The sequence below is a fragment of the Streptomyces marokkonensis genome, from assembly GCF_008312835.1.
GTDB lineage: Bacteria > Actinomycetota > Actinomycetes > Streptomycetales > Streptomycetaceae > Streptomyces > Streptomyces marokkonensis_A.
The window spans coordinates 1-55469 of the sequence record NZ_VSKS01000022.1 but is presented as its reverse complement, the minus strand read 5'-3'; the positions used below and the strand labels follow the sequence as shown (position 1 = coordinate 55469).

The window sequence follows — 55469 nt, the reverse complement described above, 5'->3', positions numbered from 1 at the left end:
GACATCATTTCACGCGCTCGTCCGAATGTAAGTACAAACTATTGACATCGCCGCCCTCCGAGACCTACACCTGAGAGGCGGCAGGTCCCTGGAAACCACGCCCCCACCGTTGCAGGGCGTCCTGGGACCCGCATCCTCAAGCGTTTCAGGAGCATCGCTTCATGGCCGACTCACCACAGTATTTCGACCTGATCACCATGGGCCGCATCGGGGTCGATCTTTACCCCCTGCAGACCGGTGTGCCGCTGTCACGAGTGGAGACATTCGGGAAGTTCCTGGGCGGTTCGGCCGCCAACGTCGCGGTCGCGGCCGCCCGGCTGGGCCGCTCCACGGCGGTGATCACCCGTACGGGGGCCGACCCGTTCGGCACCTTTCTGCACGAGGCGCTGAGGGACTTCGGCGTCGACGACCGCTGGGTCACCCCCGTGCCCGCGTACCCCACCCCCGTGACCTTCTGCGAGATCTTCCCGCCGGACGACTTCCCGCTGTACTTCTACCGCCGGCCCAAGGCGCCCGACCTGGAGATCCACAGCCGGGAGCTGGACCTGCCCGCCGTCCGCGCGGCCGGCATCTTCTGGATCACCGGCACCGGCCTCAGCGAGGAGCCGAGCCGCTCGGCCACCCTCGGCGCACTGGCGGCGCGCGACAAGGCCGGCACCACCGTGTTCGACCTGGACTGGCGCCCCATGTTCTGGCGGGACCCGGACCAGGCGCGTCCGTACTACCGCGAGGCACTGCGCCACGCCACGGTGGCGGTCGGCAACCTCGACGAGTGCGAGGTCGCCACCGGGGTGCACGACCCCGAGGCCTGCGCCGAGGCGCTGCTGGCGGCCGGTGTGGAGCTGGCCGTGGTCAAGCAGGGTCCCAAGGGCGTGCTCGCCGTGCACCGCGACGGCACCCGGGCCGAGGTGCCCCCGGTGCCGGTCGAGGTGGTCAACGGCCTCGGCGCGGGAGACGCCTTCGGCGGCTCGCTCTGTCACGGCCTGCTGTCCGGCTGGGACCTGGAGCGGACCATGCGCCACGCCAACGCCGCCGGCGCCCTCGTCGCCTCGCGCCTCGCCTGTTCGTCCGCCATGCCGACCCCGTCGGAGGTCGCGGACCTCCTCGCGCGGGACGCGTCGCCGGACGCGGGCCTGCCGAGCCAGTCCTGAACGGAGCCCTTCCTTGAATCTCAGCATCCCCGACCTCACCACGGTCCGTGCCCGCAACCCCGAGGCCGTCGCCGAGGCGGCCGCCCGCCGGGCCCGGCGTCCGCTGATCGGCGACAGCGGCCGGCTGATGATCGTGGCCGCGGACCACCCCGCCCGGGGCGCGCTCGGCATCGGCGACCGGCGCCTGGCCATGGCCGACCGCGCCGACCTGCTGGAACGTCTCTGCGTCGCGCTGTCCCGGCCGGGCGTGGACGGGGTGCTGGCCACCGCCGACATCCTGGAGGACCTGCTGCTGCTCGGGGCGCTGGAGAACAAGGTCGTCATGGGTTCGATGAACCGCGGCGGACTGGCCGGAGCCTCCTTCGAGATGGACGACCGGTTCACCGGCCACCGCGCCGAGGACATCGCCCGGCTGGGCTTCGACGCCGGCAAGCTGCTGGTCCGGGTCGACTACGACGACCCGGGCTCGCTGACCACCCTGGAGTCCGCCGCGCGCGCGGTCGACGCCATGGCCGCGCACCGGCTGCCGGTGTTCGTGGAGCCGTTCATCTCCCGCCGGCTGGACGGCCGGGTCCGCAACGACCTGTCCGCCGAGGCCGTCACCCGTTCCATCGCCATCGCCTCCGGGCTGGGCGGCACCTCCGCGTACACCTGGCTGAAACTGCCGGTCACCGACGACGTCGACGACATGGCCGAGGTGCTGCGGACCTCGACGCTGCCCGTCGTACTGCTCGGCGGCGAGGTGGGCGACCAGCAGGCGGCGTACGAGCGCTGGGGCAAGGCGCTGCGGCTGCCCACCGTGCAGGGGATGGTCGTCGGCCGCTCGCTGCTCTACCCGGCCGGAGGCAGTGTGGAGACGGCGGTGGACACGGCCGTCGGCCTGTTGTGAGGCACCCGTTCGACCACGGAGGCATGGCATGACGCATCACCTTCCCGCGGGCGAGGCCGCCACCGGCCCCTACGCCGTCGACGTGACCCCTTCGACCGCCGGCTGGGGTTACTCCAGCCTGCGCGTCCTGGAGCTGGAGCCGGGCGGCACGCACACCTTCGACGCCGGTGACAGCGAGTGGATCGTGCTTCCGCTGAGCGGCGGCTGCACGGTCGCGGCGGACGACGACTTCGGCCACGACACCTTCGAACTCACGGGCCGCACCGGCGTGTTCGACGGCGTCACCGACTTCGCCTACGTCCCGCGGGACGCCCGCGCGACGGTGTCCTCGGCCGGCGGCGGACGGTTCGCGCTCACCGGCGCCCGCTGCACCCGCCGGCTGCCCGCCCGCTACGGACCGGCCGCCGACGTGTCCGTGGAGCTGCGCGGCACCGGGAACTGCTCCCGGCAGGTCAACAACTTCGCCGCGGCAGCCCCCGCCGGAGCCGGTGAGGGACAGGGCTTCGAGTGCGACAAGCTCATCGCCGTCGAAGTGCTCACCCCGGGCGGCAACTGGTCCTCCTTCCCGCCGCACAAGCACGACGAGCACCGGCCGGGCGAGGAGTCCGTACTCGAGGAGATCTACTACTTCGAGTTCGCCGGCCACGACGGCACCCCCGGCCTCGGCTACCAGCGGGTCTCCCCCTCCGGCCCGGGCCGCGACACGGACGTCCTGGCCGAGGTGCGCGACGGCGACGTCGTCCTCATCCCGGACGGCTGGCACGGGCCCTCCATGGCCGTGCCGGGCCACCACATGTACTACCTCAACGTCATGGCGGGACCCGAGGCCGAACGCGCCTGGCTGATCTGCGACCACCCCGACCACGCCTGGATCCGCGAGACCTGGCAGGGCCGGCCGGTCGACCCCCGACTCCCCCTCTACACCGCACCGGAGAGGTCCGCATGAGTGCCACCACCCGCCGACTGACGACCGCCCAGGCCCTGGTGCGGTTCCTGTCCGCCCAGTACACCGAGCGCGACGGCGTGCGCCACCGGCTGATCGCCGGCACCTGGGGCATCTTCGGCCACGGCAACGTGGCCGGCATCGGGCAGGCCCTCGTCGAGTACCGCGACGTCATGCCCTACCACCAGGGCCGCAACGAGCAGGCGATGGTGCACGCCGCCGTCGGCCACGCCCGCCAGCTGAACCGGCTCTCGGCGCAGGCGGTGACGACCTCCATCGGTCCCGGGGCGACCAACCTGGTCACCGGCGCCGCCCTCGCCACCATCAACCGGCTGCCGGTGCTGCTGCTCCCCGGCGACTACTTCGCCTCCCGCGTCGCCGACCCGCTGCTTCAGCAGCTGGAGCACCCGGTCGAGGCCGACGTGTCGGTCAACGACACGCTCCGCCCGGTGTCGAGGTACTTCGACCGCGTCACCCGCCCCGAGGCGCTGATCCCCTCCGCGCTGAACGCCATGCGGGTGCTCGCCGACCCCGCCGAGACCGGCGCCGTCACCCTCGCGCTGCCGCAGGACGTGCAGGCGGAGGCGTACGACTGGCCGGAGGAGTTCTTCGCCGAGCGGGTCTGGTCCGTGCGCCGTCCCGCCCCGGACCCGGTGGAGCTGACGGCGGCCGCGGAGGCCGTACGGGCGGCGCGGCGGCCGCTGGTCGTCGCGGGCGGCGGGGTCCACCACAGCGAGGCCGAGGAGGCGCTGAGGGCGTTCGTGGACGCGACCGGCGTCCCGGTCGCCTCCACCCAGGCCGGCAAGGGATCCCTGCGCCACGACCACCCCTCCGACCTCGGCGGCATCGGCCACACCGGCACGGCGGTGAGCGACGGACTCGCCCGCACCGCCGACCTGGTGATCGGCGTCGGCACGCGTTACTCCGACTTCACCACCGCCTCCGGCACCCTCTTCCAGAACCCGGACGTGCGCTTCCTCAACCTCAACATCACCGGCTTCGACGCCCACAAGCTGGCGGCCCGCACCCTGGTCTGCGACGCGCGGACGGGCCTGGAGCACCTCACCGAGGCCCTCTCCGGGCACCGGGTGCCGGAGTCGTACGAGGCGGAGTACCGGGCCGGCAAGGAGCGCTGGGAGCAGGTGGTCGAGGCCGCCTACCGGGCCGACGACGACGCGGCCGTGCCGACCCAGACCCAGGTGCTGGGCGCGCTGGACTCGGTCGTCGGCGACGAGGACGTGGTGATCAACGCGGCCGGTTCGCTCCCCGGCGACCTGCACAAGCTGTGGCGCTCGCGCAGCCCCCGCCAGTACCACCTGGAGTACGGCTACTCCTGCATGGGCTACGAGATCCCGGCCTCACTGGGGGTCCAGCAGGCAGCGCCCGGCACCCCGGTCTGGGCGCTGGTCGGCGACGGCACTTATCTGATGATGCCGACGGAGATCGTCACCGCCGTCCAGGAGGGCCTGCCGGTCAACATGGTGCTCGTCCAGAACCACGGCTACGCCTCCATCGGCGGCCTGTCCGAGGAGACCGGCGGCGAACGCTTCGGCACCGCCTACCGCCACCGGGCCGCCGACGGCGGCTTCACCGGCGCCCCGCTGCCCGTCGACCTCGCCGCGAACGCGGCCAGCCTCGGCATGGACGTGCTGCGCGCCAAGACCGTGCGGGAGCTGCGCGACGCGCTGGCCGAGGCCCGCGCGTCCGACCGTCCGACGTGCGTGTACGTCGAGACGGACCCGACGCCCAGCGCTCCCCCGGCCGAGGCATGGTGGGACGTCCCGGTGGCCGAGGTGGCGTCCCGCGAGGCGGCGCTCCGGGCCCGCGAACGGTACGACTCCCAGGTCGCCCGCCGTCGCCGCCACCTCTGAACCCGCCCGCACCGACCGCGTCCCTACAGGAAGGCACGTTCCATGGCGAAGACCGGTGACCCCGCACGCGCCACGACCGGACCCGCGCTGAGCACCCTGGACTTCGCCCTGGACCGCGGAAGTCCGGTGCCGCTGTACTACCAGCTCGCCCAGCAGCTCGAGGCGGCGATCGAGCACGGCGTCCTCGCCCCCGGCAACCTCCTCGGCAACGAGGTCGACCTCTCCGTGCGACTCGGCCTGTCCCGCCCCACCGTCCGCCAGGCCATCCAGTCCCTCGTCGACAAGGGACTCCTGGTCCGGCGGCGCGGGGTGGGCACCCAGGTGGTGCACAGCCAGGTCAGACGCCCCCTGGAGCTGAGCAGCCTGTACGACGACCTGGAGGCGGCCGGCCAGGGCCCGACCACGCAGGTGGTCCGCAACGAGACGGTCCCGGCCCCCGGCGACGTGGCCGCCGCGCTCGGTCTGGCGGAGGGTGCCGAGGTCGTCCTCCTGGAACGCCTGCGCCGCACCCACGGCCAGCCGGTCGCCCTGCTGTGCAACTACCTCCCGGCGGACCTGCTGGTCCTGGACACCGCCCGTCTGGAGTCGACCGGCCTCTACCGGATGCTGCGCTCGGCCGGCGTCACCCTGCACAGCGCCCGCCAGACCGTCGGCGCCCGCTCGGCCACGGCGCAGGAGGCCGCCCGCCTCGACGAGAGGGAGGGCGCCGCCCTGCTCACCATGCAGCGCACGGCCTACGACGACACGGGCCGGCCGGTGGAGTACGGCACCCACATCTACCGCGCGTCCCGGTACTCGTTCGACTTCCAGCTGCTGGTCAGGTCCTGAGGTCCGCGCTGAACGGGGTGACCGGGCGCGGCAGCCGCTCGCCGTCCACCGCGAGGTCGACCACCTCGTTGAAGAAGGCCAGGCGACCCTTGATCGCGGCCACCGCGGGCAGCGGATCGGGATAGCTCCACACGATGTCCGGCGGCACGGCGCCCGCACCGCGCCAGGACCAGTACTCGCGCGCCGTGCCCTTGTACGGGCACCGGGTGCTGTGCTCCGTCGGGTCGAAGAGGTCCAGGCGCACGTCCTCGCGCGGGAGGTAGTAGCGGATCGGCAGGGACGTCTCGAAGAGCAGGACCGGTGCGCGGGTCTCGGCGACGACCGTGCCGCCGATCTCCACCCGGACGTGGCGGCTGCTCGGCATGGCGTCCACCCGCTTGTACGGGTCGCGGGGGTGGACGAAGATCTCCTCGTCCTCCTCGTACCAGTGGTCGAGTCCGGTGCCGGTGCGCCCGAACCACGCGAAGGCGATGTGCCCGGACAGGTCCTCGCCGGGGAAGGTCCAGGCGGCGCTCGGGCGCGGGTCGCCGCCGGCGACGAGGTCGTAGAAGACCGCCAGGCCGGTGTGCCCGTCCGCGGGCGGGTGCCGGGCGGGACGGAGGAGGTCCGTGCGCACCTCCTCGCGGGGGAAGGCGTACTGCGGGACGGGCAGCCCGGGCTCCCAGACGAGCACCGGGTGGCGGCTGTCGACGACGGTGACGTCGCCCCGGACACCGCGCACCCAGCGCTCGCTGGGCTCCCACAGCAGGCCTTCGGGGGTCGCCCGCAGGGCACGGGCGGCGGGGTGGGTGGTCATGGCGGGGGCTCCCTCGGTGCGTCCGGGTACCCTTCCCACGGTCCCACCGGCCGGCGCGGATGTCCCAGTGCGCCGCGTCCAGCCGGGCCCGCTGCTCCGGGGAGAGTTCGAGGTCCACCACCGCCAGGTTCTCCGGGGGCGCGGATGGCTGTGCTGGTCTTGAAGGGCGCCGAAGGCCTCGGCCGTCTCCCGCCGGGGGACGGTGTGGTCGTCGATGTGCGCGTCCCGCAGGTCCAGCCGCTCCAGGTCGGGCGAGCGGGACCGTGTCCTGGCAGACGAGCCCAGTGGAGGGGGAACCAGGTGGAGCGGGAAGGCGGCGGTGCGGGGCGGACGGCGGTGCCGTGGGGCCGGCGGGCGTGGGCGCGGGGGCGGGTGCTCGCCGGGTGCGCGGTGCTGACGGCGGGGCTGCTGGCGTTCCCCGGGGCGGTGCCCGGCTCGCCGGGCCGGCTGGGCAGCCTGCTGGACACGTTCCTGCCGTGGCTCGGCCTGGTGATCGTCCTGCTGACCGGCCTGGCCCTGCTGCGCCGTTCGGCCGTCGCCCTGCTGGCCCTGCTCCTGCCCACGGCCGTCTGGACACATCTCTTCGCCGGACTGCTGCTGCCCGGCACGGCTTCCGGCCCGCACGGCCTGGTGGTGGTGCAGCACAACGTCAGCGACGAGAACACCGACCCGGCGGGCACGGCCGGGTCCCTGGCCGCCGCAGGGCCCGACCTCATCGCGCTGCAGGAGCTGGTGCCTCCCGCGCTGCCGGTCTACGTCAGGACGCTCGCCGAGGACTACCCGTACCACGCCGTGAGGGGCACCGTCGGCCTGTGGTCGAAGCATCCGCTCACCGGCGCCCGTCCGCTGGACATCAGACCCCGCGACGTCACGGAGCCGTGGAGCCGCGGGCTGCGGGCCGTGGTGCACACCCCGTACGGCGAGGTCTCGGCGTACGTCGCGCACCTGCCCTCGATCCGTTTCGGGGCGAGCGGCCTGGCCTCCTCCCGGCGCGACGAGAGCGCCGGCCTGCTGGGCAGTGCCCTGGCCGCCGAGCGGCTGGACCGGGTGATCCTGCTGGGCGACCTCAACGGCACGGTCGACGACCGCGGGCTGGCCCCGCTGACCTCACGGACGGACGGGGCGCGGCGGGGCTTCGCCTTCAGCTACCCGGCGGGCCTGCCGCTGGTGCGGATCGACCAGGTCATGGCGCGCTCGGCGCGCGTCGACCACATCCGCGCCCTGCCCGCCACCGGCAGCGACCACCTGCCGGTGGCGGCCCGGGTCACCCTGCTCTGACGCCGGCGAAGGGGCCCTCCATGGCGGCCCACTGGAGCAGCATGATGGTCCTGGCGTGCGAGGTGCCGTCGGCGTGCTGGAGGTCGAAAGGTCGTGATGCGCTCCACTTACCAGTGGCTGGACAGCAGTTCACGTCCCGGACCTTGACGCGCGGGTTGCCGGTGAGGTCACGGCCGGTCCGGTCGAGTCCCGTGCGGCCCCGGCGGTCCGGGGTGTCGACGCCGGCGGTCATCGCCGAACTCAGGCGCATGTTGACGCAGATCCGGCGAGGGAAGTTGTGAGCGACGGAGCGTCACGAAGGGGACATCTCGTGGGGTGCACACCTCGGTGGCTGAAGGCATCCTCAGGGGAGGAGGACGGCATCCTGGAACTGGACGCCGACGCGCTCTCCGACTCGGGCAGTTGGCCGCAGGCCGTGCGCGAGGCTCTCGGGACGGCCCAGCCAGTACGGGCTGCCGCGGGAGGCCGCCATGTTCCACCCGAGTGCGCACGGCGCTCCCTTCACGGTCGTCTCCGACCAATCGGGGAACCGGTACTGGAGGCTGGGCCGGCACGATGCCCAGTTGAAGTGAACTCGTCGCTGATCGCGTTCCTCGACGCCCTCGCCGCGTGGGACCACCGGTGCGAGCACGTCGACGACTTCGACGACCTCGAGCCGGAGGACGACGAGGACGACGAGGACCCGTCGGAGGCAGCCCGGATCGCCTTCGGGCTGGAGATCAGGGACCGCCTGCGGGAGCTCGACCCGCCGGCGTTCGAGATGGACACCGGGTGGGACCACGTCCAGGGGACTCCGGAAACGATCAAGGGCCCCGTCCACGTGAGGTGAACAAGGCCCTGACCCGGGCTCTGAGCCCTTACCGCACCGTCGGGACGACAGGATTTGAACCTGCGACCCCTTGACCCCCAGTCAAGTGCGCTACCAAGCTGCGCCACGTCCCGGTGTGCTTACGCGCGGTGAACCGCGTGATCACGCGACCCTTACTTTACCCCACACCCGCGCCCGCGCCGAAGCGGACCCGGACTTGGGACAATCGGCGTATGGGCAGCATGGACAGCACTTCCCCGGACCGGACGGCCGCCGCGCGAGACCGGGACACCGAGGGGCGGGCGCGCAACGCGCGGCCCCGGGACGGGCTCGGGCGGCCCCTGCCGTACGGCGCGGAGGGGGTGCCGCGGCAGCCCGAGGGGGTCGTGCGGCAGCCGGAGGAGAGCGTCGCGGAGGCGCAGCGGCTGCTGGACGAGGGGAAACCGTTCCACGCGCACGAGGTCTTCGAGGACGCCTGGAAGTCGGGGCCGGAGGAGGAGCGGGAGCTGTGGCGGGGGCTGGCCCAGCTCGCCGTGGGCCTCACGCACGCCGCGCGGGGGAACGTCACCGGCGGGGCGCGGCTGCTGCGGCGCGGGTCCGGCGCCGTGGAGGAGTGGGCCGCGGGGGCGGCCCCCCGGCCGCACGGAATCGATCTTCCCGGTGTGGTCGCCTGGGCCCGGGGGCTGGCGGCGGAGGTGGAGCGGGGCGGCGGCGTACCGGTGGACGCGGGGGCGCGGGCGCCCCGGCTGCGGGGGGTCCGCTGACGGGGAGACCGGACGCGGTGCACGGGCCGCCGGCGGTGTGCGGCAGACTCGGGGCGTGCGAAAGATTCATGTCATCGGTATCGGCGCGGGCGACCCCGACCAGCTGACCCTGCAGGCGGTCAAGGCGCTGCGGAGCACGGACGCGTTCTTCATTCTGGACAAGGGGGAGGCGAAGGCGGACCTGACCCGGCTGCGCCGGGACATGCTGGACGCGCACGTGCCGGGGGGTGCCTACCGCGTCGTGGAGGCGCGTGACCCGGAGCGGGACCGCACGGCCGGCGGCTCGGCCTACTCCCCCGCCGTCGGGGACTGGCGCAGCGCCCGTGCGGACATCTACGAACGGCTGATCGCGCGGGAGCTGCGGGAGGACGAGACGGGCGCCTTCCTGGTGTGGGGCGACCCGTCGCTGTACGACAGCACGCTGGGGATCCTCGAAGAGGTCCTGGAGCGGGGAGCCGTCTCCTTCACGTACGACGTCGTGCCGGGCATCAGCAGTGTGTCGGCGCTCGTGGCCCGGCACCGGACGGGGCTCAACCGTGTCGCCCGTCCGGTCCAGATCACCACGGGCCGACGGCTCGCCGAGGGCTTCCCGGAGGGCGTGGACGACGTGGTGGTGATGCTGGACGCCCACCAGACCTTCCGTGCGTACGCCGACCAGGACGTCGACATCTACTGGGGCGCCTACATCGGCACCCCGGACGAGATCCTCGTCTCCGGTCCCCTCGCGGAGGCCGCTCCCCGTATCGAGCGGCTGCGCGCGGAGGCCCGGGAGCGCAAGGGCTGGATCATGGACACGTACCTGCTGCGCCGCGGAACGGGCGAGGGCTGAGCCCGGCGGTCAGTGCGGGCGGAGGGCGTCGAGGCGGCGCAGGGCCGCCGGTACGTCGTCGACGGCGGCGACTCCGTCCGGCGGGGGCGGGCGTCGCACGACGACGACCGGGAGGCCGAGGTCGCGGGCCGCGGTGAGTTTGGCGGAGGTCGCCGCTCCCCCGCTGTCCTTCGTCACCAGCACGTCGATGCGGTGTTCGCGCAGGAGGGCCGTCTCGCCGGCCACGGTGAAGGGGCCGCGGGCCAGCAGGACGTGGGTGTGCGCCGGCAGGGGCGGCCCGGGGGGCTCGACCGACCGCACGACGAAGCGCGTTTCCGTCAGGTGGGCGAAGGCCGCGAGACCCAGGCGGCCCGTCGTGAGGAACACCCGGTGTCCGAGGCGGGGCAGCAGGCCGGCCGCCGCCTCCAGTGACGGGGCCGGGTGCCAGCGGTCCCCGGGGCCCGGCCGCCAGCCGGGACGGCGCAGGACCACCAGGGGTACTCCGGCGGCCGTCGCCGCCCGTGCCGCGTTCGCCGTGATCGTCCCGGCGAACGGGTGCGTCGCGTCCACCATGGCGTCCACGCGCCGCTCGCGCAGCCAGGCGGCGAGTCCCTCCGCCCCGCCGAAGCCGCCGACGCGCAGGTCACCGGCGACGGCGCCCGGGCGGCTCACCCGTCCGGCGAGCGAGGTGGTCACCCGCGTTCCGGGGCATGCGGTCAGTGCGGCGGCCAGTTCGCGTGCCTCGGTGGTGCCGCCGAGGATCAGGACGTGCGGGGACATGCGGCGAGGGTACGGGGCCCGGGCGCCGCGTCCGGCGCCGGTCCGTGCGTCCGTGATCACCATCCGGCCGCACGCACGTGCGCACACGCCCTACGATGACGCCGGGCGACTGAAGGAGTCATGGCCGTGGACTGGAGCGAGCGGGGCTATCACGCCCAGCGCTGGGCGGCGCGGGGGGCGCTGGCCGCCGCCGCGCTCGCGGTGGCGACCCCCTTGGTCTACGGCGGGCTGCGCGGTCTGCTGCTGCTGGTGTGCGGGGTCGCGGGACTGGCGCTCAGCGCCGCCGCCGTGTGGTGGACGCTGACCCTGCGGGGTCCGTTGCGGTGGGTGTCCGCGCTGATCGCCGTGTGCGTGCCGGCCGGTCTGCTCGCCCTGTTCGCGGTGACCCTGTTCTGGGGCCTGCTGATGTCGCTGGTCTTCTGGGGGCTCGCCGTGTGGAGCGGCCGGTTCGCGCTGCGCGGAACGGGCGGCGGGCACGCCCACGCACGGGAGCGGCGGCTGCCGCCGCCCGGGAAGCCGGTGCTGATCATGAATCCCCGCTCGGGCGGCGGCAAGGTCGGCCGGTTCCGGCTGCGGGAGAAGGCCGAGCGGATGGGCGCCCGGGTGGTGGTGCTGGAGCCCGGCAAGCAGCACGACGTGACCGCGCTGGCCCGGGCGGCCGTCGCGGACGGGGCCGATCTGCTGGGCGCCGCCGGTGGCGACGGCACACAGGCGCTGGTCGCGGCCGTGGCCGCCGAGCACGACATCCCGTTCCTGGTCATCAGCGCCGGGACCCGCAACCACTTCGCCCTGGACCTGGGCCTCGACCGGGGGGACCCGGCCGCCTGTCTCGACGCGCTCACGGACGGCGTGGAACTCCGCGTCGACCTGGGGTTCGCGGGTGAGCAGCCGTTCGTGAACAACGCCTCCTTCGGCGCGTACGCGGCGATCGTGCAGAGCCCCGCCTACCGGGACGACAAGATCGGCACCAGCCTGGAGATGCTGCCGGACCTGCTCACGGGTCAGCAGGGGCCCCGGCTGGTCGCCCGTGCGGGGCACACGGTGCTCGTCGCGCCGCAGGCCGTGCTGGTCAGCAACAATCCGTACCGCACCGGTGACCCGTTCGGGCTCGGCCGGCGTGAACGGCTCGACTCCGCCGTGCTCGGGGTCCTCGGGGTCAAGCTGGAGGGCGCCATCAGCGCCGCCGGGCTGCTGCTCAACCCGGATCCGAGCGCGCTCACGGTCCTGACCGCCCCCGAGGTCGTCATCGAGGCGGACCGCGAGGAGATCGAGGCCGGCGTCGACGGGGAGGCCATGGTGCTCCCGGCGCCCGTGCACTGCCGCATCGCGCCGGGCGCGCTCCGTGTCCGTGTCCCGCGCAAGCGGCCCGGCGTCACGCCGTCCCCGCCCCGTCTCGACTGGCGGCGGCTTCGGAAGCTGGCGGCGACGGTCGGCCGTACCGCGGCGCCGAGCCGGCTGCACCGTCCGTCCGCCGCACCCCACGAGCCCCGGCGGCCGGACCGGCCGTCCTCCTCAGCGCACCAGTAGCTGCACGCCTCCCACCACGGTCGCCGCGATCACCAGCTGCTCGAAGAGCCGCTGGTCGATCCTGTTCACGGCCCAGGTGCCGAGCAACGCGCCGGGCACCACGAACAGCACCAGGGCGGCGTCGAGCAGCAGCGAGTCGGCGTCGATGAGACCGAGACCGGCGCTGAAGGGCAGCTTGGAGGTGTTGACGATCAGGAAGAAGAACGCCGAGGTGCCCAGGAAGCCCAGCTTCCGGAAGCCCGCGGAGAGCAGGTACAGCGACATCACCGGGCCGCCCGCGTTGGCGACCATGGTGGTGAAGCCGCCGAGGACGCCGTAGGAGCGGGCCTTGGCGCGGCCCGCCCGGGTGGCGACCCCGTCGGGCTCCTCCCCGGCCCCGGCCGTGCGCCGCCGCCAGACCGTCACCCCGGCCATCAGCAGCAGGATCGCCCCGATCGAGGTCCGTACCACACCGTCGTCGGCCCACATCAGGAACACGGTGCCGACGACGACGCCCGCGGCGACCGCCGGGAACAGCCGCCACAGCGTCGGCCAGTGGGCGTGCCGCCGGTAGACGAGGACGGCGAGCACGTCACCGGCGATCAGGATGGGCAGCAGGACGCCGGTGGAGGCGCGGGCGGGCAGGACGGCGGCGAAGATCGCGAGACTGACCGTGTTGGCCCCGCTGACGGCGGTCTTGGAGAAGCCGACGAGCAGGGCGGCGAAGGCGAGCGCGGCGAATTCCCAGCCGTTGAGGTGCCAGAGCGTCATGGTGTTCATTGCGGAGACCGATGCTATGTGCAAGCAAAGGGCGCCCGTAAGGACCGTCTCGGCTGGTGGCTCCCGACGGCGGTGGTCAGTGCCGCTCGACCAGCAGCGCGCTCCCCTGCCCCACGCCCACGCACATCGTCGCCAGTCCGCGTGCGGCGCCGGTGCGGCGCATGCGGTGGAGCAGGGTGGTGAGGATGCGGGCCCCGGAGCAGCCCAGCGGGTGACCGAGGGCGATCGCGCCGCCGCTCGGGTTGACCAGGCCGGGGTCGATGCCGAGCTGGTCCACGCAGGCGAGCGCCTGGGCCGCGAACGCCTCGTTGAACTCGGCCTCCTGGAGGTCGTCGACGGTCCAGCCGACGCGGGAGAGCACCTTGCGTGTGGCGGGGACCGGGCCGATGCCCATGACGTCCGGGTGGACGCCCGCGGAGGCACCGGCGGCATAGCGGCCGAGCGACTCCAGTCCCAGGTCGTTCAGGGCCTCCTCGCTGACCAGGAGCAGGCCGGCCGCGCCGTCGTTCATCGGGGACGCGTTGCCCGCGGTCACCGATCCGCCCGCGCGGAAGACGGGCTTCAGCCGGGCCAGCTTCCCGACCGAGGTGTCCTCGCGGATGCACTCGTCGGCGTCGACGACCACCCCGTCCGGGCGGGTCACGGGCAGGAGCTCGTCGTCGAAGTGGCCGTGTCTGCGGGCGTCGGCGGCGCGTTGGTGGCTGCGCAGGGCGAACTCGTCCTGCCGTTCGCGCGGGATGCCGTACCGGGTGGCGACCTCCTCGGCCGTCTCCCCCATGGCGAGCAGACCGTGCAGGTCCTTCATCGCGGGGTTGACCAGCCGCCAGCCCAGGCGGGTGTCGGCGGTCTCCATGCGGTGCGGGAGGGCCTCGTCGGGGCGGGGCAGCACGAAGGGGGCGCGGCTCATCGACTCGGAGCCGCCCGCGATCACGATGTCGGCCTCGCCGGCCGCGATGGTGCGGGCGGCGGTGGTGACGGCCTCAAGTCCGGAGGCGCACAGCCGGTTGACGGTGGCGCCCGGCACGGACTCGGGGAGCCCGGCGAGCAGGGCGGCCATGCGGGCCACGTTGCGGTTGTCCTCGCCGGCCTGGTTGGCCGCGCCCCAGTAGACGTCGTCGACGCGGGCCGGGTCCAGCGCGGGCACGTCGGTCACCAGGCCGCGGATCACGGTGGCGGCGAGGTCGTCGGGCCGCACGCCGGAGAGGGCTCCGCGCAGCTTGCCGATGGGGGTGCGGCGGGCGGCCGCGAAATGGACGGGACGCACGACTGGACTCCTGACCCGGTGCCGGTCGTGAGGCCGTGACCGGCGAGACTGCTCGTAATTAGCACTGCTAGTTTTCGACTATAGACCGGCGGACGGCGTCCTGGGAAGATCCCGGCCGCGCCCGCCCCCGCGTGTTTGCCCCGGAGGGCCACGGGCACCCGCGCGTCCATGAAGTGTTCGCGGGGCGCGGCCTGCGCCGGTGAACTCGACAGCTGTCCCACCTCGGGTGTCCGGGGCGGCAGCGGCGAGGACGGGCGCGGGGCCCCGCTCCGCGGAACCACGCACGAAGCGAGAAGGAGGAGCGGCACTTCATGACCGTCGTGAGGAGCACCCTGCCCGACGAGGCCCGCCGGGTTTCCTGCGATGCCCTGCAGGACACCCTGGTGGACCTGCTCGGGCTGTCACTGATCGGGAAGCAGGCGCACTGGAACGTCGTGGGACCGCGGTTCCGTTCCGTGCACCTCCAGCTGGACGAGGTCGTCTCGGTCACGCGCACCCAGGCCGACACGGTGGCGGAACGGGCGGCGGCGCTCGGCGTGCCGCCGGACGGCCGTCCGGAGACCATCGCCAAGGTCTTCGCGCTGCCGGCTCCCAAGGAGGGCTGGCTGCGCGACTCGCAGGCCGTGCAGGTGATGACGGAGGCGCTCGGCGCGGCGGTCACACGGCTGCGCGAGCGCATCGACGCCACCGAGAAGGCCGATCCGGTCACCCAGGACCTGCTGATCTCGATCACCGCGGAACTGGAGAAGCAGCGCTGGATGTTCGAGGCGGAGAACTACCCCGGCGACTCCTGACGGCCGCGGCACCCGGAAGCACACGCACGTAAGGGGCACATCATGAGCGACGCCCTCGAGATGGACGCGCTGTGGAACGACTTCCACCGTGTGGTGAACATGACCTCGGCGGAGCTGGCGGCCTGGCTGCGGGTGAGCGACGCCGGCGAGACGACGGAGCCGCTGCCCGACCGGGCGGGCCCGGAGACCGGGCAGCACGTCCTCGCCATCCTGCAGAAGCGCCGCACCGACCTCACCGAGGACGACCTGCGCGTGATGGAGGAGGTCGTGGACACCGTCACCGCCCAGACCGACCTGGAGAACGAGCCCGTGGCGGAGGACACGCCCCGTCGGCACCGCCTGATGACGCTCGGCCACGATCCCCTCAGGGCCTGACCGTGTCCGGCCGGGACGAGGAGCGGTCGGTGGTGCGCGCCCTCCTCGACACGCACGGCGAGACGTACGCGGCGGAGGCCGGCATCAGGCTCCGGGACACGCCGCAACCGCTGTACCGGCTGCTGGTGCTGGCCCATCTCCTGAGCGCCCGGATCAAGGGGTCGATCGCCGTGGCCTCCGCCCGTGCCCTGCACGAGGCGGGGCTGCGCGATCCCCGCCGCATGGCCGGGGCCGGCCGGCAGGAACGGGTGGACGCGCTCGGCCGGGGCGGCTACCGGCGCTACGACGAGCGCACCGCGACCCAACTGGGCGACGCCGCCCGGCTCCTGAACGAACGCTGGGGTGGCGATCTGCGCCGGCTGCGCGCGGAGGCGGACGGTGATGTCGGTGAACTGCGGCGCCTGCTCCAGGAGTTCCCTGGCATCGGTCCCGCCGGCGCCGACATCTTCCTGCGCGAGGTCCAGCACGTCTGGCCGGAGGCCGCCCCGTACCTGGACGGCAAGGCCCTGCAGGGAGCGCGGCGGCTGGAGCTGCCGCAGGACCCGGAACGTCTCCTCGGCCTCGCGGGACGCGCCCGACCGGCCGTGCTCGCGGCCGCGTTGGTGCGTGCCGCGATCGACAGGGACGTCGCCGCGGATGCCCTGAACCGGGCCGCCTCCGAGTGAGATCCGGACCGACGGCACTCCCCTCCCCGTTCACGGGACACCGTGAACAGCGCGGTGCACAATGGCCGAGGCGGTCCGAACGGGCCGCATGAGCAAGGGAAGAGGGAGAAGACGTGGGGGAGAGCCACACCCCGCCGAGCGGCTCGGCGAGGCTGGACACCGGTGTGGCGCACAACGCGCGCGTGTGGAACCACTGGATCGGCGGCAAGGACAACTACGAGGTCGACCAGCGGGTCGGCGACCACGTCGCCTCGATCATCCCCGTCATCCGGGACATCGCCCGCGCCGACCGGGACTTCCTGGGCCGGGCGGTGACGTATCTGACCCGTGAGCGCGGAGTGCGGCAGTTCCTCGACATAGGCACCGGGCTGCCGACCGCGGACAACACCCACGAGATCGCCCAGCGCATCGCGCCGGACGCACGGATCGTGTACGTCGACAACGACCCGATCGTGCTGGCGCACGCCCGCACCCTGCTCACCGGCAGCAGGGAGGGGGCCACCGACTACATCGACGCCGACGTGCACGATCCGGACGCGATCGTGGCACGCGCCGCCGAGACGCTCGACACGACCAGGCCCGTCGCGGTGATGATGCTCGGCATCCTGAACTTCGTGCTCGACACCGGCCAGGCCCGTGACATCGTGCGCCGGATCATGACGGCGGTGCCCTCGGGGAGCTTCCTGGTCCTCACGCACCCCACCTCCGACCCCGAGGTCGGCGGCGAGATGCAGGTCCCCGCCATGGAGTTCTGGAACGAGAACGCCACTCCCCCGATCACCGCACGCGGCGCCGCGGACATCACCGCGTTCTTCGAGGGCCTCGAACTGGTCGAGCCCGGCCTGGTGTCCTGCACGCGGTGGCGCGCCCCGTCCGACTCCGACGTCCTGGTGCCGCAGTACGGCGCGGTGGCCGTGAAGCCTTGACCGCTGAAAGTATGATCAAGCAATGTCTGACATGACCGAAACCACGCCGGGCTGGCTGTCCTCCGACGACCTGGAGATGGCGCGCGCCCAGATGCCGATCCTGTACGTCGAGGCCGTCCCCGTGCGGGTCGACGACAGCGGCGAAGTCACCAGTGTCGGTCTGCTGCTGCGCATCGGGCCCGACGGAACGGTCAGCCGGACTCTGGTCTCAGGACGGGTGCTGCACCACGAACGCGTCCGTGACGCCCTGCTGCGCCACCTGGAGAAGGACCTCGGCCCGGTGGCACTCCCCCGCGTCCCCGCGTCGCTCCAGCCGTTCACCGTCGCGGAGTACTTCCCCACCCAGGGCGTCACCGCCTTCCACGACCCTCGTCAGCACGCGGTGTCCCTGGCGTACATCGTGCCCGTGACGGGCGACTGCCGGCCCCGCCAGGACGCGCTCGACCTGGTGTGGTTCAGCCCGCAGGAAGCCGTGTCGCCGGCGGTGCAGAGCGAGATGCCGGGCGGGCACGGGGTGTTGCTGAAGCAGGCGCTGGCGCACGCGGGCTGTGTGATCTGACGGAGAGCCTCAGCTCTCCGGGTGGGTGAGGTTGCTGCCCGTCGACGGGTCGAAGACATGGGCCTTGCCCATGTCGACCCGGAGCTCGACGGGTGCGCCCTCGCGGGCGCGGGTGGCGGCGTCGAGCCGGGCCACGATCTGCTGGTCCGTCCCGGCTCCGGTGTCGCGCAGCCCCGAGTCCATGGCCAGTTCCTCCAGTTCGGCAGAGGTCACCGGCCCGCCCTCGGCGCTGAAGTAGACGTACGCGTCCGAGCCCAGGGACTCCAGTACGTCCACGGTGGCGGTGATGACGGGCCCGCCCGTGTCGCGTGCCAGGCTCGCGTCCTCGAAGGCTTCGGGACGCAGGCCCAGGATGACCTCCCGGGGCGCCTTCCGCTGCTCCAGTGCCCGGCGCGCGCCGTCGTCGAGCGGCAGGTCGCCCAGCGGGGTACGCAGGTTGCCCGCGGACAGGGAGGCGTTGAGGAAGTTCATCGCCGGGGAGCCGATGAAGCCGGCGACGAACAGGTTGCGCGGCATGCCGTAGAGCTCGGCCGGGGTGCCGACCTGCTGGACCAGGCCCTGACGCATCACGACGACCCGGTCGCCGAGGGTCATCGCCTCGGTCTGGTCGTGGGTGACGTACACCGTGGTGGTGCCCAGGCGGCGCTGCAGACGGGAGATCTGGGTGCGCATCTGCACGCGCAGCTTGGCGTCCAGGTTGGACAGCGGTTCGTCCATCAGGAACGCCTTGGGGTCGCGGACGATCGCCCGGCCCATCGCCACCCGCTGGCGCTGTCCGCCGGAGAGGTTGGCGGGTTTGCGGTCCAGGAACTCGCTCAGGTCGAGCACCCGGGCGGCCTCCTCGACCTTGCTGTCGACGGTGGCCTTGTCCACCTTCGCCAGCCGCAGCGGGAAGCCCATGTTCTCCCGCACGCTCATGTGCGGGTACAGGGCGTAGCTCTGGAACACCATGGCGACGTCCCGCTCCTTGGGGGCGAGGTCGTTGACGACCCGGCCGCCGATGCGCAGGGTGCCCTCGGTGATGTCCTCCAGGCCGGCGATCATGTTCAGGGTGGTGGACTTGCCGCAGCCCGACGGGCCGACCAGGATCACGAACTCGCCGTCGGCGATGTCGAGGTCCACGTCCCGCACGGCGAGGGATCCGTCGGGATAGCGCTTGGTGACTTTCTCGAGGACGATCTCGGCCATGGCTGGTGCCTCCTTGCCTTCACGCTCATCCCTTGACCGCGCCGGAGGTGAGTCCGGCGACGATCCGCCGCTGGAAGAGCAGGACGAAGATGATGATCGGGACTGTGATCACCACGGCTGCGGCGGCGATCGACCCGGTGGGCTGCTGGAACTGCGAGCTGCCGGTGAAGAACGCGATCGCGGCGGGCACCGTGCGCGCGGACTCGGTGGAGGTCAGCGAGATCGCGAACAGGAAGTCGTTCCAGCAGAAGATGAACACGAGGATGGCCGTGGTGAACACGCCGGGCGCGGCCAGCGGCACGATGACCAGACGGAAGGCCTGGGCGGGACTGGCCCCGTCCACCTTGGCGGCCTTCTCCAGGTCCCAGGGGATCTCCCGGAAGAACGCCGACAGGGTGTAGATCGCCAGCGGCAGCGAGAACGTCATGTACGGGATGATCAGCCCGGGCCAGGTGTCGAAGATCCCGATGATCCGCTCGATGTTGAACAGCGGGGACACCAGCGAGATCGGCGGGAACATCGCGATGAGCAGCGACATGCCGATGAGGACCTGTTTGCCGGGGAACCGCAGCCGGGCCACCGCGTAGGCGGCCATGGTGCCGAGGATCACCGCGATCACGGTGGCGATGAGGGCGATGCCGATCGAGTTGATCAGCGCCCGGGTGAACTCGGAGGTCTGGAAGATGCCCCGGTAGTTCTCGAGGGTCCAGTCCCGGGGGATGTAGTTGCCGTCGGTGAGGGTGCCCGGGTCCTTGAACGACAGTGCGGCGATCCACCACACCGGGAACAGGGCGTACAGCACCACCACGACGTTGACGACGCCCCATCGGGTGGCGTGGGTCTTGCCCGCGGCGGCCATCAGCGCTTCACCTCCGCGCCGGGTGCGGCGGCGCCGAACAACTTGACGAAGGTGAAGGCGATGATCCCGACGCAGATGAAGATCAGGACCGAGATCGCCGACCCGATGCCCAGGTTCAGCGCGGTGAACAGGTTGTCGTAGCCGAGGATGGACAGGGATCCGGTGCCGTGGGCGCCCGCGGTCAGGACGTAGATGTTGTCGAAGATCCTGAAGGCGTCCAGGGTGCGGAAGAGCAGGGCGACCAGGATGGCCGGTTTCATCAGCGGCACCATGACCTTGGTGAACCGCTGCCAGGGGGTGGCGCCGTCGACCATGGCCGCCTTCAGGGTCTCCTCGGGGACGAGGGCGAGGCCGGCGAGCAGCAGCAGCGCCATGAACGGGGTGGTCTTCCACACCTCGGCGAGGATGATCAGCCACAGCGCGGGCCACTGTTCGGTGAGCGGGGCCTCCCCGCTGGGCAACAGCTCGGCCAGGTAGCCGAGTTCGGGGGTCCAGGCGTACTGCCAGGAGAAGGCGGCGACGACGGTGACGATGCCGTACGGGATGAGGACCGCGGTGCGCACCGTGCCGCGCAGGAAGAGCGTACGGTGCATCACCATGGCGAGGCCCATGCCGAGGACGAGTTCGACGGCCACGGACACGGCGGTGACGAACAGCGTGACCCAGAAGGCGTCCCACCAGAACGGCGAGGTGAGCACGGCCCCGTAGTTGTTCAGGCCCACGAACTCGGCCCGGGCCGGGAAGCGCAGGTCGTAGCGCTGGAGGGACAGGTAGACCGCGTAGCCGATGGGATAGGCGGTCACGGCGACCATGACGAGGACGGCCGGTGCGCACAGCAGCCAGCCCAGCCGGCGTTCCTGTCTGGCCCCGGCGGAGAGCGCCTTCCCGGCCCGCGCCTTGTCCTTCGTCGGCTCTGCCATGGTGCTCACGGGATCACGCCCTCGGATCGCAGGGCCTGGTCGATCTGTTCCCCGATGGTGCCGACCGCGCTCTCGGGCTCGATGGCCGACGGCGGGGACAGGGTGTGGGATACGGCGATCGACACGTTCTGGTAGGCGGGGGTGAGCGGCCGTACGCTCGCCGACTCCAGGGAGGACAGGACCTCCTTGGAGAAGGGGTACTCCTTCATGAAAGACGGCTCGTCGTACAGGGCGCGCAGGGTGGGCGGCAGTCCGCCCTCGAGCGCGGCGGTGAGCTGGTTCTCCCGGTTGCGCAGGCACAGGGCCGCCTCGAAGGCCAGGTCGGGGTGGCGGGAGTAGGCGCTGACGGCGAGGTCGATGCCGCCGATGGTGGGCCGGGCCGGACGGTCGGCGTCGACCCGGGGGTAGGGCGCCCAGCGGAAGTCCTTGAACAGCTGCGGGTTGTTCGACCTCATCGACGGATAGACGAAGGGGTAGTTGACCTCGAAGGCCGCCACGCCCGACTCCATGGCCAGGCGGTTCTGGTCCTCCATCTGGTTGGGCAGGGAGGGGTCGGCCGCCGGGGAGTTCGCGAGGTCGCGCATGATCGAGGCGGCCCGTACGGCGGGCGGGCCGAGCGAGGGCTCGGTGACGTCCGGGTTGAGGATGGAGCCGCCCGCGCTGTTGATCAGGGAGTTGAACCAGACGGTCAGGCCCTCGTACTGGGCGCCCTGGATCTCCACGTAGTGCGGTTTGCCCTGCCGGGCGAGGTCGCGGGACATGCCCAGCATCTCGGACCAGGTCCTGGGCGGGGTGGGCACCAGGTCCTTGCGGTACCACAGGAGCTGGATGTTGGTGTTGTACGGGACGGCGTACAGCTTGCCCTTCCAGGTGGCCGTCTGCAGGGGGACGCGCAGCGTGCCCTCGGTGGCCCGGCGCTTCGTCTCGCCGGTCCACTCCCGGATCCAGCGCGCCTCGGCGAATTCGGCGGCCCAGGTGACGTCGAGACCCAGGATGTCGAGGGAGTCGTCCTCGGCGGCGAGCCTGCGCACCAGCTGCTGGCGCTGGCCGTCCGCGGCCCGGGGCAGCTTGTTGTAGCTGATCCGGTAGCGGCCGCCGGACGCCCGGCTGCACCGGTCGGCGGCCTGCTGCAGGGCACCGGAGTCGTCCGGGAAGTTGTACCAGTTGAGGGTGGGGCGGGAGGTGTCCTCGTCGCCGCAGGCGGCGAGCGTCGATGCCAGCAGGGTCAGCGCGGCCAGCGCCCGCGTCCTTCGCGGTCCTCCGGTACGTCCGCGCCTCGCGTGCACGCGCTCCACACCTCGCTCCCGGGATCGCGGCGCGGGTGTCGGAGCCCGCGGCGGTGCCTACCCGGGGAACGTTAAACAGTACATAGGGTGACATCAAGGACATATGCGGACGATTCGTCCACATATCCGCAGAAACGACGAAGAGGCCGTCTCGGGTGTCCCCGATACGGCCTCCGACCTGCTCCTCGGCAAGTCGGGACGACAGGATTTGAACCTGCGACCCCTTGACCCCCAGTCAAGTGCGCTACCAAGCTGCGCCACGTCCCGTTGCCCGTCTGACCTGGGGATTCCCCCGGCCGAACGCGCACGGAAACCATACCGCACTCGGGGCGGTGATCGCGCACTCGTTTACCGGCGGGGACGGCTTGACCTCAAGTCAGGTCGAGGTTGCACGATCGGCGTATGACGATCATCGAGGAGCGCACGCGTACCTACGGATACACGGATCTGCCGGCCCTGATGGGGCTGATGACCGGCGACGAGAAGCACGGTCCGGCCGCGACCTCCACGCTGGACGTGCTGTGGGTGCTGTACGACCGGGTGCTGCGGGTCGGGCCGGAGCGGGCGGACGACCCCGGACGGGACCGGTTCCTGCTGTCGAAGGGGCACGGGCCCATGGCGTACTACGCCGTGCTGGCCGCCAGGGGATTCGTGCCGGTGGACTGGCTGCCGGGGTTCGGCTCGTACGACTCTCCGCTCGGCCACCACCCCGACCGCGTGCTCGTGCCGGGGGCGGAGATCGGCAGCGGGTCGCTGGGGCACGGCCTGCCGATCGCGGTCGGCACGGCGCTGGGGCTGCGCGCCCAGGGGCTCGACGAGCCGCGGGTGTGGACGCTGATCGGGGACGCCGAGCTGGACGAGGGCAGCAACCACGAGGCGATCGCCTTCGCCGGTCCCGCCGGCCTGGAACGGCTGCACACCGTCGTCGTCGACAACTCCTCCGCCTCCTGGGCCCGGCCGGGCGGGATCGCGGCGCGCTTCGAGGCGGCCGGCTGGTCCGCGCTCACGGTCGACGGCCGCGACCACGAGGCGCTGTACGCCGCGTTCACCGCACCGCATCCGGGCAGGCCGCACGCGGTCGTGGCCCGGGTCGAGCCGAAGAACGCGTGAACCTCCCCCCCTGTCGTTCTCCTCAAGGAAGGGACCGATCCCCGTGGACACCATGCGTGATCGTTTCGCCCCCGTCGTCACCCGGCTGCTGGACGAGGATCCGCGGGTCGCTGTGGTCCTCGCCGAGATCGGCGTGGACGGTTTCGCCGAGGCACGGCACAGGCATCCGGACCGGGTCGTCAACGTCGGCATCCGGGAACAGCTGCTGGTCGGTGCGGCGGCCGGAATGGCGCTGACCGGGCTGCGGCCCGTCGTGCACACCTTCGCGAGCTTCCTGGTCGAGCGGCCGTTCGAGCAGGTGAAGCTGGATCTCGGGCACCAGGGTGTCGGGGCGGTGCTCGTGAGTGCCGCCGCGTCCTTCGACTGGCCGGCGGGCGGGTACACCCACATGGCCCCGGGTGACGTGGCGCTGCTGGACACCCTGGACGGCTGGACCGTGCATGTGCCGGGGCATCCGGACGAGGCTGAGACGCTGCTGCGGCACGCGGTGGCCGCCGGTGACGACAAGGTGTACGTGCGGCTGTCGCTCCAGTCCAACACGCGGGCCCGGCCCGTGGACGGCGAGCGCCTGCGCACCGTCCGGGAGGGCCGCTCCGGCGTCGTGGTCGCCGTCGGGCCGGTGCTGGACGCCGTGCTCGACGCGACGGAGGGCCTGGACGTCACCGTGCTGTACGCCACCACCGTCCGCCCCTTCGACGCGGCCGGCCTGCGCCGTGCCACGGCGGCGGCCGGGACGGACGTCGTGCTCGTGGAGCCGTACCTGGCGGGTACGTCGACGGCCGCGGCGAACGACGCGCTGGCCGATGTGCCGCACCGGGTGCTGGGGCTGGGCGTGGGGCGGGCCGAGCTGCGCCGGTACGGGCGGATCGACGAGCATGTCGCCGCGCACGGTCTGGACGCCCGGTCGCTGCGGGCGCGCATCGGCGGGTTCGTCGGTGCGGGCGGGGTGGTGCCCGCGGGCGGGTGACCGCCGGGGCCGGGCCCGGGGCGCGCGTGCGTTCTCAGTCCGCGGGCGGCAGCCCCAGCCGGGGGTGTGCCTCCAGGAGCCGCGACGGGGCCGCCTGGCGCCAGGAGTCGGCGAGGATGTCGTGCAGTTCGCCCTCGTCCTCCAGGGCGGACAGGCGGACCCTGACCCAGGCGAACTGTGCCTCGTGGCCGGCGATCCAGAACTTCTCCGGTTCGGCGAGGGCCAGTTCGTCGCGCTCCTCCTTGGGGCAGCGCACGGCGACGGAGGTCTCGTCCTCGGGCAACGTGGCGAACATCTTCCCCGCGACCCGGAACGTGGGCATGCTCCAGGCGGTCTTCTCCGTCGTGTCCGGCAGGGACAGGGCGATCCGTCGTACGTCTTCGGCATCCGGCATGGCAGGCACCGTAGCGGCCGCCACTGACATCGATGCCGATAGTCAGGTTCCGCCGGTGGCGGGCGGCACGGCAGCCGTGCCCAGGCGCTTGTAGTAGATCGTCGTCGGCCGCAGCATCCCCGCCGGATCCGCCGCGTAGTCGGGGATCGCGCCCACGGGGGTCCAGCCGGACGAACGGTAGAGGTGCTCGGCGGGGCTGCCGGTCTCGGTGTCCAGGTGCAGCAGGGTGATGCCCCGGGCGGCGGCCGCCTCCTCCGCGACGGTCAGCAGCCGACGGCCGAGGCCCCGGCCGCGGGCCCGGCGACGCACCATCAGCTTGACCAGTTCCGCACGGTGGGTGCTGTTGGGCTTGTCGGGCAGGGCGAGGCTCACGGTGCCGAGCACCCGGCCGGGCTCCTCGCACGCCACCCACACGGCGAGCCGGCCCGCGGCAACGGCCGCGGACCGCTGCGCCCACCAGGCGCCGGCCTCCGCGCGGTCGAGCGGGCCGAGGAAGCCGACGGAGGCGCCGCCGTTCACGGTGTCGGTCAGCAGCTCGGCCAACTCATCGGTCAGGCGCAGGATGTGAGCGGCGTCCGGGCGGATGACGTTCACGGCCGTACCACCGCCAGTACGTAGCGCACGTCCCCGGGTCCGGGGCAGTGGAACCGGGTCGGCCCCCAGACGCGCAGTCTGAGGCAGTCGCCGTCGCCGAGGTGATGCACGGTGTTCCCGTCCGTCACGCGGAGCGTCCCTTCCAGGACCCAGATGTGCTGTTCCAGGCCGGGCACGGGCGGCCGGTCGTAGGCGATGTCCGCACCGGCGGCGAGCCGCCCCTCGACGAGTTCGCCGCGCAGTCCGCCGTGCGGCGGGGACACGGACCGGCGGACGAAGCCGGAGGCCCGGTCCTGCCACACCGCCTGGTCGGCGGCGCGCACCACCGGCGCGGGCTCCGTCTCGATCTCGCTGAGCAGCTGGGACATCGTCCGGCCGTAGACGGCGCAGAGGCGGTTGAGCAGGGAGGCGGTGGGGCTGGTCTCCGCCCGCTCGGCCCGGGACAGGGTGGACCGGCTCACCCCGCTGCGCTCCGCCAGCTCCCCGAGGGACCAGCCGTGTCCGGCCCGCAGCTCGGCCAGTCGCGCGCCGAGCCGGACGTCGACGGGATCCGCCGTCCCGGGATCTTCCTGTTTCATATCAGGGATGCTATCCCACATCCGGGATGACGGGAAGGCCTACGCCTGCGCGGCCGCCGCGCTGAGCGCCTCCAGCACCGGCCGGATCAGCGGGTGCTCCTCGGCTCCGCGGCGCACGGCCGCGAAGACCCGGCGGGTCGGCGCCACACCGTCCACCGGGCGGACGACCACGCCCGCGAGGTCCATGCCGCGCAGCGCCGAGCGGGGCACGAGAGCGACACCCACGTCCGCCGACGCCAGGGCGACCACCGCGCGGAAGTCGTCCGAGGAGTGCTCCAGACGAGGCTGGAACCCGGCGCTCTCGCAGGCCAGCACGACCACGTCGTGGCAGGGGTTGCCGGGGTAGGGGCCGATCCAGGGGTCCTTGGCCAGCTCGGCGAGCGGCACCTCGGCGGTGCCGGCCAGCCGGTGGGTGACGGGGACCACCGCGTCGAAGGGCTCCGCGTACAGCGGCAGGTGCGCCAGTCGCGGGTCGCCGGCGGGCGGCGCCCCGCGGTACTCGACCGCCACGGCGACGTCGACCTGACGGTCGAGGACCATCGGCAGGCTGGCGTCGCCCTCGGCGTCCTGCACCCGGATGCGGATGCCGGGCGCCGATTCGGCGAGGCGGGCCACCGCGGGCGCGACGACCTGGGCGATGCCGGTGGCGAAGGCGGCGACCGTGACGGTGCCGGCCTGGCCGGATCCGTAGGCGGCCAGCTCGGCCTCGGCCCGCTCCAGCTGGGCGAGGACGGCGTTGGTGTGGCTGAGCAGGATCTCGCCCGCCGGGGTGAGCCGTACGCCCTTGGCACCGCGCTCCACGAGGCGGTGGCCGGTCTCCTGTTCGAGGGCGGCGAGCTGCTGGGAGACGGCCGAGGGGGTCAGGTAGAGCGCGGCGGCTGCCGCCGTCACCGTGCGGTGGTCGGCCACCGCACGGAGGATGTGGAGCCGCCGCGCCTCGATCATGTATGCGATTGTCTCAAATCGCTCGGTGCGTTCCGCTCAGGCGTCGAGCTCCGCCCGTGCCGCCACGAAGGCGTCCACCACGCGGTTCACGTCGTCCGTGGAGTGCGCCGCGGACAACTGGACGCGGATCCGGGCCTGGCCCTGCGGGACGACCGGGTAGGAGAAGCCGATCACGTACACCCCGCGCTCCAGCAGCAGCTCCGCCATGCGTCCCGCGCGGGCGGCGTCGCCGATCATCACCGGGGCGATGGCGTGGTCGCCGGGGAGGATGTCGAAGCCCTCCTCGGTCATCCGGCGGCGGAACAGGGCGGTGTTCCCGGCCAGCCGGACGCGCAGGTCGTCGGCCGACTCCAGCAGGTCGAGGACCTTCAGCGAGGCGGCGGCGATCACCGGGGCGAGCGTGTTGGAGAACAGGTACGGACGGGAGCGCTGGCGCAGCAGGGCGACGATCTCGGCGCGGGCGGCGACATAGCCGCCGGAGGCGCCGCCGAGCGCCTTGCCGAGGGTACCGGTGATGATGTCGACGCGGTCCATGACGCCGTGCAGCTCGGGGGTGCCGCGCCCGCCGGGGCCGACGAAGCCGACGGCGTGCGAGTCGTCGACCATGACCATGGCGCCGTGCCGGTCGGCGAGGTCGCAGATCTCGTCCAGCGGGGCCACGTAGCCGTCCATGGAGAAGACGCCGTCGGTGACGATCAGCTTGCGGCGTGCGCCGCCCTCGGCCGCCTCCTTGAGCTGGCGCTCCAGGTCGGCCATGTCGCGGTTGGCGTAGCGGAAGCGGCGGGCCTTGGACAGCCGGATGCCGTCGATGATCGACGCGTGGTTCAGGGCGTCGGAGATCACCGCGTCCTCGGGGCCGAGCAGCGTCTCGAAGACACCGCCGTTGGCGTCGAAGCAGGAGGAGTAGAGGATCGTGTCCTCCTGGCCGAGGAAGGCGGACAGCCGCGCCTCCAGCTCCTTGTGCACCTCCTGGGTGCCGCAGATGAAGCGCACGGACGCCATGCCGTAGCCCCAGCGGTCGAGGGCCTCGTGGGCGGCGGCGATCACCTCGGGGTGGTCGGCGAGGCCGAGGTAGTTGTTGGCGCAGAAGTTGAGGACCTCGCCGGGGCGGCCGCCGGCGGTGACGTTCACGGTCGCGGACTGCGGGGTGCCGATGACGCGCTCGGGCTTGTGCAGGCCGGCCGCGCGGATCTCGTCGAGGGTGGCGCGCAGGTCGTCACGGACGGACTCGAACATCGAGGCTCCTAGGAGGTTGAGGGCGAGTGAGCCAAAGGGGCGCGTCCGTGTCGAGGGAGGTGGGGTACCTCCCGCTCGAGCGGAGTCGGGAGTGGGGGAGCGCGGAGGCCCGAAGGGTCGAGCACGGTCGCTTCCCCGACACGGACTTCTGTGCCCCGGCGGCGGACCGGGCCATGATCAATCAGTCCAGTCGAGGATGACCTTGCCGCCCTTGCCGCCGGCCGCGTCCTCGAAGGCGGCCTCGAAGTCGCGGTGGGAGTAGCGGCCGGTGATCACGGGGGCGAGGTCGAGACCGCCCTCCAGCAGGACCGACATGGCGTACCAGGTCTCGAACATCTCGCGGCCGTAGATGCCCTTGATGGTGATCATCGAGGTGACGACGCGGGCCCAGTCGACCGGGAACTCCTCGGCCGGCAGGCCGAGCATCGCGATCCGGCCGCCGTGCGTCATGTTGTCGATCATGTCCCGCATGGCCTCGGGGCGGCCGGACATCTCCAGACCGATGTCGAAGCCCTCGCGCAGGCCGAGGGTGTGCTGCCCGTCGGCGATGGTGGTCCCGGCGACGTTCAGCGCCAGGGTCGCCCCGATCTTGCGGGCGAGTTCCAGGCGCTCCTCGCTGACGTCGGTGATCACGACGTTGCGCGCTCCCGCGTGCCGGGCCACGGCGGCGGCCATCAGACCGATCGGGCCGGCGCCGGTGATCAGGACGTCCTCGCCGACGAGCGGGAAGGACAGGGCGGTGTGCACGGCGTTGCCGAAGGGGTCGAAGATCGCGGCGACGTCGAGGTCGACGGGGACCCGGTGCACCCAGACGTTGGTGGCGGGGAGCACGACGTACTCGGCGAAGGCACCGTCGCGTCCGACGCCGAGGCCGACCGTGGCCCGGCACAGGTGGCGGCGTCCGGCCAGGCAGTTGCGGCACTTGCCGCAGACCAGGTGGCCCTCGCCGCTGACCCGGTCACCGGCCTTGATGTCGGTGACGTCCCCGGCGGTCTCCACGACCTCGCCGACGAACTCGTGCCCGAGGACGAGCGGGGTGCTGATCGTCTGCCGTGCCCAGCCGTCCCAGGACCGGATGTGCAGGTCGGTGCCGCAGATGCCGGTGCGCAGCACCTTGATCAGCACGTCGCCGGGTCCGACGGCGGGCTCCGGGACGTCCACGAGCCACAGCCCGGGCTCCGCCTTCTCCTTGACCAGCGCCTTCAACGGTACGGCTCCTGAGGGTGAGTCCCGGTCCCCGGGCACGCCGGAGTGGCCCCGGTCCGGGAGGAGGAGTGGAATCGCACTGCAATCTGCCGTACGACACCCTCACCGGTCCATCGAGGATTTCTTAAGCGCAGCCACAGCTTTGCTTCACACCGTCACTCCATCGGCGGCGTCGGAGGCCCTCACAGCGGCAGCCCGCCGGTCTCCAGGTACTCCAGCCGTACGGTGAGATCCGCCGCCTGCGCCTTGATGGCGGCGAGCCCCGGCTGCCCCCAGGCCCGTGGCCGGACGTCGGTGACCGAGACGGTGCCCAGCACCGTGCCGGTCCTGTCGATCAGGGGCGCGCCCATGTAGGAGCGGATGCCGAACCCGTCCACCACCGGATTGCCCGCGAACCTCGGGTAGTCGCTCACGTCCTCCAGGACCAGCGCCTTGCGCCGGGCCACCACATGGGGGCAGAAGCCGTGGTCGCGGGGCAGCACCCGGCCGAGCAGGGCGCCGGTGCCGTCGCCGCGCACGACCGGTGCGACGGCCGGCGTGCGCAGACCCGCGAAGAACTGCCCGTCCTCGCCGAGGAAGTTGACCATGGCGTACGGCGCGCCCGTGAGCTCCGCGAGGCCGTGGGCGAAGGCGTCGAGCGCGGGCTCCGGGTGGTCCCCCAGTCCCAGCCCGCGCAGCCTGCGGACGCGGGCCGGGGCCTCCTTGTCCTCGGGGGTGAGCAGCAGACGACCGGCCGGGCGGGGCGGGTCGTAGCTCATGGGCGGGCTCCCGGGTGGTGGGCGAAGGTCATGGAGTGGCTCCGGGGGTGTGCGGGGATCACCTGTGGGCGCCGTACCCCGTCGCGGCGACCGGGGCGTGGACGATGAGGTGGCGGACGAGGGTGAGCAGGGTCTGGACGCCGGAGCTGGAGATCCGGGCGTCGCAGCGGACGACGGGGACCTCCGCGGGGAGGTCGAGGGCGGCACGCACTTCCCCGGGGTCGTAGCGGAACGCGCCGTCGAACTCGTTGACGGCGACGATGAATCCGAGGCCGCGCTGCTCGAAGAAGTCGACCGCCGCGAAGCACTCCTCCAGGCGCCGGGTGTCGGCGAGGACGACCGCGCCGAGCGCGCCTTCGCAGAGCTCGTCCCACATGAACCAGAAGCGTTCCTGGCCGGGCGTGCCGAACAGGTACAGCACGTGCTGCGCGTCGAGGGTGATACGGCCGAAGTCCATGGCCACGGTCGTCTCGACCTTGTTCTCGATGCCGTCGAGGCTGTCGGTGGCGGCGCCGACCGTCGTGAGGAGTTCCTCCGTGCTGAGCGGCGCGATCTCGCTGACCGCGCCGACGAGGGTCGTCTTGCCCACGCCGAACCCGCCCGCCACCAGGATCTTGAGTGCGGTCGGGAACGGGTCGTCACCGTGGTCCGTGCCGGCGACCCGGTCAGAGCTGTCGTCGTAGTCCATCGAGCACTGCCTCCAGAAGGGCCCGGTCCGTCGGGTTGTGGTGGAAGGCGGGGGGCTTGTCGGTCAGCGCCCCGCATTCGACGAGGTCCGCCAGCAGCACCTTGGTGACGGCCACCGGCAGCCTGAGGTGTGCGGCGACCTCGGCGACCGGGACCGGGGCGCGGCACAGGTCGAGGGCCTGCGTGTGCTCGGGGCCGAGGTAGCCGAGGGGGGTGGCGCCGGTGGCTCTCACCTGCGACAGCAGGTCGAGGGCGACGGTGGGGCGGGTACGGCCGTTGCTGACCGTGAAGGGGCGCACCAGCCGGCCGGCCGCGTCGTCGAGCCACGGCCCGTCACCGGCCGCCTTCACGCTCAAGGCCTCATCGCCGGCGGTTCGACGCCCTGCTGCCGGGGAGCGGTCATCAGGTACGGGCGGACGGACTTGACCAGCATGGCCATCTCGTAGCCGAGCACCGCGGCGTCGGCCTCGCGGCCGGCCATCACGGCCAGGCAGGTCCCGGACCCGGCGGTGGTGACGAAGAGGAGCGTCGAGTCGAGCTCGACGACGACCTGGCGGACGTCACCGCCGTCGCCGAAGCGGATGCCGGCGCTGCGGCCGAGGGAGTACAGGCCGGAGGCCAGGGCCGCCATGTGGTCGGCGCTGTCCGGGTCGAGGCCGTGCACGGACTTCACCAGCCCGTCGCAGGACAGCAGTACGGCGCTGTTCGTGTGCGGTACGCGCTGCACGAGGCCGCTCATCAGCCAGTCGAGGTCGGATACCTGGGCGGTCGGCGCATCGCTCGCCATGGTGGATCGACTCCTTGGGGTACGAAGGTCTGCGGGAGCGCTGGGGGTGGGGGTGGGGAGGCGGGTGGTCATCCGGCGGGCGCGCTCCCGTCGTGCCGGGCGGTGTGGTCGGTGCGGGGTGCGGCCGCGGACGGCCGCGGGGTGGCGGACAGCTCCTGCCGGGACTCCGCAAGGCTGACGCCCCGTTGGAACGCCGCCATCAGATGGGGGTCGTGGCCGGCGGTGTACTCGGTGTCCTGACGCGGTGCCGGTCCGTCGCGCAGCTGCGGCGCGATGTGCTCCTGGGCGCGCCGGCGGGGCAGCTGGGGTCTGCCCATGACGCCGCGCACCGTGGTGCCGGGCGGGGTGAGGGGCGCGGTCCCGGCGTCGTCGAGGGCGTCGCGGTCGCCGTGGCGGGGGCCGGGTACGGCCTCGGCGGGGTGGGGGCGCGCCTCGCGGGCGCCGCGCACGGGCAGCGGCGGGGCGACCGCGCGGTGGCCGGGAGACGGGGCCGGGGTGCGGGGAGGGTGCTGCCGGGCGACCGGGGTGAGGGACACCGAGGGTGGGTGCGCGGCCGCGGCGCCGTGCGTGGTGCCCGGCCCGTCCACGGGGGCCGGGACCGCCGGCACGTGACGGGCCGCCGGGAACGCGCCGCTGCCGTCGTGCTGCGGTTGCCGGCCCGCTCCCGCGTCCGCTTCCTGTCCGGTGCCCGGGGCGCCCGGCTCGGTGCCGAGCAGCGTCTGCGGCACCACGAGCACGGCCTGGACCCCGCCGTAGATGTTGGTCTGGAGCCGGACGTGGATGCCGTGCCGCCTGGCGAGCTGGGAGACCACGAACAGGCCGATGCGGCCGTCGGCCAGCAGGCTGGCGACGTGCACCTGGTCGGGGTCGGTGAGCAGCGCGTTCATCCGGTCCTGCTCGCCGACGGGCATCCCGAGCCCGCGGTCCTCGACCTCGACGGCGAGCCCGGACGTGACGAGGTCGGCCCGCAGCAGCACCTGGGTGTGGGGGGCGGAGAACACCGTGGCGTTCTCGACGAGTTCGGCGAGCAGGTGGATGACGTCGGCGACGGCGTGCCCGCGCAGCGTGCCGTCGATCGGGGGCACGAGCTTGACCCGCGAGTACTGCTCGACCTCGGCGATCGCGGAGCGCAGCACCTCCGTCACGGGGACCGGGTTGCTCCACTGCCGCCGGGAGACGGCCCCGCCGAGCACGGCGAGGTTCTCGGCGTGGCGGCGGATGCGGGTGGCGAGGTGGTCGACGTGGAAGAGCCCCTTGAGCAGATCGGGGTCCTCCATCTCGTTCTCCAGCTCGTCGAGAATGGAGATCTCACGGTGCACCAGGGACTGCAGGCGTCGCGCGAGGTTGACGAACACCTCGAGCTTCTGTTCGCTGCCCGTCCGGCTGGAGAGCCGCGACGCCTGGACGACGGCGGTGACGGCGCCGTCGTGCGCACGGGCGAGGTCGGCGGAGAGGAGGTCGAACTCGTCGGCGTGCGCGTCCGGTTCGCCGCGCCGTCCGCGTGGGGGCGGGTTCTCGCCGTGGCGCAGCGCCTCGACGAGGGCGTGCAGATCGGCCTCGCGCCGGGCGGTGCTCCGGCGCAGGGCGCCGACACGGTCGTACACGAACCGGGCGGCGCGGTCGGCGGCCACCGCGGCGATGACGATGCCGGCGCAGGTCACCGACAGGGCGCCGCCGAGCACGGCCCACAGGGTGGGGCCCGGCCGCACTCCGGTGGAGCGCACGGTGAAGAGCACGGCCGCGCAGGCGCTGAGCGCCACGGCGACGGGAGGCAGCACGGCGAGGCGCAGGAGCTGCGGCCGTAGTTGCGTCTCGGGCAGTGCGGGAGCGGTCCGCGCGGGCGGCCGTCCGTGCCGTCCGCCCTCGCGCCTGTCCGGCCGGCCCGGCGGACCGGTCCGCCGGGTCCCGGGACCCCTCTCGTCGCGGTCCGGCACACGGGCCACGATCGCGGTGCCGACGGGCGCCGGCGTGTGGACCGTGCCCTGCGCTCCGGCCGGGCCCGGGGTGCCGGCCGGGCCCGGGGTGCCGGCCGGGCCCGGGTGCCGGGGCCTCTCGCCCCGTCGACTCCCTCGTCCGCCTTGTGGCTGCACGTACCGGTCCCCGCTCCCTGATCCCGATCTCATCGACGCGGCCCCTCGGCGCGACACGCCCTGCGGCGAGAGCCGTCTCTCCTGCCGACCGACACTCACCGTAGTCGTCACCGCATCATGTGCGGGGGGCAGTTGACAAACTCCTGCGGACAGCATCGCGCTCTGGTATGAGGCGTCGTACGACAGACCGATAACCGTTCAGCACAAGGGATCGCGAGTGGACACTGGGTGATCGATGCTGGTCGCAAGTGGTCACCACGGGTCCGCGACGATTGAAGGGCCCAGGCTCCGCGCCCCACGCCGACGCGCCCCTCGGCCATCGGGGGCCACCCGGTCAGAGCCTCGAGGCCACTGGCGACGCGACCCTACCCTTCGGCCAGGACATCACCCTCCGTAGCAGAAGAGGGGCGAAGACCACGTCGCCGTCCGGCGCGGGGACGCCCGCGGCGTTCGGTGCGGACGCGCCGGCACCGGCGTGCGCCGGCTACGGGGGCCGCCCGGTCGACCTCGTCGGTCGCCCGCGAGGCCGAGCACGTCTTCCCGGCCGGCACTCGACTCATCCTGGGCTGAAGCCGACCGTCAGCCCGATCCGAAGGGCTCAGTAGGGTGGCGTGATGAGCGATCACCGGAGTGTGGGGACGGCCTGGCGCCGCCTCACGGACTGGCTGAAGGCACATGCCCCGGTCTCATACGCCTCCCTGCTGCCGGCCGCCCCGGAGCGGGCAATCGAGGCTGCCGACGCCCAGTTGAGGCATCACCTCGGCTTCGGTCTTCCCGCCGGGCTGAGCGATCTCTGGCGGCTGTGCGGCGGTGTGGAACACCAGTACATCGAGGCCGATGAGGAAGAGGGCGAGGTCGGTTCGGGGGCGTTCCTCCCTGGCGGGATCCTGCTCGGCCCGGCGGATGCGCTCAGGCCGCGGCTGCCCGAGACCGGCCGCGGCGACGGGTGGGGCGCCGCGGTGGTTCCGTGGCTGACCGGCGATGAAGCAGGTTTTGAATGCGGTCAGTACGTGGGCGCGGACGGCGTCGGCTCCTGGTCGCAGCCGGACAACCTGGCCTGCGACAAGCCGAGTCATCCGTCGATCGCCGCATATCTCGGGGCTGTGCACCGCACGCTCACCGAAGGGCCGCCCGATGCCATGGGCCCGGATGTGCCCGGCCTGGTGTGGGGCTGCCTGATCTGGGATGACCCCGAGGCGCCTCTGCTGGACGACGCCCTGGAGCACTGGCACCCCATCCACTGACCTGTGCCCCCGCACGGGGCGCCTCGCTCAAGTCCGGCGGCAACCGATCCGGCTCCTCAGCCCGAGGGCGCTCCAGCCTCCGGACCATCTCCCCCGGCTCGTCCCCGACCGACGTCAGCGCTCACCGGCGAGATCGAGATCACCCCTACTCGTCTCAGCCACGGCCCCGCCACTCCGCGGACGCCGCCACGGGTGCGCGATCGGGCCCGAGATCGCCCGCCACCACGCCTCCACCGGCAGCTTCCCGGCGGGCTCGAACGGCTCACCCGGCCGCGGGAACGCCACCGCCTGGCCGGCCTCCCGGGCGGCGTCCTTCATCCACTCCCCCGGCTCCGCCCAGGCGTGCGGCGCCAGGTTGAAGGTCGCCCAGTGGAGGGGCAGCAGCACCCCGGCCGCCGCGCCGCCCTGGAGGTCGAGATGCGACCGCACGCCCTCCTCGGGCGTCATGTGGATGTCCGGCCAGAAGTCGGAGTACGCCCCGACCTGGATCATCGTCGCGTCGAACGGGCCGTGGTCGGCGCCGATGTCCTGGAAGCCGTCGAAGTAGCCGGTGTCACCGCTGTGGTAGATCCGGTGTTCCTCGCCGGCGACCACCCAGGAGGCCCAGAGGGTGTGCTGGGTGTTGCGCAGGCCCCGGCCGCAGAAGTGGCGGGCCGGGGTGGCGGTCAGGGTGAGACCGCCGGCCCTCGTCGTCTCGTGCCAGTCCAGTTCGCGCAGCCGGCCCTCCGACACGCCCCAGCGCTCCAGGTGCGCACCGACGCCGAGGGGCACGGCGAACAGGGTGTCCGTGCCCGCCAGCGCCTTGATCGTCGGCAGGTCGAGGTGGTCGTAGTGGTCGTGGGAGATCACGACGACGTCGACCGGGCCGAGCGCGGCCAGCGGCAGGGGCGCGGGGTGCAGCCGTTTGGGTCCTGCGAAGGGGAAGGGCGAGCAGCGCTCACCCCACACGGGGTCGAACAGGACCCGGTGTCCGTCGATCTCCGCGAGGACGCCGGAGTGGCCCATCCAGGTCAGGCGCAGCCCCGTGGCGGGCGGGCGGGAGATGTCGGCGAGGGTGGTGGGGTGCACCGGTATGGCACCCGCCGGGGCACGGCGGGACCGGCTGTCCTTGTCGAAGTAGACCTTCGCCAGGTCCCGTGTCGAGCCCGAGGGACGGATCCGGGCGGTGCCGCCCGGATTCTGGAACACGCCGTCCCTGAAGTGCGGGGATCTGCGGATGCGGGCCATGCGTTCACCACTCGGGTCCGCGCCGAAGGCCACGGGCCGCAGGGCGCGGAGCCCGGAGCTCTGGAGACGGTAACCGGCCACGGTACCTCCAAGTGGAGTCGGTCAGGCATTCCATTATGTGCGGCCCGTACGGCACCGGGGTGCGGGTCGCGGCTGGGACAGCCGTGGCGGCTCACGCACCATGAACACGTCCACCGGGTCCTCGGTCTCCGGGGTGAAGCCGTACCGCTCGTACAGCCGCCGGGCCGGGCCGCCCCGCAGCACGTTCGGCCGGACGGCTCCGCCGTCGCGGTCGCACCGCGCCGGCAGGTGCCGCAGTACGTCGGAACCGATGCCGCCACCCTGATGTTCCGGGGCCAGGTAGAAGTGCTCCAGCCAGTGGCGGTCCGCGGCGGGACGCGGGGCCACGCAGCCGCCGAACGCACCGCCCGCCTCGGTCACCCAGGTGTGGGCGGGGCCGAATCCGTCCCGCAGCCGCTGGCGCACCCGCCGCGCGTCGTACCGGCCGAGCCGTTCCAGGTCCGCGCGCAGCACCACCGCACGCGGCTCGGCCACCGCCTCGACGCCCGAAGCGGTGGCCGGCCTCAGCTCCCGGTCCCCCATGATCGGCACGCTACCGCGCGGGGTCTCACGCCACCGAGGCGATCCGCACCTTGATGTCGTCCGGCGACAGGGTGCCCTTCGCGATCACGTGGTCGCCCGAGGACTCGCCGCGCAGCCGGCGGCCGATCCACGGCACCAGGTACTCACGGGCCCACTGGACGTCGTCCCGGCGGACCTCGAAGGTGCCGCGGGGCGGCAGGGGCGGCCAGGGCTGCTCCGGGTCGGCGGGGACCTCGAGACCGAGTGCCAGCCCGGCGCGGAGCGCCACGCGGGTGTGCCCCTCGGGCGACAGGTGCAGCCGGTCGGCGTCCCAGGCCCTGCGGTCCTGGACGCTCCTGAGGGACCACAGGTCGAGCACCGGGCAGCCGTAGCGGTCGGCGATGGCCCGTACGTGCCCGTTGTACGTGGCGATCTTGCCGCGCAGATGCTTGAGCAGGGGGACGCCGCGGGTGTCGAACCCGGTCGTCACCATCACGGTGCCCGACACGGCCGTGAGCGCGGCGATCGCCCGCTCGAAGCGCTCGGCCACCTCGTCCGGGTCGGAGCCGGGACGGATGATGTCGTTGCCGCCCGCGCAGAACGAGACCAGGTCGGGGGCGAGGTCGACCGCCCTGGGCAGTTGGTCCGCCACGATCTGGTCCAACAGCTTCCCGCGCACGGCGAGGTTGGTGTACTCGAAGTCCCCTTCGGGCCGGCGGTCGGCGAGAAGCACGGCGAACCGGTCGGCCCAGCCGACGAACGCCCCGTCGGGGCCGGGGTCGCCGACGCCCTCGGTGAAGCTGTCCCCCACCGCCACGTACGACCCGATCACTCTTCTGCTGTCACTCTTCGAATCGTCTGCCACAGCAGCTCATGATTCACCGTTCAATGTGACCTACGCGACCGTAGGAAAGGGTTGACGTGCGGTGAGATAAGACACCTTCAAAATGTTGGCCAATTGCGGAATACGCCGAAGGCCGGACCCGGGGATCGGGGTCCGGCCTTCGGCGCGTGTCAGGAAGGCTGCCGCCAGGGGTCAGATGGAGACGCCCTTGGAGCGGAGGTAGGAGACCGGGTCCACGTCCGAGCCGTAGTTCGGGGTGGTGCGGATCTCGAAGTGCAGGTGCGGGCCGGTCGAGTTGCCGGTCGAGCCGGAGAGGCCGACCTGCTGGCCGCCGCTCACGGTCTGGCCGGCCGAGACGGACAGCGAGGACAGGTGGGCGTACTGGGCGTAGTAGCCGTCGTCGAGCTTGATGACGACCTGGTTGCCGTACGCGCCGGCCCAGCCCGCGGAGACGACCGTGCCGGAGCCGACGGCCTTCAGGGAGGTGCCGGTCGGGACGCTGAAGTCGACGCCGGTGTGGTAGCCGCTGGACCACATGCTGCCGGCCACCTTGTAGGCGGTGCCGACGCCGCCGCCCGGCACGGGGGAGCTGTAGCCGGAGGTGGCCTGGTTCGCGGTGGCCGTCTGGGTGGAGGCCTTCGAGGAGGACTGGTCCGCGGTCTGCTCGGACGACTGCTGCGCCGGCTTCTCGGCGGGCTTCTCGGCCTTCGGCGCGGAGGGCTTGGGCGACTGCGGCGCGGCGGACTTCTTCGGCGCGGCCTTCGCGGCCTTGCCGTCGACGGAGAGCTTCAGGCCCGGGTGGATGAGCGACGGGTCGTCACCCACGGCCTCGCGGTTGTCCGCGTAGAGCTGCTTCCAGCCGCCGTCGACGTCCTGCGTCTCGGCGATCTTCGCGAGGTAGTCGCCGGCCTTCACGGTGTACGTACGGGCCTCGCCGCTCTTCTCGGCGGTGGCCTTCTGGCCGGCGACGGAAAGGGACTGGACGGCCTTTTCGGGGGCCGCCTGCGGCGTGGCGGCGTTCGCGCCGGTGGCGCCGAGAAGCGGCAGGGCGAGTGCGGCGCCACCGGTTCCGGCGACGGCGATGGAACGGGTGAAACGCTGAGCCTTGGTACGGCGGTGCTTACCCTTCGCGGGCATGACGAATTCCTCTCCGGCGCCTACGAGGTGAGCTGTCGGGTTCGGACTGGAGATGCCCGGCCGCGATTCAACGCGACTTAACCCCAAGCCGTTCCGGAGACCGGAACAGGCAGTCTTACCTGTGGGTCCCCCGCTCCTGCCGTACACGGGTCAGTGTGTGCGGGCTCCGGGCGGCGGCAGGATTAGGCGTCCGTCCGGATCGGTGGTGAACGTAAGCGAACTGGACGCGAAGGGACAAGCGGAGGTTCGCCGCGAACCCGTTTCTTCCGTGATCCACTGGGGGAAATGACGTCACCGAGCGTCATCCGTGAGGCGATTGCGCTCCGAATTCCCTTGAATTTCCCGTGAATTACGTGGGCATGACGACAACGCATCGTCACGGATATGACGATGCTCACGCGCCCCACCGTCATCTCACGTTCTATCGGGGCACGTTATACCGAATCCACCTAAACGGACAGAACGCCCTAATCATCCGATCGCAGGCGCCACAGCCGGAGCGCGGACACGGGTTCCCCGATGTGCTGCGCCTGGAGGCAGGCGAGGACGACGGCCCCGTCCCCGAGGACGTACTGCACCGCGCTCGGCCCGCGCGTCCGTCCAGCCGGGACTCGAGGGGCCAGTCGTCCGGCAGCGGGCTCCGGGCGAGGGCGTCGGCGTCGGCGTCGGCGAGGGGTGATCCTCGCCCCAGCGCAGACGCGCCACCGGACACCGACATCATCGGAAGCGCGTGGCGCGGCCGGGCAATGCCTGTGGACAACTCATTGCCCCAGGCAGGCATGTCGTATCGTCGAGTGGTGCCCGTCGACGAGCCGCGGCGACGGCGCCGAGTGGGAGGAGTCCTCAGTGACGCAGCAGATCCCGTCGACCGAACCCGAACTGGCCGGAGTGCGCAACTTCCGCGACGTGGGCGGACTGCCGACCGTGGACGGTCGGCGGGTGCGGCACGGGGTGCTGTACCGCAGCGGTCATCTCGCCCACGCGACCGCTCAGGACGCCGTCTTCCTCTCCTCGCTCGGACTGCACACCATCTTCGACTTCCGCAACGCGGCCGATCAGAAGCTGGAGGGGCCGGACGTCGAACTGCCCGGCGTGCGCAATGTGAACCTGCCGCTCAGCGACCCGGCCGAAGGCGCCGAGTTCTGGAAGATGGTCCGCGACGGCGACCTGGACCAGCTGCGCTCGATCCTCGCCGACGGCAAGGGCGCGGACCGGATGATCACGTCCTACCGGCTGATCATCAAGGAGCGCACGGCCGAACACGCCCGGGTGCTGAGCGCGCTCGCCGAGGACAGCGTCCCCGCGCTGATGCACTGCGCGGCGGGCAAGGACCGCGCGGGACTCTCGGTGGCCGTGACGCTGCTCGCCCTGGGTGTCGAACGGGACGCGATCGTCGACGACTACCTGAAGTCCAGCGCCAAGCACCGCCGTTACAGGGTGCACCGCAGCAGCAGCTCCGCCTCGGCCTACTCCCCCGAGGTGATGGAGCTGCTCGACCCGCTGTTCGACGCGCGGGCGGAGTACCTGTCGGCGGCCTTCGAGACCGTCGAGGAGACGTGGGGCGGCGTGGACACCTATCTGGAGCAGGGGCTCGGGCTCACCCCCGAGGCCCGGGAGCGGCTGCGCGAGCGCATGCTCGACTGAGGCGGGCGCAGCGCCGCCCTACTTCTTGGGAGCCATCTCGAACAGGAAGTAGATGAAGCCGGCGAAGAGGTGCCCCACCACCACGTAGATGAACAGCCGCACCCACAGGGCCCGGGGGAGCTTCTCCTCCATGTCTTTACCGCTCATGTCGCGTCTCCGTGGATCGGGCCCAGGCACAGCGCGGCCGTGGGACTCTGCAGCAGGGTGTGGACGAACAGCAGCTCGACCCCGTCGGGGTCGGAAGCGTCGATACGGTGCGGGGTCAGCGAGTCGAAGTGCGCGCTGTCGCCCTGGGAGAGCCGGTGCAGGGTGTCCCCGAGGCGCAGCCGCAGCCGGCCCCTGAGGACGTACAGCCACTCCTCGCCGGGATGGACGCGCACGATGTCGCCCTGGGAGCCGTGCGGCACGTGGACCCGCAGGGCCTGCATGCCGCGCCCGGGCGCACCGGCAGGCCAGTACGTCCAGCCACCCGCCGCCGTGGGTTCCATGTCGGCGGCGCGGACCACGGCGTCCCGGTCGGTGACCGCCTCACCGAGCAGCTCGGATACCGTCGTACCGTAGATCCGGGCGAGGGAGAGCAGCATCGGCAGCGAGGGCTGGCGCTGCCCGGTCTCCAGGCGGGAGAGATGGGCGGGCGACAGACCGGCGTCGCGGGCGGCGGCCTCGAGCGTCAGGGAGGCCCGTCGTCGCAGCGCGCGCAGCTGCGGCGCGACCGCGGGCAGCGTGCTGGCCGGCTCGGTCTCGGAGGAGCTCATGCCTCCATTGAGCCGGAAATTTGCCCCTGCGGCAATTTTCTTGCCTCAGAGGCAAATGTTCCGGAACTGCCCGATCAGCGGCCGGCGACCGCCTGCTTCACCAGGGTCCTGCCGAACTCCCACACCAGGCCGCCGTCGTGCGCGTCGTCCATCACCGCGCTGAAGGCGCTCACGAACCGGTCCACGTCCCGTTCGCCGATGACGAGCGGCGGGATCAGTTTGATCACCTCCATGTGGTCGCCCGAGACCTGGGTGAGGATCCGGTGCCGTTGCAGCAGCGGCACGACCACCATCTGCGCGAAGAGTCCCTTGCGGGCGGCCTGGAGCATGGTCCAGCGCGAGCGAAGCTTCAGCGACCGGGGGCGGCCGAACTCGATGCCGATCATCAGGCCCCGGCCGCGGACGTCGGACAGCAGCTCGTAGCGGTCGGTCAGGGCGGCCAGCCGGGTGCGCAGCAGCTCGCCGGTGGTCCGGACGTTCGCGACGATCTGCTCGTCCTCCATGACCGACAGCACCGCGAGTCCCGCCGCCATGGCCTGGGCGTTGGCCCCGAAGCTGGCCGAGTGGACCAGCACCCGGTCCATCGACGAGTAGACCTTCTTGAAGATCCAGTCCCGGCCTATGGTCGCGCCCACCGGCACATACCCGCCGGAGAGCGCCTTGGCCACGCACACCAGGTCCGGCTCCACGCCCTCCTCGTGCTGGAAGGCGTAGAAGTCACCGGTCCGGCCCAGCCCGGTCTGCACCTCGTCGGCGATCAGCAGGGCCTTGTGCCGGTGCAGCAGCTCCTGCGCGGCCCGCAGATAGCCGGGCGGGGCCTCGTGCACGCCCTTGCCCTGGACCGGCTCCACGATCAGAGCGGCGACGTCCCCCTTGCGCAGTTCCCGCTCCAGGGCGTCCAGGTCTCCCAGCGGCACGGCCGTGTCGGGCAGCAGCGGGGCGAACCCGTCCCGGAATCCGGACTCGCCGTTGACGGAGAGGGAACCGGTGGTGAGGCCGTGGAAGGCGTGCTCGCAGTGCAGGACCCGCGGCCTGCCGGTCGCACAGCGCGCGAACTTCAGGGCCCCCTCGACCGCCTCCGTGCCGCTGTTGCCGAAGAACACCCGGTCCAGGTGGGGGCTGTGCGCGAGCAGCTTCTCGGCGAGCAGTCCGGGGAGCGGCTGGCAGTCGAAACGCGTGAGGTCGGCGAGGGAGGCGTCCAGGACGTCGTGCAGCGCCTTGCGGACCACGGGGTGGTGGCGGCCCAGGCCCATCACCCCGAAACCGGCCAGCATGTCCAGGTAGTCGTTGCCGTCGGCGTCCCAGAAGTGGGCGCCCTCGGCGCGTACGTAGACCTTGTCGAAGCCGATGGTGCGCAGCATGCGCGGGAGCTGGTGGTTGAGGTACCGGGTGTGCAGCTCGTACCGCTCGGCCCCGCGCTCGGCCAGCAGCGCGCCGAGGTCGAACCCCTTGGTCCCCGGCGACTCCGGCGCGGACTCCGCGGTGGTCATGCCTGGTGCTCCTGTGCGTCCTGTGGCTGTTTCGCGAGTACGTCCCCGACGGCGAGGCTCGCGCTGATCCGCCCGGCGACCTCGACGGGCGTGAGGCCGATGTCGGCGAGCACCTCACCGCGTCCGGCGTGCGCGAGGAACTGCTCCGGGATGCCGAACCGGCGTACGGGCACGTCGACTTCGGCGTCGCCCAGCGCCAGCGCCACCGCCGAACCAACCCCGCCCGCGCGGCTGTTGTCCTCGACGACGGCCACCAGGCGGTGACCGGCGGCCAGTCGCGGGAGGACCGGGTCGACGGGCTTGACCCAGCGGGGGTCGACCACCGTGCACCCGATGCCGCGGGCCTCGAGCAGTCCGGCGGCGCGGAGACAGACGGGCGCCGTCACGCCGACGGCCACCAGCAGCACCTCGGGCGCGTCCGCCCGGTGCAGCACGTCCGTCCCGCCGATCCGGTCCAGGGCCGGGATCGCCGGGCCCACGGACTCCTTCGGGAACCGCAGCAGGGTGGGCGCGTCGTCGACGGCGACCGCCTCGCGCAACTGGGCGCGCAGCTGGTCGGCGTCGCGGGGCGCGGCGATGCGCAGGCCGGGAACGACCTGGAGGACGGACATGTCCCACATGCCGTTGTGCGAGGGCCCGTCGACGCCGGTGACACCGGCCCGGTCCAGGACGAAGGTCACCCCGCAGCGGTGCAGCGCCACGTCCATCAGCAGCTGGTCGAAGGCGCGGTTGAGGAAGGTGGCGTAGACGGCGACGACCGGGTGCAGGCCGCCGGTCGCCAGACCCGCCGCGGACACGACGGCATGCTGTTCGGCGATACCGACGTCCCACACCCGGTCCGGGAACCGGTCGGCGAAGGCCCCGAGACCCACCGGACGCAGCATGGCGGCGGTTATCGCCACCACGTCCTCGCGCTCCTCCCCGATCCGGACGATCTCCTCACCGAAGACCGAGGTCCAGGACGGTCCGCCGGACGGTGCCAGGGGCGCGCAGGTGAACGGGTCCATCACGCCGACGGTGTGGAAGTGGTCCTCCTCGTGGGCGAGAGCGGGTTCGTAGCCGCGGCCCTTCTCGGTGAGGCAGTGGACCAGGACGGGTCCGTGGAAGCGTTTGGCGCGGCGCAGCGCGGACTCCACGGCCTTGATGTCGTGGCCGTCGATCGGGCCGACGTACTTCAGCCCCAGGTCCTCGAAGAGGCCCTGCGGGGCGAAGGCGTCCTTGAAGCCCTTCTTGACGCCGTGCAGCGCCTCGTAGAGCGGGCTTCCGACCACGGGGGTGCGCTGGAGCACGTCCTTGCCCCAGGCCAGCACGCGTTCGTAGCCGTCGGTGGTGCGCAGGGCCGCGAGGTGGTTGGCGAGCCCGCCGATGGTCGGGGCGTAGGAGCGTTCGTTGTCGTTGACGACGACGATCAGCGGCCGGTCCTTGGCCGCGGCGATGTTGTTCAGCGCCTCCCAGGCCATCCCGCCGGTGAGCGCGCCGTCGCCGATCACCGCGACGACGTGCCCCTTCTCCCCCCGCACCTGGCGGGCCTTGGCCAGCCCGTCGGCCCAGCCGAGCGCCGTGGAGGCGTGACTGTTCTCGATGACGTCGTGCTCGGACTCCTCGCGCGAGGGATAGCCGGACAGGCCGCCCTTGCCGCGCAGCTTGGAGAAGTCCTGACGCCCGGTCAGAAGCTTGTGGACGTAGCTCTGGTGGCCTGTGTCCCACAGGATGCGGTCCACGGGCGACTCGAAGACCCGGTGCAGGGCGACGGTGAGTTCCACCACCCCCAGATTGGGTCCGAGGTGACCGCCGGTCCTGGCGACCGCCTGCACCAGGAACTCACGGATCTCGTGGGACAGTTCACCGAGTTCCGCCTCGGACAGCGCCTTCAGGTCGCGCGGTTGCCGGATGCTCTGAAGAATCGTCACGCTCGGGCCCCCTTCTAATGCCGTGCTGCTCAGTTCACGGTGACGGCCGGCTCCCCCGACGCGATGCCGTCCTTCTCCATCTGCTCGGCGATCCTCATCGCCTCTTCGATCAGCGTCTCGACAATCTTCGACTCGGGGACGGTCTTGATGACCTCGCCCTTCACGAAGATCTGGCCCTTGCCGTTGCCGGAGGCGACGCCGAGGTCGGCCTCGCGGGCCTCGCCCGGGCCGTTCACCACGCAGCCCATGACGGCCACCCGCAGCGGCACCTCCATGCCGTCCAGCCCCGCGGTGACCTCGTCGGCCAGCTTGTACACGTCGACCTGGGCGCGCCCGCAGGACGGGCAGGACACGATCTCCAGACGCCGTTCCCTGAGCCCCAGCGACTGGAGGATCTGGATGCCGACCTTGACCTCCTCGGCCGGCGGCGCCGACAGCGACACCCGGATGGTGTCGCCGATGCCCTCGCCGAGCAGCGCTCCGAAGGCGACCGCCGACTTGATCGTGCCCTGGAACGCCGGGCCGGCCTCGGTCACGCCGAGGTGCAGCGGGTAGTCGCAGCGCTCGGCGAGCATCCGGTAGGCGTTGATCATCACCACCGGGTCGTTGTGCTTCACCGAGATCTTGATGTCCCGGAAGCCGTGCTCCTCGAAGAGGGACGCCTCCCACAGGGCGGACTCGACGAGCGCCTCGGGGGTCGCCCTGCCGTACTTCCGCAGCAGCCGCCGGTCCAGCGAGCCGGCGTTGACCCCGATCCGGATCGGTGTGCCGTGGTCCTGGGCGGCCCGGGCGATCTCCTTGACCCGGTCGTCGAACTGCTTGATGTTGCCGGGGTTCACGCGGACGGCGGCACACCCGGCCTCGATGGCCGCGAACACGTACTTGGGCTGGAAGTGGATGTCCGCGATCACCGGGATCTGCGACTTGCGGGCGATGGTCGCGAGCGCGTCCGCGTCGTCCTGCGTGGGGCAGGCGACGCGGACGATCTGGCAGCCGGACGCGGTGAGTTCGGCGATCTGCTGGAGGGTCGCTCCGACGTCGGAGGTGCGGGTCGTCGTCATCGACTGCACGGACACCGGCGCGCCGCCGCCGACCGCCACCGGACCGACCTGGATCCGCCGCGACGCGCGCCGCTCGGCGAGCGGCGGCGCGGGTGCCTCGGGCATCCCCAGTGGGACAGCGGTCATGGCCTCACTCCCGGTTTCCGGAGACGGTCTCGCGCAGGGCACGCAGCGACTCCTTCAGGGAGCCCATGGTGGCGAGGACGGCGGTGGGCTCGTAACCGCAGTGCGCCATGCAGTTGGCGCAGCGCGGGTCCTTGCCGCGGCCGTACCTGTCCCAGTCGGTCTCCTCGATCAGCTCCCGGTACGTCGGCACGTACCCGTCGCTCATCAGGTAGCAGGGGCGCTGCCAGCCGAAGAGCGAGTAGTTCGGGATCGCCCAGGCGGTGCACGGGAAGTCGACCTTGCCCTCGAGGAAGTCGAGGAACAGCGGGGAGTGGTTCAGCCGCCAGCGGCGCCGGTTGCCGCCCGCGAAGGCCTTCCTGAACAGCTCCCGGGTCTGCTCCACGCCGAGGAAGTGCTCCTGGTCGGGGGCTTTCTCGTAGGCGTAGGCGGGCGAGATCATCATCTCGTCGACCTTGAGGTCGTCGTTGAGGTAGTTGAGCACCTCGACGATGGTCTGCGGGGTGTCGGTGTTGAAGAAGGTCGAGTTGGTGGTGACCCGGAAGCCGCGCCGCTTGGCCTCCTTGATGGCCTCCACGGCCTCGTCGAACACGCCCTCCTTCGCCACGGACTCGTCGTGCCGCTCCCGCAGGCCGTCGATGTGCACCGCGAACGCGAAGTAGGGGGAGGGCGAGAATTTGTCCATCTTCTTGCGCATCAGCAGGGCGTTGGTGCACAGGAAGACGTACTTGCGCCTGGCGACCAACTGGCGCACGATCTCGTCGATCTGCGGGTGCATCAGGGGCTCGCCGCCGGCGATCGACACCATGGGTGCCCCGGACTCCAGCACCGCGCCCACGGCCTGGGCGACGGGCATCCGCTGCTTGAGCACGCCGGCCGGGTGCTGGATCTTGCCGCACCCCTCACACTTCAGATTGCAGGCGAAGAGCGGTTCCAGTTCGACGATGAGCGGGAACTTGTCCCGTCTGCGGAGCTTCTGTTCGGCCAAGTATGTAGCGACCTTGACGGACTGACGCAGCGGCATGGCCATCTGGCTCACCTCCTGGGGAGCAGCAAGGAACGGTGCCATTCATAGAAAGCCGGGAGTACGGAACGAAGGACACGGAAAGCCGATATTCCACCGCGGACCGTGCCGACGCGGACGAGTTCGTGTTCTGGAGCGTCCACGACCACCCGGACGGCCGCAACCGGGCGCTCGCCCGCGCGGACGGCGCTCAGGAGCGTGGCCGCCGATTCCATGTCGACCGCGATCGCGCCGGTCGCGAGCAGATCGGACCGTTCGTGGCCGCGGACGACGTGGCCGGAGCCGGTGAGGGGCCCGGTGTGGACGGTGCGCCCGGGGACCGCGCGCACCAGCTCCTTCACCAGCAGTTCGGTCCCGGCGCAGGGGACGCTGCCGCGCGGGTCCCGGGTCTCCTCGGCGACGACCAGGTCACCGGGGTGCATCCCGGGGGCGAGGCCCGCGCAGAAGCCCGTGGCCAGGACGGCCGCGTCACGCAGGGCGGGGCCGGCGAGCACCCGGGTGACGGAGCGCTCGGCCGCCGCCGGGCCCATGCCCGTGCGCAGGACGGTGACCGGCCCGCCCGCGCCCCGGTCGCCCCGCCCGGCGCGCTCGGGCCTGCGCAGGGCGAACTGCTCGATGCCGAGCGCGCAGGCGATCAGCAGCGGAGCCGGGGCGGGCTCGGGGCTCATCAGCTTCCCTTCGCCTCGGCGAGGGGCTGCCCGGCAGCGGCCTGCGCCGTCACCGGCTTCTTGGTGAAGGGCTCCCCGTGCACGTACCGGCCGAGCGCGGTGAGCGGGAAGACCTGCCGGTAGAGGTGGTAGTTGATGGAGAAGTCCCAGGGGAAACCGGTGCCGGTGAAGTACGGTTCGTCCCAGGAGCCGTCCTCGCGCTGGGTGGCCGCCAGCCACTGGACACCGCGCTCGACGGCCCGGGAGCCCCGCTCCCCCGCCGCCAGCAGCGCCATCAGCGCCCACGCCGTCTGGGAGGCGGTCGAGGCGCCCCGGCCGCTCCACTGAGCGGCGCGCTCGTAGGAGCGCAGGTCCTCGCCCCAGCCGCCGTCGTCGTTCTGCACCTTCTCCAGCCAGGCCACGGCCCGCCGGACCGCCGGGTGCGAGCCGGGGATCCCGGCGGCGGTCAGGGCGGGTACGACGGAGCCGGTGCCGTAGAGGTAGTTGACACCCCAGCGCCCGAACCAGGAGCCGTCGGGCTCCTGTTCGGCGAGCAGCCACTGGATGCCACGCCGGGTGCGCGGGTCGTGGGCGAGGCCCTCCACGGCGAGCATCTCCACGACGTGCGCGGTGACGTCGGCCGACGGCGGGTCGATGACCTCGCCGAAGTCGCAGAACGGCAGCCGGTTGGGGAACGGGCTGGTGTTGTCGACGTCGAAGGCGCCCCAGGCGCCGTTCTTCGACTGCATGCCGAGGTTCCAGCGCACCCCGCGCCCGATGGCGTTGTCCAGCCGCTCGGGGTCGTGGTGCTTGACGCGGCGCAGCGCGAGAACCACCTCGGCGGTGTCGTCGATGTCGGGGTAGTTGTCGTTGTGGAACTCGAACGCCCAGCCGCCGGGCGGGAGATGGGGCCGGCGCACGGACCAGTCGCCGGGCCGCACGATCTGCTCGCCGAGCATCCAGTCGGCGGCCTTGACCAGTTGGGGGTGGTCGGCGGGCAGTCCCGCGTCGGCCAGGGCGATGACGGCGAGGCAGGTGTCCCACACCGGGGACTGGCAGGCCTCGATCATGCGGGCCCCGTCCTCCCGCCACACGGCGAACCGGTCCAGCGACTCCAGGCCCGCGCGCATCACCGGATGGTTCAGGTCGTAGCCCATGAGGTGCAGCGCGATGACCGAGTACACGGCCGGGGGCTGGATGCCGCCCCAGCAGCCGTCGTTCTCCTGGCGTTCGATGATCCAGCGGGCGGCGGTGTTCATGGCCGCTCTGCGCAGCCGGCGCGGCACCGCCCCGCGCAGGGCGTGCAGGCCCCTGTCCAGCCGCTGGAAGGCACCGTCCCAGGTGTTCGCCGGAGCGAGCGGCCGGGGAGGGCTCGGGTGGTGCGGGTCGGTGTGCAGCTCGTCCAGCGGGAACGGGGCGGGACGCACCGGCCGTTCGGCGGACACGATCGTCAGCGGCACGATGGTCTGCCGGGCCCAGCAGCCGAAGTCGTAGATGTTGAGCGGCAGCCAGGACGGGAACCAGATGAGTTCGGGCGGGAGTTCGGGCAGGTCCTCCCATCTCCACCAGCCGAACAGGGCCAGCCAGATGCGGGTGAAGACCCTGGAGGCGGCGATGCCGCCCCGCTCGCGGACCCAGGCGGAGGCCTTCGCCATGTGCGGGGCGTCGGGCGGGTCCCCGGCCAGCCGCAGGGCGACGTACGCCTCGATGGTGGTGGAGAGTTCGCCGGGTCCGCCGTAGAAGGTGGCCCAGGTGCCGTCCTCGCGCTGCTCCCCGCGGATGAACAGGGCCGCGGCGCGGGCTGTGTCCTCGTCGAGGATGCCCAGGAACTGGCGCAGCAGCAGGTCCTCGGCGTCCATCGTGACGTTGGTCTCGAGGTCGCCCTTCCACCAGCCCTGGTCATCCTGCCGGGACAGCAGGAAGTCGGTGGCGCGCCGCATGGCGCGGGCGGCGATGTCGGGAACCCCGGCCGCCTCGGGGATGTCGGTGTCGTTTTCGCTGGCCGCGGTCACGCGGGGCGGCAGGGCCGCCCCGGTGCTTCCGTCGGTCGTCGCTGTCATGGCTTCCCCTTCGTGCAGTCCTGCGAGTGCGTCTGCTGTGGGTCCGCCGTCGGCCGGTGCCGTTCTCCCCGCAACACCGGCCGGCGACTACGCGAGGGCTATTCGACCGATAGTGATCATCTCTTTCGTACGACGACGAAGTCCGCGAGCGCCGTGAACTGCTCCCGCACCCGGTCGGGCATGTCCACTGCGTCGAGGGCCTCGATGGCGATGGTGTGCTGACGGCGTGCCTCTTCGGCGGTCCACTCGCGGCCGCCCGCCTCCTCGATGAGGGCGGCCCGGGCGGCGAACTCCTCCTCGGAGAAGGTCGCGAAGTCGCTGCTCTTGGCGTCGGCCGCGAGGATCTCGCCGAGCCGCCGGGAGGCGGGGCCGTCCGCCGCGAGCGCGGCCACGACCGGGAGGGACTTCTTGCGCTGGCGCAGGTCGCTCCAGGTCTGCTTGCCGGTGGCCTCCGGGTCGCCCCAGATGCCGAGGAGGTCGTCGACGGCCTGGAAGGCCAGGCCGAGGTGGTAGCCGTACCTCTCCAGCGCGTCGGCGGTGCGGTCGTCCGCACCGCCGAGCACCGCGCCGATGGAGCTGGCGCAGGCGAGCAGGGCGCCCGTCTTGTTGCCCTCCATCTCCAGGCACTCCTCGACGCTGACGCGGTCGCGGTGCTCGTAGGAGATGTCCTGGGCCTGGCCGTCGATGAGCGCGCGGCTCGCCGTGGTCAGCCGGCGGGTGGCGCGGCCGGCCTCGACGGTGCCGAGTTCCAGCAGCACCTCGTTGGCCAGGGCGAACAGGGCGTCGCCGACCAGGATGGCCTGGGCGGGGCCGTGCACCTTCCAGACGGTGTCGCGGTGCCGGCGCTGTTCGTCGCCGTCCATCAGGTCGTCGTGCAGCAGCGAGAAGTTGTGGACCAGTTCGACGGCGACCGCCCCGGGGACGCCCGTCTGCGGGGCGGCGCCGGTGACCTCCGCGGACAGCACGGCGAGGGCGGGGCGCACGGCCTTGCCGCCGTCGCCGTCCGCGGGCCGGCCGTGGGCGTCGATCCAGCCGAAGTGGTAGGCGGCGACCGTGTCCATGGGAGGTGCCAGGCGGTCGACGGCCGCCCGCAGTACCGGCGTGGCCAGGGTCCGGCCGCGCTCCAGGAGCGCGGACACGTCCACCGCGGTCCTTCGAGCGGCCTGCGAGGCCGGGGGCACAGTGGGCACAGTCTCTCCTCTTGTTGCGGTACGGGGGGTGCGGGGACCTGCCGCGCCGCTCTCCTGCAGCATCAGGCCGCCTCCTCGACAGCGAAGAGGTGGCGGGGGCGGGGCCGGCCGAGGGCGCCCAGCGCGGCGTCCGCCGCGCCGACGCCGCTGCGGACCGCACTCTCCATGGTCGCGGGCCACCCGGTGGCGGTCCACGCTCCGGCCAGGTACAGGCCGGGTGCCTTGGTGCGGGCGCCGGGCCTGAGGCGTCCGACGCCGGGAGCGGGAGCGAACGTGGCGGCGCGCTCCCGGGTGACGAAGAAGTCCTCGACCCGCGCGTCCCGGGTGCGCGGCAGCAGCCGCTCCAGTTCGGGCAGGTACCGCTCGCGCAGCACGGCCACCGGCTCGTCGATGTCGTCCTGGGCGACCGACTGGGACAGCGCCAGGTACTGGCCGCGCCGCAGACCGGACGCGTCGGTGCGGTCGAAGACCCACTGCACGGGGGTGCCGAGGGCGGCGAAGAACGGGCGCGCGAGCACCTTGCGGTCGTAGACGACGTGGATGTTGATGATCGGCGCGGTGCCGATGTCCAGGAGCCGCTCGGGGGCGTCGAGGGCGCCGGCGGGCAGCAGGTCGTACGCCTCGCGCTGCGGTACGGCGAGGACGACCGCGTCGGCCCGGATCGTCTCGCCGGGGACGCGGACGCTCCACCCTCCGTCGCCGTTCACGGAGACGGAGGTGACCCGGGTCCGGACCTCGGTGCGCACGCCCGCGGAGTCGAGCGCCCCGCGGGCGAGCCGGTCGTGCAGTTCACCCAGCGGCACCCGGGCCCAGCCGATGTCGGCCGCTCCCGGGTCGGACAGCAGACCGGTCTTGAACACCATCGCGGCGAGCGAGAGGGACGAGTCGCCCGCGACCGCGTTGAGGGTGGCGACCCCGACCAGGTCCCACAGGGCTGCCACGGCGCGCGCCGACTGGCCGTGGGCGGCCAGCCAGCTGCCGAAGTCCTGGGCGTCCAGGGCCGGATCGGCGAGGTCGAGCCCGTTCAGCGCGAGCGCGGCGCGGCCCACTCTGGCCCGGTCGGCGAGCGACAGATGCGGATAGGTGGCGAGGCTGCGCCCCAGGTGCAGGGGCACCGGCAGGGCGTCGCGCCGCAGTCTGCCGAGCCGCCGCCCCTCGGGGCGCGTGACGTCGAGCACGGGCACGTCGAGGCGGTCCTGCAGCGGGGCCAGCGCCGCTCCGCCGATCCGGTCGAGGAACCACCGGTAGGCGGTGCAGCAGCGCAGGTACACGTGCTGGCCGTTGTCGACGGTGAGGTCGCCGCGCCGGAAGGAGAAGGCGAGCCCGCCCAGCCGCGGCCGGCCCTCGAGCAGGGTGACGCCCACCCCGGCGTCGGCGAGGGCGAGGGCGGCGGTCACGCCGGCCAGGCCGCCGCCGACCACGACGGCGTGCCGTCCGGCCGGGACGGGGTCGTCCGTGAGCGGCCCCTCGGTGCGTGTCCCGTGGCTCATGCGCCCTCCCCCGGCCGGCCGGGCCGCTCGAACCGTGCACGACCGGCCGTCTCGGTCTGGGACGCGGCGTCGCGGCGGAGGGTTGCCCACCGCTTTCCGCCGGGGAGCGGGGTGTCCATCAGGCACGCCTCCTGACGGCCCGCCGGGTCACGTGCCGGGTGTCCAGGCCGGACAGGCCGCGCACCGCGACGTAGGCCTTCTCGCGTCCGGGCAGGGAGACCCGGCCGCGCAGCACGGCCTCGGGGTGGCGCTCGATGCGGTCCAGGAGGCGGCGGTAGATGCCGGCCATGGCGGCGACGCAGGCGCCGCTGCGCCGGTCGAGCAGGGGGAGCAGCCGGTAGCCCTCGGCGAAAAGGGCGCGGGCCCTGCGCACTTCGAAGTGCACCAGACCCGCGAAGTCGGAGCCCTCCGGTGGCGTCGGTCCGCTGAACCCTGCCGAGCACCCGAACTTGGCGAGGTCGTCGGCGGGCAGATAGGTGCGGCCGCCCTCGGCGTCCTCGCGGACGTCCCTGAGGATGTTGGTCAGCTGGAGCGCGAGGCCGAGCGTATCGGCGTACTCGGGGGCGCGCTCGGCCCCGCGCGCGCCCGGTTCGGTGCCGAACACGCCGAGGGAGAGCCGCCCGATGGCGCCCGCGACACAACGGCAGTAGGCCTTGAGGTCGTCCCAGGTCTCGTAGGTCTCACCGCGCACGTCCATCTGGACGCCGTCGATGAGCTCGTCCAGGCCGCCCAGGGGGATCGGGAAGCGCCCGGCGGCGTGCGCGAGCGCGACGGCAACCGGGTCGGTGTCGTCCTCGTCGACCGCGCCGTCACGGATCCGGGAGAGCAGTGCCCGGGTGTCCTCCAGCCGGGCGACCTTGACGTCGTCCGCCAGGGCGCCGTCGCCGATGTCGTCGACCCGCCGGGAGAACGCGTACAGCGCCGACATCGCGCGCCGCTCGGCCGTCGGCAGCAGCCGGATGCCGTAGGCGAAGTTGCGTGCCTGCTGTCCGGTGACCGTCTCGCAGTAGCCGTAGGCGGCGAGTACCGGTGCGGACGCGGGTGGATGCGACCCCACGGCCCGGATCACCCCTTTCCTCGCAGAGTCACGCCCGCCTCGCGCAGCAGCTGGACCCTGCCGGGCTTGGGCGGGCCGGGGAGTACGTCGTATTCGGCGGCGGCGATCGCCCGGAGGGCCGCCCTTCCTCCCGCCACGAACCCCGCGAGCAGCAGTCTGAGCCTGCCGTGGACGCTGCCCACGAGGGGGGCGCCCTCGTTCAGCAGCTCGCGGGCGCGGTGCGCCTGGTACGCGACGAGTGCGCGCACCGACGCGCCCGCGGTGGGTGCGGCGAGGTCCGCCTCCTGGACGTGGAAGAGCTTCATGTCCGTGGCGGGCAGGTAGACGCGGTCGCGGCCGAGGTCCTCGGCGACGTCCTGGAGGTGCTCGACGATCTGCAGGGCCGTGCAGATCGCGTCGGAGCGGCGGATCCGCTCCGGGGTCGCGGTCCCGGTGACGGCGAGGACGAGGCGGCCGACGGGATTGGCCGACAGTTCGCAGTAGGCGAGCAGGTCGTCGTAGGTCTCGTAACGCTTGACGAGCTGGTCCTGGCGGTTGGCCGCGATCAGGCCGAGGAAGGGTTCGGGGGTGAGCGCGTGGCGGCGGACCGTGGGGCGCAGCCGGAGCAGCAGCGGATGGCGGGGCTCCGGGCCGGCCGGGTCGAACACCCGGTGAAGATCGGCCTCGAAGGCGTCCAGGAGCACCAGCCGGTCCTCGGTCCGATCGGCCGGGACCCCGAGGAGACGGGCGTCGGCGCCGCCGGGGGCCAGATCTCCGTCGCCGATGTCGTCGACCAGACGGGCGAAGCCGTACACGGCCATCAGGTCCTCGCGCCAGGGTCCGGGCAGGAAGAAGGGGGCCACGGGGAAGTTCTCGGCGGCGGCCTTGTCGAGCGTGGCGCGCTCGACGCCGGCGCCGCGCGCCCGGCCGGGGGGCGTCATCGTGGACTGCCCGGGGCGGGGACGGCGCATGCTGCGTTCAGCCGGGGAGTTTCCGTAGCCATTGCCGTCACATCTCCCGTTCTACACTGCTGACCCAATGCACACTATTTCGGACACGCCGCCCAGGTTCGCCCCGCACGGCATCGATGGATGATGTCGGGCATTATGGCCCTGATTGCCGCCTTTCGGGACCGGTACAGCTTACGTTGTACAACGCGCAGGGCACCGCGGGGGGTCTCCCGCACAACCCACAACACACGGATCGGCGTCAAGATTCCCCGCCTGGGCAGGAGTTGACGCTTCCTTTGCAGACGCCGGGCCCCACCGGACAGTTCCGGCGGGGCCCTCGTCGAATCGGGCTACTTCCCTGTGAACTTCTCGTATTCCTTGAGGACCTCGTCGGTCGGCCCGTCCATGCGCAGCTCGCCCCGTTCCAGCCACAGCACGCGGTCGCAGGTGTCGCGGATGGACTTGTTGTTGTGGCTGACCAGGAAGACCGTGCCGGCCTCCTTGCGCAGCTCGCGGATCCGGGCCTCGGAGCGCTTCTGGAACTTGCGGTCGCCGGTGGCCAGCGCCTCGTCGATCATCAGGACATCGTGGTCCTTGGCGGCGGCGATGGAGAAGCGCAGCCGGGCGGCCATGCCGGAGGAGTAGGTGCGCATCGGCAGGGTGATGAAGTCACCCTTCTCGTTGATGCCCGAGAAGTCGACGATGTCCTGGTAGCGGGCCTTGATCTCCTCGCGGGACATGCCCATCGCGAGCCCGCCCAATATGACGTTCCGCTCGCCGGTCAGATCGTTCATCAGCGCCGCGTTGACGCCGAGGAGGGAGGGCTGGCCGTCGGTGTAGACCTTGCCCTTCTCGGCGGGCAGCAGTCCGGCGATGGCCCGCAGCAGGGTCGACTTGCCGGAGCCGTTGGAGCCGATCAGGCCGATGGCCTCGCCGCGGTAGGCGACGAAGGACACGCCGCGCACGGCGTGCACCTTGCGCACGCCCCGCTCCTCGCCCCGCTTGACGATGCGGCTGAGGGCCGCCGTGGCGCTGCCCTTCCCCGTCCTGGCACCGTTGACGCGGTACACGATGTGCAGTTCGTCCGCGATGACGGTGGGCACGCGCGCACCCGTCCTGTCGTCAGCCACGGCCGTACCTCTCCTCGGACTTCCAGAAGTAGACGAAGCCGACCACGCCGGTCAGCAGCGCCCAGCCCAGCGCGAACGCCCACACGTGCGGGGGCAGGTACGACGAGCCGTAGCCGTCGATCATCGCGAAGCGGACCAGGTCCATGTAGACCGCGGCCGGGTTCCACTGCAGGACGTCGGCGAGCCAGCCCGGCACGTCCTTGTCGTGCAGCATCGCCGGGATGCTGAACATCACGCCCGAGGCGTACATCCAGGTGCGCAGCACGAACGGCATCAGCTGCGCCAGGTCGGGCGTCCTGCTGCCCATCCGCGCGAAGATCAGCGCCAGCCCGGTGTTGAACACGAACTGCAGCACCAGCGCCGGCACCACCAGCAGCCACGACAGATCGGGGAAGCTGCGGAACGACAGCATGATCACGACGAGCACGGCCATGGAGAACAGCAGCTGCTGGAGCTGCTGGAGCGCGAAGGAGATCGGCAGCGAGGCCCGCGGGAAGTGCAGCGCCCGCACCAGGCCCAGGTTCCCCGAGATCGC

57 protein-coding genes, 2 tRNA genes, 1 pseudogene and 1 riboswitch are annotated in these 55469 nt (G+C 72.3%); of the genes and pseudogenes, 19 read left to right on the top strand and 41 right to left on the bottom strand.

Annotated elements, in window-relative coordinates; genetic code table 11:
- Positions 1 to 161: 161 nt before the first annotated feature.
- Genes iolC through F1615_RS29535 form a run of 5 tightly spaced genes read left to right on the top strand, consistent with a single transcriptional unit; the run spans position 162 to position 5682 of the window.
- On the top strand, positions 162 to 1151 hold the full coding sequence (gene iolC, locus F1615_RS29555) for a 5-dehydro-2-deoxygluconokinase (protein ID WP_149552114.1): 990 nt from the start codon (positions 162 to 164) through the stop codon (positions 1149 to 1151).
- 13 nt (positions 1152 to 1164) lie between these two features.
- The gene (locus F1615_RS29550; protein ID WP_149552113.1) at positions 1165 to 2040 is read left to right on the top strand and encodes a Cgl0159 family (beta/alpha)8-fold protein; all 876 of its coding nucleotides are present in this window, start codon (positions 1165 to 1167) and stop codon (positions 2038 to 2040) included.
- A gap of 28 nt (positions 2041 to 2068) precedes the next feature.
- Entirely contained in the window at positions 2069 to 2986 is a 918-nt protein-coding gene (gene iolB, locus F1615_RS29545) for a 5-deoxy-glucuronate isomerase (protein WP_149552112.1), read from the top strand.
- Positions 2983 to 4854 carry a 3D-(3,5/4)-trihydroxycyclohexane-1,2-dione acylhydrolase (decyclizing) gene (gene iolD, locus F1615_RS29540; RefSeq protein ID WP_149552111.1) on the top strand — a complete coding sequence of 624 codons (1872 nt, stop codon included), beginning with the start codon at positions 2983 to 2985 and terminating at the stop codon, positions 4852 to 4854. The genes iolB and iolD overlap by 4 nt, the downstream gene beginning before the upstream one ends.
- A gap of 42 nt (positions 4855 to 4896) precedes the next feature.
- Entirely contained in the window at positions 4897 to 5682 is a 786-nt protein-coding gene (locus tag F1615_RS29535; protein WP_149552110.1) for a GntR family transcriptional regulator, read from the top strand.
- Here F1615_RS29535 and F1615_RS29530 read toward each other — a convergent pair.
- A complete protein-coding gene (locus tag F1615_RS29530) occupies positions 5672 to 6478 on the bottom strand; it encodes a DUF427 domain-containing protein (RefSeq protein WP_149552109.1) in 807 nt (268 codons plus the stop codon). The genes F1615_RS29535 and F1615_RS29530 overlap by 11 nt on opposite strands.
- Before the next feature lie 336 nt (positions 6479 to 6814).
- Between F1615_RS29530 and F1615_RS29525 the strand changes: the two genes are divergently transcribed.
- Positions 6815 to 7756 carry an endonuclease/exonuclease/phosphatase family protein gene (locus tag F1615_RS29525; RefSeq protein WP_244328899.1) on the top strand — a complete coding sequence of 314 codons (942 nt, stop codon included), beginning with the start codon at positions 6815 to 6817 and terminating at the stop codon, positions 7754 to 7756.
- Positions 7757 to 7866: 110 nt separating this feature from the next.
- Here F1615_RS29525 and F1615_RS29520 read toward each other — a convergent pair.
- A pseudogene (locus tag F1615_RS29520) lies at positions 7867 to 7988 on the bottom strand (NUDIX domain-containing protein); the annotation flags it as partial.
- Between the two features lie 336 nt (positions 7989 to 8324).
- Here F1615_RS29520 and F1615_RS29515 point away from each other — a divergent pair.
- Positions 8325 to 8585, top strand: coding sequence for an SUKH-4 family immunity protein (locus tag F1615_RS29515; protein WP_244328894.1), 261 nt, complete (start codon positions 8325 to 8327; stop codon positions 8583 to 8585).
- 39 nt (positions 8586 to 8624) lie between these two features.
- On the opposite strand, the gene F1615_RS29510 is transcribed toward F1615_RS29515, so the two are convergent.
- Positions 8625 to 8698 (bottom strand) — tRNA-Pro (locus F1615_RS29510).
- Between the two features lie 99 nt (positions 8699 to 8797).
- Here F1615_RS29510 and F1615_RS29505 point away from each other — a divergent pair.
- Positions 8798 to 9328, top strand: a complete 531-nt coding sequence (locus tag F1615_RS29505; RefSeq protein ID WP_149552108.1) for a DUF309 domain-containing protein — start codon at positions 8798 to 8800, stop codon at positions 9326 to 9328.
- Between the two features lie 55 nt (positions 9329 to 9383).
- A complete protein-coding gene (gene cobF / locus F1615_RS29500) occupies positions 9384 to 10157 on the top strand; it encodes a precorrin-6A synthase (deacetylating) (protein ID WP_149552107.1) in 774 nt (257 codons plus the stop codon).
- Positions 10158 to 10166: 9 nt separating this feature from the next.
- Here cobF and F1615_RS29495 read toward each other — a convergent pair whose 3' ends face one another.
- Complete coding sequence (locus F1615_RS29495) at positions 10167 to 10916, bottom strand: cobalt-precorrin-6A reductase (protein WP_149552106.1); 750 nt, start codon at positions 10914 to 10916, stop codon at positions 10167 to 10169.
- Between the two features lie 120 nt (positions 10917 to 11036).
- Between F1615_RS29495 and F1615_RS29490 the strand changes: the two genes are divergently transcribed.
- A complete protein-coding gene (locus tag F1615_RS29490) occupies positions 11037 to 12443 on the top strand; it encodes a diacylglycerol/lipid kinase family protein (RefSeq protein ID WP_149552105.1) in 1407 nt (468 codons plus the stop codon).
- Here F1615_RS29490 and F1615_RS29485 read toward each other — a convergent pair.
- Both F1615_RS29485 and F1615_RS29480 read right to left on the bottom strand, forming a co-directional pair.
- Entirely contained in the window at positions 12429 to 13202 is a 774-nt protein-coding gene (locus tag F1615_RS29485) for a sulfite exporter TauE/SafE family protein (RefSeq protein ID WP_149552104.1), read from the bottom strand. The two genes, F1615_RS29490 and F1615_RS29485, sit on opposite strands and share 15 nt — an antisense overlap.
- Positions 13203 to 13278: 76 nt before the next feature.
- Positions 13279 to 14466 (bottom strand): thiolase family protein, encoded by a 1188-nt coding sequence (locus tag F1615_RS29480; protein WP_149552103.1) that lies wholly within the window; start codon positions 14464 to 14466, stop codon positions 13279 to 13281.
- A gap of 311 nt (positions 14467 to 14777) precedes the next feature.
- On the opposite strand from F1615_RS29480, the gene F1615_RS29475 reads away from it, so the two are divergent.
- From F1615_RS29475 to F1615_RS29455, 5 genes are all read left to right on the top strand, one after another.
- Positions 14778 to 15260 (top strand): Dps family protein, encoded by a 483-nt coding sequence (locus tag F1615_RS29475; RefSeq protein WP_149552102.1) that lies wholly within the window; start codon positions 14778 to 14780, stop codon positions 15258 to 15260.
- 42 nt (positions 15261 to 15302) lie between these two features.
- A complete protein-coding gene (locus tag F1615_RS29470) occupies positions 15303 to 15635 on the top strand; it encodes a DUF3140 domain-containing protein (protein WP_149552101.1) in 333 nt (110 codons plus the stop codon).
- Positions 15636 to 15637: 2 nt separating this feature from the next.
- A complete protein-coding gene (locus F1615_RS29465; RefSeq protein WP_149552100.1) occupies positions 15638 to 16300 on the top strand; it encodes an endonuclease in 663 nt (220 codons plus the stop codon).
- A 113-nt stretch (positions 16301 to 16413) separates the two neighbouring features.
- Positions 16414 to 17226, top strand: a complete 813-nt coding sequence (locus tag F1615_RS29460) for an SAM-dependent methyltransferase (RefSeq protein ID WP_149552099.1) — start codon at positions 16414 to 16416, stop codon at positions 17224 to 17226.
- A gap of 31 nt (positions 17227 to 17257) precedes the next feature.
- Entirely contained in the window at positions 17258 to 17785 is a 528-nt protein-coding gene (locus F1615_RS29455; protein ID WP_167533899.1) for an NUDIX hydrolase family protein, read from the top strand.
- A 9-nt stretch (positions 17786 to 17794) separates the two neighbouring features.
- Here F1615_RS29455 and F1615_RS29450 read toward each other — a convergent pair whose 3' ends face one another.
- The 5 genes from F1615_RS29450 to F1615_RS29430 all read right to left on the bottom strand — a co-directional run bounded on the left by F1615_RS29450 (position 17795) and on the right by F1615_RS29430 (position 22305).
- Positions 17795 to 18973, bottom strand: a complete 1179-nt coding sequence (locus F1615_RS29450) for an ABC transporter ATP-binding protein (protein WP_149552097.1) — start codon at positions 18971 to 18973, stop codon at positions 17795 to 17797.
- A 25-nt stretch (positions 18974 to 18998) separates the two neighbouring features.
- Positions 18999 to 19832 (bottom strand): carbohydrate ABC transporter permease, encoded by an 834-nt coding sequence (locus F1615_RS29445; RefSeq protein ID WP_149552096.1) that lies wholly within the window; start codon positions 19830 to 19832, stop codon positions 18999 to 19001.
- Complete coding sequence (locus tag F1615_RS29440) at positions 19832 to 20752, bottom strand: carbohydrate ABC transporter permease (protein WP_208818440.1); 921 nt, start codon at positions 20750 to 20752, stop codon at positions 19832 to 19834. The genes F1615_RS29445 and F1615_RS29440 overlap by 1 nt, the downstream gene beginning before the upstream one ends.
- 5 nt (positions 20753 to 20757) lie before the next feature.
- On the bottom strand, positions 20758 to 22038 hold the full coding sequence (locus F1615_RS29435; RefSeq protein WP_208818439.1) for an ABC transporter substrate-binding protein: 1281 nt from the start codon (positions 22036 to 22038) through the stop codon (positions 20758 to 20760).
- Between the two features lie 193 nt (positions 22039 to 22231).
- Positions 22232 to 22305, bottom strand: a tRNA-Pro gene (locus F1615_RS29430).
- 135 nt (positions 22306 to 22440) lie between these two features.
- Between F1615_RS29430 and F1615_RS29425 the strand changes: the two genes are divergently transcribed.
- Together F1615_RS29425 and F1615_RS29420 are read left to right on the top strand one after the other, a co-directional pair.
- Entirely contained in the window at positions 22441 to 23148 is a 708-nt protein-coding gene (locus tag F1615_RS29425) for a transketolase (RefSeq protein ID WP_149552094.1), read from the top strand.
- Between the two features lie 43 nt (positions 23149 to 23191).
- Positions 23192 to 24115, top strand: coding sequence for a transketolase family protein (locus F1615_RS29420; RefSeq protein WP_149552093.1), 924 nt, complete (start codon positions 23192 to 23194; stop codon positions 24113 to 24115).
- Positions 24116 to 24149: 34 nt separating this feature from the next.
- On the opposite strand, the gene F1615_RS29415 is transcribed toward F1615_RS29420, so the two are convergent.
- The 11 genes from F1615_RS29415 to F1615_RS29365 form a co-directional block, all read right to left on the bottom strand.
- Entirely contained in the window at positions 24150 to 24509 is a 360-nt protein-coding gene (locus tag F1615_RS29415) for an MmcQ/YjbR family DNA-binding protein (protein WP_167533891.1), read from the bottom strand.
- Positions 24510 to 24551: 42 nt separating this feature from the next.
- On the bottom strand, positions 24552 to 25103 hold the full coding sequence (locus F1615_RS29410; protein ID WP_149552092.1) for a GNAT family N-acetyltransferase: 552 nt from the start codon (positions 25101 to 25103) through the stop codon (positions 24552 to 24554).
- Complete coding sequence (locus tag F1615_RS29405) at positions 25100 to 25681, bottom strand: helix-turn-helix domain-containing protein (RefSeq protein ID WP_149552091.1); 582 nt, start codon at positions 25679 to 25681, stop codon at positions 25100 to 25102. The genes F1615_RS29410 and F1615_RS29405 overlap by 4 nt, the downstream gene beginning before the upstream one ends.
- Positions 25682 to 25720: 39 nt before the next feature.
- Entirely contained in the window at positions 25721 to 26626 is a 906-nt protein-coding gene (locus F1615_RS29400) for a LysR family transcriptional regulator (protein ID WP_149552090.1), read from the bottom strand.
- 36 nt (positions 26627 to 26662) lie between these two features.
- Complete coding sequence (locus F1615_RS29395) at positions 26663 to 27862, bottom strand: glycine C-acetyltransferase (protein WP_149552089.1); 1200 nt, start codon at positions 27860 to 27862, stop codon at positions 26663 to 26665.
- 177 nt (positions 27863 to 28039) lie between these two features.
- Entirely contained in the window at positions 28040 to 29068 is a 1029-nt protein-coding gene (gene tdh / locus F1615_RS29390) for an L-threonine 3-dehydrogenase (RefSeq protein ID WP_149552088.1), read from the bottom strand.
- Positions 29069 to 29250: 182 nt separating this feature from the next.
- Positions 29251 to 29826, bottom strand: a complete 576-nt coding sequence (locus tag F1615_RS29385; protein WP_149552087.1) for a GAF domain-containing protein — start codon at positions 29824 to 29826, stop codon at positions 29251 to 29253.
- Positions 29827 to 29884: 58 nt separating this feature from the next.
- Positions 29885 to 30514, bottom strand: coding sequence for a GTP-binding protein (locus tag F1615_RS29380; protein WP_149552086.1), 630 nt, complete (start codon positions 30512 to 30514; stop codon positions 29885 to 29887).
- Positions 30492 to 30863: a DUF742 domain-containing protein gene (locus F1615_RS29375; protein ID WP_149552174.1), complete on the bottom strand. Its 372-nt coding sequence runs from the start codon at positions 30861 to 30863 to the stop codon at positions 30492 to 30494. Before F1615_RS29375 ends, F1615_RS29380 begins: the two co-directional genes overlap by 23 nt.
- Before the next feature lie 2 nt (positions 30864 to 30865).
- On the bottom strand, positions 30866 to 31300 hold the full coding sequence (locus F1615_RS29370; protein WP_149552085.1) for a roadblock/LC7 domain-containing protein: 435 nt from the start codon (positions 31298 to 31300) through the stop codon (positions 30866 to 30868).
- Positions 31301 to 31368: 68 nt separating this feature from the next.
- Complete coding sequence (locus F1615_RS29365; protein WP_167533890.1) at positions 31369 to 33234, bottom strand: sensor histidine kinase; 1866 nt, start codon at positions 33232 to 33234, stop codon at positions 31369 to 31371.
- Positions 33235 to 34004: 770 nt separating this feature from the next.
- Between F1615_RS29365 and F1615_RS29360 the strand changes: the two genes are divergently transcribed.
- Positions 34005 to 34634 carry a hypothetical protein gene (locus F1615_RS29360; protein WP_149552084.1) on the top strand — a complete coding sequence of 210 codons (630 nt, stop codon included), beginning with the start codon at positions 34005 to 34007 and terminating at the stop codon, positions 34632 to 34634.
- Between the two features lie 114 nt (positions 34635 to 34748).
- Here F1615_RS29360 and F1615_RS29355 read toward each other — a convergent pair whose 3' ends face one another.
- From F1615_RS29355 to F1615_RS29340, 4 genes are all read right to left on the bottom strand, one after another.
- Positions 34749 to 35942, bottom strand: a complete 1194-nt coding sequence (locus F1615_RS29355; protein WP_149552083.1) for an MBL fold metallo-hydrolase — start codon at positions 35940 to 35942, stop codon at positions 34749 to 34751.
- A gap of 33 nt (positions 35943 to 35975) precedes the next feature.
- Entirely contained in the window at positions 35976 to 36464 is a 489-nt protein-coding gene (locus F1615_RS29350; RefSeq protein WP_149552082.1) for a GNAT family N-acetyltransferase, read from the bottom strand.
- Between the two features lie 25 nt (positions 36465 to 36489).
- Positions 36490 to 37275, bottom strand: a complete 786-nt coding sequence (locus tag F1615_RS29345) for an SGNH/GDSL hydrolase family protein (RefSeq protein ID WP_149552172.1) — start codon at positions 37273 to 37275, stop codon at positions 36490 to 36492.
- A gap of 204 nt (positions 37276 to 37479) precedes the next feature.
- Complete coding sequence (locus F1615_RS29340; protein WP_149552081.1) at positions 37480 to 38424, bottom strand: M23 family metallopeptidase; 945 nt, start codon at positions 38422 to 38424, stop codon at positions 37480 to 37482.
- 2 nt (positions 38425 to 38426) lie between these two features.
- A riboswitch (cyclic di-AMP (ydaO/yuaA leader) is annotated at positions 38427 to 38590 on the bottom strand.
- Positions 38591 to 39270: 680 nt separating this feature from the next.
- On the opposite strand from F1615_RS29340, the gene F1615_RS29335 reads away from it, so the two are divergent.
- On the top strand, positions 39271 to 40068 hold the full coding sequence (locus F1615_RS29335; protein WP_149552080.1) for a tyrosine-protein phosphatase: 798 nt from the start codon (positions 39271 to 39273) through the stop codon (positions 40066 to 40068).
- A gap of 18 nt (positions 40069 to 40086) precedes the next feature.
- On the opposite strand, the gene F1615_RS29330 is transcribed toward F1615_RS29335, so the two are convergent.
- The 15 genes from F1615_RS29330 to F1615_RS29265 form a co-directional block, all read right to left on the bottom strand.
- On the bottom strand, positions 40087 to 40215 hold the full coding sequence (locus F1615_RS29330; RefSeq protein ID WP_149552079.1) for a DUF6126 family protein: 129 nt from the start codon (positions 40213 to 40215) through the stop codon (positions 40087 to 40089).
- Positions 40212 to 40823, bottom strand: a complete 612-nt coding sequence (locus F1615_RS29325; RefSeq protein WP_149552078.1) for a helix-turn-helix domain-containing protein — start codon at positions 40821 to 40823, stop codon at positions 40212 to 40214. The genes F1615_RS29330 and F1615_RS29325 overlap by 4 nt, the downstream gene beginning before the upstream one ends.
- Before the next feature lie 74 nt (positions 40824 to 40897).
- Positions 40898 to 42313: an aspartate aminotransferase family protein gene (locus tag F1615_RS29320; protein ID WP_149552077.1), complete on the bottom strand. Its 1416-nt coding sequence runs from the start codon at positions 42311 to 42313 to the stop codon at positions 40898 to 40900.
- Positions 42310 to 44223: a 1-deoxy-D-xylulose-5-phosphate synthase gene (dxs, locus tag F1615_RS29315; RefSeq protein WP_149552076.1), complete on the bottom strand. Its 1914-nt coding sequence runs from the start codon at positions 44221 to 44223 to the stop codon at positions 42310 to 42312. Before dxs ends, F1615_RS29320 begins: the two co-directional genes overlap by 4 nt.
- A 29-nt stretch (positions 44224 to 44252) precedes the next feature.
- A complete protein-coding gene (ispG, locus tag F1615_RS29310) occupies positions 44253 to 45410 on the bottom strand; it encodes a flavodoxin-dependent (E)-4-hydroxy-3-methylbut-2-enyl-diphosphate synthase (RefSeq protein ID WP_149552075.1) in 1158 nt (385 codons plus the stop codon).
- Positions 45411 to 45414: 4 nt separating this feature from the next.
- Positions 45415 to 46437, bottom strand: a complete 1023-nt coding sequence (gene hpnH / locus F1615_RS29305) for an adenosyl-hopene transferase HpnH (protein ID WP_149552074.1) — start codon at positions 46435 to 46437, stop codon at positions 45415 to 45417.
- Positions 46438 to 46442: 5 nt separating this feature from the next.
- Positions 46443 to 47099 carry a 1-hydroxy-2-methyl-2-butenyl 4-diphosphate reductase gene (locus tag F1615_RS29300; RefSeq protein WP_149552073.1) on the bottom strand — a complete coding sequence of 219 codons (657 nt, stop codon included), beginning with the start codon at positions 47097 to 47099 and terminating at the stop codon, positions 46443 to 46445.
- A complete protein-coding gene (gene shc, locus F1615_RS29295; protein ID WP_149552072.1) occupies positions 47099 to 49138 on the bottom strand; it encodes a squalene--hopene cyclase in 2040 nt (679 codons plus the stop codon). Before shc ends, F1615_RS29300 begins: the two co-directional genes overlap by 1 nt.
- A gap of 116 nt (positions 49139 to 49254) precedes the next feature.
- Positions 49255 to 50319: a polyprenyl synthetase family protein gene (locus F1615_RS29290; protein ID WP_167533898.1), complete on the bottom strand. Its 1065-nt coding sequence runs from the start codon at positions 50317 to 50319 to the stop codon at positions 49255 to 49257.
- A gap of 71 nt (positions 50320 to 50390) precedes the next feature.
- Complete coding sequence (gene hpnE, locus F1615_RS29285) at positions 50391 to 51818, bottom strand: hydroxysqualene dehydroxylase HpnE (protein WP_149552070.1); 1428 nt, start codon at positions 51816 to 51818, stop codon at positions 50391 to 50393.
- Positions 51815 to 51937, bottom strand: coding sequence for a DUF6380 family protein (locus tag F1615_RS37190; protein WP_425385666.1), 123 nt, complete (start codon positions 51935 to 51937; stop codon positions 51815 to 51817). The genes hpnE and F1615_RS37190 overlap by 4 nt, the downstream gene beginning before the upstream one ends.
- On the bottom strand, positions 51937 to 52887 hold the full coding sequence (hpnD, locus tag F1615_RS29280) for a presqualene diphosphate synthase HpnD (protein WP_149552069.1): 951 nt from the start codon (positions 52885 to 52887) through the stop codon (positions 51937 to 51939). Before hpnD ends, F1615_RS37190 begins: the two co-directional genes overlap by 1 nt.
- Positions 52884 to 53795: a squalene synthase HpnC gene (hpnC, locus tag F1615_RS29275; protein ID WP_149552171.1), complete on the bottom strand. Its 912-nt coding sequence runs from the start codon at positions 53793 to 53795 to the stop codon at positions 52884 to 52886. The genes hpnD and hpnC overlap by 4 nt, the downstream gene beginning before the upstream one ends.
- A 359-nt stretch (positions 53796 to 54154) precedes the next feature.
- On the bottom strand, positions 54155 to 54934 hold the full coding sequence (locus tag F1615_RS29270; protein WP_149552068.1) for an ABC transporter ATP-binding protein: 780 nt from the start codon (positions 54932 to 54934) through the stop codon (positions 54155 to 54157).
- A partial coding sequence (locus F1615_RS29265; protein WP_167533889.1) for an ABC transporter permease occupies positions 54927 to 55469 on the bottom strand: 543 nt, incomplete at its 5' end. The genes F1615_RS29265 and F1615_RS29270, both read right to left, overlap by 8 nt.

What these genes read in the sequence shown, in the direction of transcription:
- iolC (WP_149552114.1), top strand. Translation starts at nt 162, where the DNA reads ATGGCCGACTCACCACAGTATTTCGACCTGATCACCATGGGCCGCATC.
- iolB (WP_149552112.1), top strand. Translation starts at nt 2,069, where the DNA reads ATGACGCATCACCTTCCCGCGGGCGAGGCCGCCACCGGCCCCTACGCC.
- iolD (WP_149552111.1), top strand. Translation starts at nt 2,983, where the DNA reads ATGAGTGCCACCACCCGCCGACTGACGACCGCCCAGGCCCTGGTGCGG.
- F1615_RS29535 (WP_149552110.1), top strand. Translation starts at nt 4,897, where the DNA reads ATGGCGAAGACCGGTGACCCCGCACGCGCCACGACCGGACCCGCGCTG.
- F1615_RS29530 (WP_149552109.1), bottom strand. Translation starts at nt 6,478, where the DNA reads ATGACCACCCACCCCGCCGCCCGTGCCCTGCGGGCGACCCCCGAAGGC.
- F1615_RS29505 (WP_149552108.1), top strand. Translation starts at nt 8,798, where the DNA reads ATGGGCAGCATGGACAGCACTTCCCCGGACCGGACGGCCGCCGCGCGA.
- F1615_RS29495 (WP_149552106.1), bottom strand. Translation starts at nt 10,916, where the DNA reads ATGTCCCCGCACGTCCTGATCCTCGGCGGCACCACCGAGGCACGCGAA.
- F1615_RS29490 (WP_149552105.1), top strand. Translation starts at nt 11,037, where the DNA reads ATGGCCGTGGACTGGAGCGAGCGGGGCTATCACGCCCAGCGCTGGGCG.
- F1615_RS29485 (WP_149552104.1), bottom strand. Translation starts at nt 13,202, where the DNA reads ATGAACACCATGACGCTCTGGCACCTCAACGGCTGGGAATTCGCCGCG.
- F1615_RS29475 (WP_149552102.1), top strand. Translation starts at nt 14,778, where the DNA reads ATGACCGTCGTGAGGAGCACCCTGCCCGACGAGGCCCGCCGGGTTTCC.
- F1615_RS29470 (WP_149552101.1), top strand. Translation starts at nt 15,303, where the DNA reads ATGAGCGACGCCCTCGAGATGGACGCGCTGTGGAACGACTTCCACCGT.
- F1615_RS29455 (WP_167533899.1), top strand. Translation starts at nt 17,258, where the DNA reads ATGACCGAAACCACGCCGGGCTGGCTGTCCTCCGACGACCTGGAGATG.
- F1615_RS29450 (WP_149552097.1), bottom strand. Translation starts at nt 18,973, where the DNA reads ATGGCCGAGATCGTCCTCGAGAAAGTCACCAAGCGCTATCCCGACGGA.
- F1615_RS29445 (WP_149552096.1), bottom strand. Translation starts at nt 19,832, where the DNA reads ATGGCCGCCGCGGGCAAGACCCACGCCACCCGATGGGGCGTCGTCAAC.
- F1615_RS29440 (WP_208818440.1), bottom strand. Translation starts at nt 20,752, where the DNA reads ATGGCAGAGCCGACGAAGGACAAGGCGCGGGCCGGGAAGGCGCTCTCC.
- F1615_RS29425 (WP_149552094.1), top strand. Translation starts at nt 22,441, where the DNA reads ATGACGATCATCGAGGAGCGCACGCGTACCTACGGATACACGGATCTG.
- F1615_RS29415 (WP_167533891.1), bottom strand. Translation starts at nt 24,509, where the DNA reads ATGCCGGATGCCGAAGACGTACGACGGATCGCCCTGTCCCTGCCGGAC.
- F1615_RS29405 (WP_149552091.1), bottom strand. Translation starts at nt 25,681, where the DNA reads ATGAAACAGGAAGATCCCGGGACGGCGGATCCCGTCGACGTCCGGCTC.
- F1615_RS29400 (WP_149552090.1), bottom strand. Translation starts at nt 26,626, where the DNA reads ATGATCGAGGCGCGGCGGCTCCACATCCTCCGTGCGGTGGCCGACCAC.
- F1615_RS29395 (WP_149552089.1), bottom strand. Translation starts at nt 27,862, where the DNA reads ATGTTCGAGTCCGTCCGTGACGACCTGCGCGCCACCCTCGACGAGATC.
- F1615_RS29385 (WP_149552087.1), bottom strand. Translation starts at nt 29,826, where the DNA reads ATGAGCTACGACCCGCCCCGCCCGGCCGGTCGTCTGCTGCTCACCCCC.
- F1615_RS29380 (WP_149552086.1), bottom strand. Translation starts at nt 30,514, where the DNA reads ATGGACTACGACGACAGCTCTGACCGGGTCGCCGGCACGGACCACGGT.
- F1615_RS29370 (WP_149552085.1), bottom strand. Translation starts at nt 31,300, where the DNA reads ATGGCGAGCGATGCGCCGACCGCCCAGGTATCCGACCTCGACTGGCTG.
- F1615_RS29360 (WP_149552084.1), top strand. Translation starts at nt 34,005, where the DNA reads ATGAGCGATCACCGGAGTGTGGGGACGGCCTGGCGCCGCCTCACGGAC.
- F1615_RS29350 (WP_149552082.1), bottom strand. Translation starts at nt 36,464, where the DNA reads ATGGGGGACCGGGAGCTGAGGCCGGCCACCGCTTCGGGCGTCGAGGCG.
- F1615_RS29340 (WP_149552081.1), bottom strand. Translation starts at nt 38,424, where the DNA reads ATGCCCGCGAAGGGTAAGCACCGCCGTACCAAGGCTCAGCGTTTCACC.
- F1615_RS29330 (WP_149552079.1), bottom strand. Translation starts at nt 40,215, where the DNA reads ATGAGCGGTAAAGACATGGAGGAGAAGCTCCCCCGGGCCCTGTGGGTG.
- F1615_RS29325 (WP_149552078.1), bottom strand. Translation starts at nt 40,823, where the DNA reads ATGAGCTCCTCCGAGACCGAGCCGGCCAGCACGCTGCCCGCGGTCGCG.
- F1615_RS29320 (WP_149552077.1), bottom strand. Translation starts at nt 42,313, where the DNA reads ATGACCACCGCGGAGTCCGCGCCGGAGTCGCCGGGGACCAAGGGGTTC.
- ispG (WP_149552075.1), bottom strand. Translation starts at nt 45,410, where the DNA reads ATGACCGCTGTCCCACTGGGGATGCCCGAGGCACCCGCGCCGCCGCTC.
- hpnH (WP_149552074.1), bottom strand. Translation starts at nt 46,437, where the DNA reads ATGGCCATGCCGCTGCGTCAGTCCGTCAAGGTCGCTACATACTTGGCC.
- F1615_RS29300 (WP_149552073.1), bottom strand. Translation starts at nt 47,099, where the DNA reads ATGAGCCCCGAGCCCGCCCCGGCTCCGCTGCTGATCGCCTGCGCGCTC.
- shc (WP_149552072.1), bottom strand. Translation starts at nt 49,138, where the DNA reads ATGACAGCGACGACCGACGGAAGCACCGGGGCGGCCCTGCCGCCCCGC.
- hpnE (WP_149552070.1), bottom strand. Translation starts at nt 51,818, where the DNA reads ATGAGCCACGGGACACGCACCGAGGGGCCGCTCACGGACGACCCCGTC.
- F1615_RS37190 (WP_425385666.1), bottom strand. Translation starts at nt 51,937, where the DNA reads ATGGACACCCCGCTCCCCGGCGGAAAGCGGTGGGCAACCCTCCGCCGC.
- hpnC (WP_149552171.1), bottom strand. Translation starts at nt 53,795, where the DNA reads ATGACGCCCCCCGGCCGGGCGCGCGGCGCCGGCGTCGAGCGCGCCACG.